Annotated in this window: 53 protein-coding genes and 3 pseudogenes; 26 read left to right on the top strand and 30 right to left on the bottom strand. The window is 43.8% G+C overall.

The features are described 5' to 3' along the window. Positions 1-168 precede the first annotated feature (168 nt). The 9 genes from VXQ92_RS11960 to VXQ92_RS11920 form a co-directional block, all read right to left on the bottom strand. Positions 169-2,058, bottom strand: a complete 1,890-nt coding sequence (locus tag VXQ92_RS11960; RefSeq protein WP_416681850.1) for a M48 family metalloprotease — start codon at positions 2,056-2,058, stop codon at positions 169-171. A gap of 89 nt (positions 2,059-2,147) precedes the next feature. Further along, on the bottom strand, positions 2,148-3,683 hold the full coding sequence (purF, locus tag VXQ92_RS11955) for an amidophosphoribosyltransferase (protein WP_064095859.1): 1,536 nt from the start codon (positions 3,681-3,683) through the stop codon (positions 2,148-2,150). Positions 3,684-3,707: 24 nt separating this feature from the next. Further along, entirely contained in the window at positions 3,708-4,289 is a 582-nt protein-coding gene (locus VXQ92_RS11950) for a CvpA family protein (RefSeq protein ID WP_064095858.1), read from the bottom strand. A gap of 5 nt (positions 4,290-4,294) precedes the next feature. Beyond that, complete coding sequence (locus VXQ92_RS11945; RefSeq protein WP_064101777.1) at positions 4,295-5,296, bottom strand: quinone-dependent dihydroorotate dehydrogenase; 1,002 nt, start codon at positions 5,294-5,296, stop codon at positions 4,295-4,297. A gap of 90 nt (positions 5,297-5,386) precedes the next feature. After that, complete coding sequence (gspM, locus tag VXQ92_RS11940) at positions 5,387-5,866, bottom strand: type II secretion system protein GspM (RefSeq protein ID WP_064101776.1); 480 nt, start codon at positions 5,864-5,866, stop codon at positions 5,387-5,389. Next, positions 5,866-7,005 (bottom strand): type II secretion system protein GspL, encoded by a 1,140-nt coding sequence (gspL, locus tag VXQ92_RS11935; RefSeq protein ID WP_064101775.1) that lies wholly within the window; start codon positions 7,003-7,005, stop codon positions 5,866-5,868. Before gspL ends, gspM begins: the two co-directional genes overlap by 1 nt. A gap of 29 nt (positions 7,006-7,034) precedes the next feature. Further along, positions 7,035-7,490, bottom strand: coding sequence for a phosphohistidine phosphatase SixA (gene sixA / locus VXQ92_RS11930; RefSeq protein ID WP_064095854.1), 456 nt, complete (start codon positions 7,488-7,490; stop codon positions 7,035-7,037). Positions 7,491-7,566: 76 nt separating this feature from the next. Next, complete coding sequence (locus VXQ92_RS11925; RefSeq protein ID WP_416681846.1) at positions 7,567-8,640, bottom strand: NAD(P)H-dependent glycerol-3-phosphate dehydrogenase; 1,074 nt, start codon at positions 8,638-8,640, stop codon at positions 7,567-7,569. Positions 8,641-8,673: 33 nt separating this feature from the next. Then, positions 8,674-9,255 (bottom strand): nitroreductase family protein, encoded by a 582-nt coding sequence (locus VXQ92_RS11920; protein ID WP_416681844.1) that lies wholly within the window; start codon positions 9,253-9,255, stop codon positions 8,674-8,676. 260 nt (positions 9,256-9,515) lie between these two features. Between VXQ92_RS11920 and VXQ92_RS11915 the strand changes: the two genes are divergently transcribed. Continuing rightward, a complete protein-coding gene (locus VXQ92_RS11915) occupies positions 9,516-9,896 on the top strand; it encodes a hypothetical protein (protein ID WP_081406353.1) in 381 nt (126 codons plus the stop codon). A 64-nt stretch (positions 9,897-9,960) separates the two neighbouring features. On the opposite strand, the gene rhlB is transcribed toward VXQ92_RS11915, so the two are convergent. Both rhlB and VXQ92_RS11905 read right to left on the bottom strand, forming a co-directional pair. Next, positions 9,961-11,112, bottom strand: coding sequence for an ATP-dependent RNA helicase RhlB (gene rhlB, locus VXQ92_RS11910; protein ID WP_064095851.1), 1,152 nt, complete (start codon positions 11,110-11,112; stop codon positions 9,961-9,963). A 101-nt stretch (positions 11,113-11,213) separates the two neighbouring features. Next, positions 11,214-11,429 carry a cold-shock protein gene (locus tag VXQ92_RS11905; RefSeq protein ID WP_004280099.1) on the bottom strand — a complete coding sequence of 72 codons (216 nt, stop codon included), beginning with the start codon at positions 11,427-11,429 and terminating at the stop codon, positions 11,214-11,216. A gap of 384 nt (positions 11,430-11,813) precedes the next feature. Here VXQ92_RS11905 and VXQ92_RS11900 point away from each other — a divergent pair, with 384 nt between their 5' ends. The 5 genes from VXQ92_RS11900 to VXQ92_RS11880 all read left to right on the top strand — a co-directional run bounded on the left by VXQ92_RS11900 (position 11,814) and on the right by VXQ92_RS11880 (position 14,569). Continuing rightward, the gene (locus tag VXQ92_RS11900) at positions 11,814-12,047 is read left to right on the top strand and encodes a sulfurtransferase TusA family protein (protein ID WP_416681842.1); all 234 of its coding nucleotides are present in this window, start codon (positions 11,814-11,816) and stop codon (positions 12,045-12,047) included. A 137-nt stretch (positions 12,048-12,184) separates the two neighbouring features. Further along, positions 12,185-13,054, top strand: coding sequence for an RNA polymerase sigma factor RpoH (rpoH, locus tag VXQ92_RS11895; RefSeq protein WP_064095849.1), 870 nt, complete (start codon positions 12,185-12,187; stop codon positions 13,052-13,054). Between the two features lie 119 nt (positions 13,055-13,173). After that, positions 13,174-13,539, top strand: a complete 366-nt coding sequence (locus tag VXQ92_RS11890; RefSeq protein WP_064095848.1) for a DUF423 domain-containing protein — start codon at positions 13,174-13,176, stop codon at positions 13,537-13,539. Positions 13,540-13,574: 35 nt separating this feature from the next. Beyond that, complete coding sequence (gene thiS, locus VXQ92_RS11885) at positions 13,575-13,772, top strand: sulfur carrier protein ThiS (protein WP_416681841.1); 198 nt, start codon at positions 13,575-13,577, stop codon at positions 13,770-13,772. Positions 13,773-13,786: 14 nt separating this feature from the next. Then, positions 13,787-14,569 (top strand): thiazole synthase, encoded by a 783-nt coding sequence (locus VXQ92_RS11880; protein WP_004646601.1) that lies wholly within the window; start codon positions 13,787-13,789, stop codon positions 14,567-14,569. A 55-nt stretch (positions 14,570-14,624) separates the two neighbouring features. On the opposite strand, the gene VXQ92_RS11875 is transcribed toward VXQ92_RS11880, so the two are convergent. Continuing rightward, on the bottom strand, positions 14,625-15,236 hold the full coding sequence (locus VXQ92_RS11875) for a glutathione binding-like protein (RefSeq protein ID WP_416681839.1): 612 nt from the start codon (positions 15,234-15,236) through the stop codon (positions 14,625-14,627). A 217-nt stretch (positions 15,237-15,453) separates the two neighbouring features. Between VXQ92_RS11875 and VXQ92_RS11870 the strand changes: the two genes are divergently transcribed. Together VXQ92_RS11870 and trmB are read left to right on the top strand one after the other, a co-directional pair. Next, on the top strand, positions 15,454-16,899 hold the full coding sequence (locus VXQ92_RS11870; protein ID WP_416681837.1) for a SulP family inorganic anion transporter: 1,446 nt from the start codon (positions 15,454-15,456) through the stop codon (positions 16,897-16,899). A gap of 151 nt (positions 16,900-17,050) precedes the next feature. After that, entirely contained in the window at positions 17,051-17,767 is a 717-nt protein-coding gene (gene trmB / locus VXQ92_RS11865; protein ID WP_064095843.1) for a tRNA (guanosine(46)-N7)-methyltransferase TrmB, read from the top strand. A 98-nt stretch (positions 17,768-17,865) separates the two neighbouring features. On the opposite strand, the gene VXQ92_RS11860 is transcribed toward trmB, so the two are convergent. From VXQ92_RS11860 to VXQ92_RS11840, 5 genes are all read right to left on the bottom strand, one after another. Next, positions 17,866-18,636, bottom strand: a complete 771-nt coding sequence (locus VXQ92_RS11860) for a Rossmann-like and DUF2520 domain-containing protein (RefSeq protein WP_416681863.1) — start codon at positions 18,634-18,636, stop codon at positions 17,866-17,868. Positions 18,637-18,718: 82 nt separating this feature from the next. Next, complete coding sequence (locus VXQ92_RS11855) at positions 18,719-19,516, bottom strand: thioesterase family protein (RefSeq protein ID WP_416681835.1); 798 nt, start codon at positions 19,514-19,516, stop codon at positions 18,719-18,721. A 62-nt stretch (positions 19,517-19,578) separates the two neighbouring features. Beyond that, a complete protein-coding gene (locus VXQ92_RS11850; protein WP_416681834.1) occupies positions 19,579-20,247 on the bottom strand; it encodes a class I SAM-dependent methyltransferase in 669 nt (222 codons plus the stop codon). 266 nt (positions 20,248-20,513) lie between these two features. Further along, positions 20,514-22,202 carry an AMP-binding protein gene (locus VXQ92_RS11845; RefSeq protein WP_144724398.1) on the bottom strand — a complete coding sequence of 563 codons (1,689 nt, stop codon included), beginning with the start codon at positions 22,200-22,202 and terminating at the stop codon, positions 20,514-20,516. 97 nt (positions 22,203-22,299) lie between these two features. After that, complete coding sequence (locus VXQ92_RS11840; RefSeq protein WP_064095839.1) at positions 22,300-22,935, bottom strand: TetR/AcrR family transcriptional regulator; 636 nt, start codon at positions 22,933-22,935, stop codon at positions 22,300-22,302. Between the two features lie 147 nt (positions 22,936-23,082). Here VXQ92_RS11840 and VXQ92_RS11835 point away from each other — a divergent pair, with 147 nt between their 5' ends. The 8 genes from VXQ92_RS11835 (at position 23,083) to VXQ92_RS11800 (ending at position 32,560) form a co-directional block, all read left to right on the top strand. Beyond that, positions 23,083-24,255, top strand: a complete 1,173-nt coding sequence (locus VXQ92_RS11835) for an isovaleryl-CoA dehydrogenase (protein WP_191730697.1) — start codon at positions 23,083-23,085, stop codon at positions 24,253-24,255. A gap of 35 nt (positions 24,256-24,290) precedes the next feature. Next, on the top strand, positions 24,291-25,892 hold the full coding sequence (locus VXQ92_RS11830; RefSeq protein WP_416681832.1) for a carboxyl transferase domain-containing protein: 1,602 nt from the start codon (positions 24,291-24,293) through the stop codon (positions 25,890-25,892). A gap of 12 nt (positions 25,893-25,904) precedes the next feature. After that, positions 25,905-26,699 carry an enoyl-CoA hydratase/isomerase family protein gene (locus tag VXQ92_RS11825; protein WP_416681831.1) on the top strand — a complete coding sequence of 265 codons (795 nt, stop codon included), beginning with the start codon at positions 25,905-25,907 and terminating at the stop codon, positions 26,697-26,699. A gap of 19 nt (positions 26,700-26,718) precedes the next feature. Next, positions 26,719-28,713 carry an acetyl/propionyl/methylcrotonyl-CoA carboxylase subunit alpha gene (locus tag VXQ92_RS11820; RefSeq protein WP_416681830.1) on the top strand — a complete coding sequence of 665 codons (1,995 nt, stop codon included), beginning with the start codon at positions 26,719-26,721 and terminating at the stop codon, positions 28,711-28,713. Next, a complete protein-coding gene (locus VXQ92_RS11815) occupies positions 28,710-29,612 on the top strand; it encodes a hydroxymethylglutaryl-CoA lyase (RefSeq protein WP_416681828.1) in 903 nt (300 codons plus the stop codon). The genes VXQ92_RS11820 and VXQ92_RS11815 overlap by 4 nt, the downstream gene beginning before the upstream one ends. Before the next feature lie 93 nt (positions 29,613-29,705). Next, positions 29,706-30,410 carry a CoA transferase subunit A gene (locus tag VXQ92_RS11810; RefSeq protein ID WP_064095834.1) on the top strand — a complete coding sequence of 235 codons (705 nt, stop codon included), beginning with the start codon at positions 29,706-29,708 and terminating at the stop codon, positions 30,408-30,410. 2 nt (positions 30,411-30,412) lie between these two features. After that, a complete protein-coding gene (locus VXQ92_RS11805) occupies positions 30,413-31,051 on the top strand; it encodes a CoA transferase subunit B (protein ID WP_064095833.1) in 639 nt (212 codons plus the stop codon). Between the two features lie 96 nt (positions 31,052-31,147). Further along, entirely contained in the window at positions 31,148-32,560 is a 1,413-nt protein-coding gene (locus VXQ92_RS11800; RefSeq protein WP_416681826.1) for a short-chain fatty acid transporter, read from the top strand. Positions 32,561-32,614: 54 nt separating this feature from the next. Here VXQ92_RS11800 and VXQ92_RS11795 read toward each other — a convergent pair whose 3' ends face one another. From VXQ92_RS11795 to VXQ92_RS11780, 4 genes are all read right to left on the bottom strand, one after another. Then, complete coding sequence (locus tag VXQ92_RS11795) at positions 32,615-34,114, bottom strand: OmpA family protein (protein ID WP_416681824.1); 1,500 nt, start codon at positions 34,112-34,114, stop codon at positions 32,615-32,617. A 181-nt stretch (positions 34,115-34,295) separates the two neighbouring features. After that, positions 34,296-35,531: an aspartate carbamoyltransferase gene (locus VXQ92_RS11790; protein ID WP_416681822.1), complete on the bottom strand. Its 1,236-nt coding sequence runs from the start codon at positions 35,529-35,531 to the stop codon at positions 34,296-34,298. A gap of 10 nt (positions 35,532-35,541) precedes the next feature. Next, a complete protein-coding gene (locus tag VXQ92_RS11785) occupies positions 35,542-36,558 on the bottom strand; it encodes an aspartate carbamoyltransferase catalytic subunit (RefSeq protein WP_064101764.1) in 1,017 nt (338 codons plus the stop codon). A gap of 222 nt (positions 36,559-36,780) precedes the next feature. After that, complete coding sequence (locus tag VXQ92_RS11780) at positions 36,781-37,125, bottom strand: hypothetical protein (protein WP_416681820.1); 345 nt, start codon at positions 37,123-37,125, stop codon at positions 36,781-36,783. 230 nt (positions 37,126-37,355) lie between these two features. On the opposite strand from VXQ92_RS11780, the gene rlmKL reads away from it, so the two are divergent. Beyond that, positions 37,356-39,560: a bifunctional 23S rRNA (guanine(2069)-N(7))-methyltransferase RlmK/23S rRNA (guanine(2445)-N(2))-methyltransferase RlmL gene (gene rlmKL, locus VXQ92_RS11775; RefSeq protein WP_416681819.1), complete on the top strand. Its 2,205-nt coding sequence runs from the start codon at positions 37,356-37,358 to the stop codon at positions 39,558-39,560. A 99-nt stretch (positions 39,561-39,659) separates the two neighbouring features. Here the strand turns inward: rlmKL and clpB are convergent, their stop codons facing one another. From clpB to crp, 3 genes are all read right to left on the bottom strand, one after another. Then, positions 39,660-42,239 carry an ATP-dependent chaperone ClpB gene (clpB, locus tag VXQ92_RS11770; protein WP_064095827.1) on the bottom strand — a complete coding sequence of 860 codons (2,580 nt, stop codon included), beginning with the start codon at positions 42,237-42,239 and terminating at the stop codon, positions 39,660-39,662. A 234-nt stretch (positions 42,240-42,473) separates the two neighbouring features. After that, the gene (locus tag VXQ92_RS11765) at positions 42,474-43,523 is read right to left on the bottom strand and encodes an NADP(H)-dependent aldo-keto reductase (RefSeq protein ID WP_416681818.1); all 1,050 of its coding nucleotides are present in this window, start codon (positions 43,521-43,523) and stop codon (positions 42,474-42,476) included. Between the two features lie 176 nt (positions 43,524-43,699). Further along, on the bottom strand, positions 43,700-44,407 hold the full coding sequence (gene crp / locus VXQ92_RS11760; protein WP_064095825.1) for a cAMP-activated global transcriptional regulator CRP: 708 nt from the start codon (positions 44,405-44,407) through the stop codon (positions 43,700-43,702). A 147-nt stretch (positions 44,408-44,554) separates the two neighbouring features. Here crp and VXQ92_RS11755 point away from each other — a divergent pair, with 147 nt between their 5' ends. The 6 genes from VXQ92_RS11755 to VXQ92_RS11730 all read left to right on the top strand — a co-directional run bounded on the left by VXQ92_RS11755 (position 44,555) and on the right by VXQ92_RS11730 (position 50,484). After that, complete coding sequence (locus VXQ92_RS11755) at positions 44,555-44,977, top strand: OsmC family protein (RefSeq protein WP_416681816.1); 423 nt, start codon at positions 44,555-44,557, stop codon at positions 44,975-44,977. Positions 44,978-45,481: 504 nt separating this feature from the next. Beyond that, on the top strand, positions 45,482-47,638 hold the full coding sequence (locus VXQ92_RS11750; protein WP_416681815.1) for a TonB-dependent siderophore receptor: 2,157 nt from the start codon (positions 45,482-45,484) through the stop codon (positions 47,636-47,638). Between the two features lie 71 nt (positions 47,639-47,709). Continuing rightward, positions 47,710-48,321, top strand: coding sequence for a hypothetical protein (locus VXQ92_RS11745; RefSeq protein WP_416681813.1), 612 nt, complete (start codon positions 47,710-47,712; stop codon positions 48,319-48,321). Positions 48,322-48,364: 43 nt separating this feature from the next. Further along, entirely contained in the window at positions 48,365-48,643 is a 279-nt protein-coding gene (locus VXQ92_RS11740; RefSeq protein WP_064101756.1) for a hypothetical protein, read from the top strand. A gap of 3 nt (positions 48,644-48,646) precedes the next feature. Next, the gene (locus tag VXQ92_RS11735) at positions 48,647-50,206 is read left to right on the top strand and encodes a PepSY-associated TM helix domain-containing protein (protein ID WP_416681811.1); all 1,560 of its coding nucleotides are present in this window, start codon (positions 48,647-48,649) and stop codon (positions 50,204-50,206) included. Further along, a complete protein-coding gene (locus tag VXQ92_RS11730; RefSeq protein WP_416681810.1) occupies positions 50,203-50,484 on the top strand; it encodes a hypothetical protein in 282 nt (93 codons plus the stop codon). The genes VXQ92_RS11735 and VXQ92_RS11730 overlap by 4 nt, the downstream gene beginning before the upstream one ends. Before the next feature lie 408 nt (positions 50,485-50,892). Here the strand turns inward: VXQ92_RS11730 and VXQ92_RS11725 are convergent, their stop codons facing one another. From VXQ92_RS11725 to VXQ92_RS11715, 3 genes and pseudogenes are all read right to left on the bottom strand, one after another. Beyond that, entirely contained in the window at positions 50,893-52,377 is a 1,485-nt protein-coding gene (locus tag VXQ92_RS11725; RefSeq protein WP_416681808.1) for a carboxylesterase/lipase family protein, read from the bottom strand. Positions 52,378-52,559: 182 nt separating this feature from the next. After that, a pseudogene (locus tag VXQ92_RS11720) lies at positions 52,560-52,825 on the bottom strand (transposase); the annotation flags it as partial. 200 nt (positions 52,826-53,025) lie between these two features. Continuing rightward, a pseudogene (locus VXQ92_RS11715) lies at positions 53,026-54,076 on the bottom strand (linear amide C-N hydrolase). Between the two features lie 853 nt (positions 54,077-54,929). Between VXQ92_RS11715 and VXQ92_RS11710 the strand changes: the two are divergent. Both VXQ92_RS11710 and VXQ92_RS11705 read left to right on the top strand, forming a co-directional pair. Then, positions 54,930-55,253 carry a heme oxygenase gene (locus VXQ92_RS11710; protein WP_416681807.1) on the top strand — a complete coding sequence of 108 codons (324 nt, stop codon included), beginning with the start codon at positions 54,930-54,932 and terminating at the stop codon, positions 55,251-55,253. A gap of 103 nt (positions 55,254-55,356) precedes the next feature. Beyond that, a pseudogene (locus tag VXQ92_RS11705) lies at positions 55,357-55,500 on the top strand (IS982 family transposase); the annotation flags it as partial. A gap of 429 nt (positions 55,501-55,929) precedes the next feature. Here the strand turns inward: VXQ92_RS11705 and VXQ92_RS11700 are convergent. The 3 genes from VXQ92_RS11700 to VXQ92_RS11690 form a co-directional block, all read right to left on the bottom strand. Then, the gene (locus tag VXQ92_RS11700) at positions 55,930-56,127 is read right to left on the bottom strand and encodes a hypothetical protein (protein ID WP_416681806.1); all 198 of its coding nucleotides are present in this window, start codon (positions 56,125-56,127) and stop codon (positions 55,930-55,932) included. A 67-nt stretch (positions 56,128-56,194) separates the two neighbouring features. Next, the gene (locus VXQ92_RS11695) at positions 56,195-56,422 is read right to left on the bottom strand and encodes a hypothetical protein (protein WP_416681804.1); all 228 of its coding nucleotides are present in this window, start codon (positions 56,420-56,422) and stop codon (positions 56,195-56,197) included. 111 nt (positions 56,423-56,533) lie between these two features. Beyond that, entirely contained in the window at positions 56,534-56,749 is a 216-nt protein-coding gene (locus VXQ92_RS11690) for a cold-shock protein (protein WP_005237341.1), read from the bottom strand. Between the two features lie 658 nt (positions 56,750-57,407). Here VXQ92_RS11690 and VXQ92_RS11685 point away from each other — a divergent pair. Next, positions 57,408-57,671, top strand: a 264-nt coding sequence (locus VXQ92_RS11685) for a helix-turn-helix domain-containing protein (protein WP_416681803.1), incomplete at its 3' end; no start/stop codon positions are given.

The raw sequence follows: 57,671 nt of genomic DNA, 5'->3' as shown, positions 1-57,671 counted from the left end.
TTTTAGCCGTATTGTCCCTACTTTGCCGAACTTTTTCAGTTTTTCTTTTTATCCTAATAAATTCTCGTACAAAGTTTATCAGCACACTCAATATTGAATTTTCAATATACAGTTAAACCATCACTATAATAAAAAATTCAGATTCGAACCGTGCACTCACCTTGATTTTCACATAATGGTTAAACTGTTTTTCTTTAACATTTGCTGAATAACTTCCCCACCCTCGAAACCCAGGCGCCAGTACAACAGTTCCATCACATCCAGCTCATCCTGAGTTACGATACGGTCGCTCCATAAGCAGGCTTCTGCAATGCCTAAAATACTGAGACGATCGCGTAATAAAAGCCCCGCAATATCATTCAGGATTTCAGCAAGATCAATCGGCTCATCTGAAATTTCATTGTATAAATCCAGTTCACGAGTGGTCAAGATCCGGTTTAGAATCCGTTCCCGCACCTCAAGTTGATTACCGCTATTAATCTGCTGCACATGCAGCAAGGCATCGATCAAACGAACGATTTGCGGCTTGACCTCATCGAGAGCAGTAGGAATATGTGCAGGGAGCAAATTTAACTCATATTTCACACACTCCAGCAACAAGGCATCCAGCAGACCAATTTCACCATCTTCCTGAATAATCCGCGCCAGCTTCATCAGAAACTGGCGTGCAACAGTCGTCGGCATGCCACCAATATTCTTACAGGCTTGCTGGAAAATCGAAATATGTACCCGCCCATCCAGGTTGAGCAATGAGTCTACAATGGCACGACTGACCTCAGCCTCAGTGGGAATAAATTCACGATATTGACGGATCATTAAAATTGCGACCATCACTTCCCGGGAACCTGTCGCCGTTTGTAATGCACGTTCAATCAGCTCCGGACGTGGCATCTTGAGCCGAAGTTCCGGATTCAATGGCTTGATTGCATCTTTAATCGCAAAACTGATCGGAGACAGCCGCAGCAATGGCAAAGGTTGGGGTGAACTCCAGCTCACTGTAGTTTCAGGTACCACCTCTTCCAGAGAGCGAAACAAACTGAATAAAGGCTGATTCTTCAGTTTTTTCAGGTTTTCAAGCTGTAAATCCTGAATCAGGGCAGGATTTAATTCATAAATGCGCTGATTGATATTGGGATGAATGTTGAGCCAGTTTTGCGGACTCAAAGAGTTGGCAAAACACATATGCGAAATCGATTCGGCATATTCACTATAAATCTGCGAACCGGAATGATGCACATGAATTCTGAGCAAAGTCTGGATATTGGCATCATTTTGTAGCAAGCGCCGGGTCTTCTGGTCATTCTTATAAGTCCGGCCACCAAGAGAAATATATTTAATAAAACGGGAAATCAACACACCCAGACTACCAATCAGCCAGATCACCGCCCCAACTGCCACATACAGGGTTTCAAACTTGCTTTCCCGTAACGTACCGGTTCGATTAAAACCGGATTTAGCAATTTTACTGCCCCACTGACTAAAAGTGGTTAAACTGCTATACAGAATTTTCAGGCGGGTATTTTCCGCAGTTTCCCCAGCCAGGATTTTATTGAATTCGTGACTAAGCAACCCATACAGCTCGACTTTATCCAGTGTTTGTATTGCCCCCCAAGTCAGGATAATAGCCGTATCACGTGGGCTAAAACCTGCTGTTAGCGCATTGACCCCCACTTCATCAGGTAATACATATACTGCGGGAATTTCAATCCGAAAAGTCTCTGCCAGTTGCTGGTTAATGTGTAGTGCAGCACTTTCTTCGGGAATACTGTCCATCGGACTCAACCGACGTGCACCCATCTGCTTCGCCAATGAATAACCGCCATTGCGAAAAATATAAAATTCATAGATGACCGAGGTCATCATGACACATAACAGTACAGCAATCAGATAAGGACTCAGCGTATGCCAGAAAATCGACTGGTTAGGATCAGCATAAAAAATAAATAGGCCAACAACGGTATTAATAATAAAAATAGTCAACAGAATTGCAATCAGGCAAAAACTTACAGGTAGTACTATATTTTTGTTTTTTATAAAATCGTATCCTACGTTTCGCAATGCAGAACCCTAAAATGATGATTTTCAATGGGTTCATCATAAAACAAAAAAGCGGGAAATTCCCGCTTTTTCATGATGATTTTAAGTGTTTAAACTTCGCGTACGCCAGTCAAATCCACTGAGGCTGCATCAATATTGACATCAATATAATTGCTTTCTTTCATGGCACTGTCACTACGTTTTTGTTGCAGATCATCCAGATATTGCGCATCAATACCACCCGACACATAGATCCCGTCAAAGACTGAACAGTCAAAATCCTTAACATCCGGCACTTTGTTAGTTCTTACTGCATCTTTCAAATCTTCCAGATCCTGGAAAATCAGACGGTCAGCACCAATAATTTCTCGGATTTCTTCCACGCTACGTTCTGAGGCAATCAATTCTGATTTCGCCGGCATATCAATACCGTAAACGTTCGGATATTTGACCATTGGGGCTGCAGAAGCAAAGAATACTTTCTTCGCACCAGAATCACGAGCCATCTGGATAATTTCATTACAGGTTGTACCACGTACAATAGAATCATCTACCAACAGTACATTCTTACCTTTAAACTCAAGCTCAACCGGGTTTAGTTTCTGACGTACCGATTTTTTACGCAGCTGCTGCCCAGGCATAATGAAGGTACGACCGATGTAACGGTTTTTCATGAAACCTTCACGGAATTTCACCCCTAGCATATTGGCAAGTTCTAGCGCTGAAGTACGTGAAGTATCCGGAATCGGAATCACCACATCAATATCATGCTCATCGCCCCACTCACGCAGAATTTTTTGCGCCAGTTTCTCACCCATTTTTAAACGTGCTTTATACACTGAGATACCATCAATAATGGCATCCGGACGGGCAAAATAAACATATTCAAAAATACAAGGACGATATTCAGCATTTACGGCACATTGCTTGGTAAAGAAGTTACCTTCTAAATCAATAAATACTGCTTCACCTGGCAGAATATCACGCTCAACCTTAAAGCCCAGCGCAGTAATCGCAACAGACTCAGAAGCAATAATATACTCCATGCCCTGTTCCGTTTCACGTGAACCGTAGATCAATGGACGAATACCGTTTGGATCACGGAAGCCCACCAGACCCTGACCGGTAATCATCGCCACCACACCATAAGCACCTTTGCAACGCTCATGCACACGCGTCACCGCATGGAAAATATCTTCCGACGTCGGTACCAGTTTGCCGTGTTTTTGCAATTCATGCGCAAACACGTTTAATAGCACTTCTGAATCAGAATCGGTGTTCATATGACGCAAGTCAGTTTTGAACAGGTCATCATGAATTTCTTCGGCATTGGTCAGGTTACCATTATGTGCCAAGGTAATCCCGTACGGCGAGTTCACATAAAACGGCTGTGCTTCTGCACTACTCGATGAACCGGCTGTTGGATAACGCACATGACCAATACCGTAATTTCCTTTCAAGGCACGCATATGACGGGTGTGGAATACATCACGCACCATACCATTGTCTTTTCGCAGGAATAAACGTCCTTCATCACATGTCACGATCCCAGCTGCATCTTGTCCACGATGTTGTAACATCGTTAATGCATCAAACAACATTTGGTTAACGGGTGATTTACCAGCTATACCAACTACTCCACACATAGCAACCTCGCAGACAAGCTAGGATTAATAAAAAGGATTATTTGTAGACTCATCTGCAGCTCCAGACTTGGACGATGTTTCAGATGATGAAGCTGAAGGTTTCGATGCCCCTTCAGACTTGATATGTTGTAGTGCGCCATTCGCGGCTTCTTTCGACATTTGAGTTGCCCAAGGCGCATAAGGCAATAAGGCTTGAATAAACTTGGACTGCTTCCAGTGTGGTGAGCTTTCTACCCAAGGGCCGATACCCTGCATGGTAATCAGCACAATCAGCAGACCTTTCAGGCTACCAAAGACACCACCTGCCAGACGGTTGAGGGGACCCAGCTTGAGACTCTTTAAAATACGGTTCAACAGTGCAGTAACGATCCAGGTCAGAACTACAATCAGCAGGACGATAAAAGCGAAGGCCGCAATCTTTTGTACGACTGGATCTGTACTCAGAGCAACCATAGACGGCGCAAGTAGTGTTGAATATTTTGCCGCAATAATCAGGGCAAAGATCCATCCCACTAAGTTCGCAAAGGCTTTAATAAATCCTTGACGCAAACCGTTGAGCCCTCCAATGAGCAAGATAATCAGTAGAAAGATATCAATGGCATTCATAGGATTTAAAGTGCGTCTACACAATCTTTTACAAGTTTAGGGCCAGTATAGATGAGGCCACTATAAATTTGTACAAGGCTGGCACCTGCGTGTTTCTTGGCAGCAGCATCTGCACCCGAAAGAATACCACCCACACCAATCAATGGGATTTGTCCTTTTAATACCGCAGCAAATGCAGCCAGACATGCGGTACTTTTCTCAAATACTGGCGCGCCAGACAAACCGCCCGCTTCCTCTGCATGCTCCAAACCCTCTACGCCTTCACGTGACAGCGTGGTATTGGTCACGATCAGGCCATCAATCTTGAACCGCAATAACTGCTTGGCAATAAAGGCAATATCGCTGTTATCCAGATCAGGCGCCACTTTGAGTACCAAAGGTACATAATGCTGGTATTCCTGAGCCAATTCAAGCTGACGGTTCTTCAATGTTTCTAGCAGTTCGGTGAGTGCGTCACCACTTTGCAGGCTGCGCAGATTTTTGGTATTGGGAGAAGAAATGTTGACGGTAATATAAGAAGCATAATTATAGACTTTTTCTAAACAGATAAGGTAATCATCTACTGCTTTTTCTACCGGAGTGTCAGCGTTTTTACCGATATTAATACCGAGAATGCCTTTAAATTTGGCCACTTTGACATTTTCGACCAGCTGATCCACACCATCATTGTTAAAGCCCATACGGTTAATAATGGCTTTGGCCTGTGGTAAACGAAACAGACGTGGATGAGGATTACCGGCTTGCGGTCGCGGGGTAATGGTACCAATTTCAATAAAACCAAAACCTTGGCTGGCAAGGGCATCAATATAGGCACCATTTTTGTCTAAACCTGCTGCAAGACCCACCGGATTGGGAAATTCGATTCCCATACAGGTCACAGGTTTCGCAGCAACATTTTGACGCATCAAGCCCATCTTATGGGATGATTTCAATAGTGATAATGTCAGCTCATGTGCACGCTCTGGTGCTAAAGAAAACAACAAAGGGCGGGCTAGAGAATACAACATATCCAGAAAAGTCTACTGCTTTTTAAGTCGGCATATTATAGGCATAGGCAGACAAAAAAACCATGCTTTGCAAATCTTTATTTTTACCGTTTACTGTATGGTCGCTGTTAATTTAATCTGTCCTGCTTCATTATTTAGTTCCATTTTCTCGATACTTAGCCCCATTTGTGCCAGTTGGGTCAGGAAGTTTGCCAGTACTGCATAATTTTCATGCATGACCGCCAATTGAATTTTTTCTTCTATTTGCTGGGAAGCCACAGACAGCCCTTGTTGCTGTGCGACCCGTTGTACTTTCTCCGCAGCTTCCAGTTGTATGTCTCCAGCCGGTTTCATGGTCACTGCATTACTTTGCATCCAGACAATAGTATCCTTCAGCTGATTCAAACGCTTCTGCTGGTTGTTAGCCGCCTGATGCATGTACCAGAGTGCAGAACTGACCGCAGCCACTATTACAAAAATAGTGGTAAATATCACCAAGATCCGTTCACGTGCCGAAAGGCTGTCCAGATAATCACTCAGTCTTTCAAAAGACTGATCCATACGATGTTGTAGTGTTTCAATCGCTTTCATTATTGGATCCTCACTATTCCGATCGCGTCAGCTCCACCGGCCTGAATATTCCCCAGCTCCACCTTTAAGCCTTGCTGGCCCAATTGCTCGGTCAGTGCATTCAATCTTTCTGATGAACTGGCCTTAAGCTCCATACTCAGCACAGAAGTATCATAATTTACCCGTTGTGCCACAATCTGATTCTGCATCAAGACTGGCCCTACCCGACCAATAAGCTGCAATGCATGCGTGTCTGCAATCTGACTTTGGCGCAACTGCGCTTCAAACTGACTTTTGATATTCTGCTCAGTAACCGGATAATTTTGCCCAAACCAGTATTTAAACTGATCAATAGCCTGTGCAGCCGTCTGATTTGCCACTTTTTTATATTGATACCAGCGTACCGCATCATAACTAAACTGCAATACCAAAATACCCAGAAAAACCGCAGCGCAGGCTTTCCAGTAACCGGAAATAGTGCCATCGGATTTTGCTTTAGGTAACACATTAAAAGGATGCTGTTTCGGTTTCTTCAACACTGGAATGCTATATTGAAAAGACTCCAGTTGCTCCTGCGTAACCAGGGCTTCAAGACTGCGCAACTGCTCCTGATTCAGGTTGCTGACCTTATAGCGGATATCCTTAGGCTGATAATCCAGATAAAGGCTCAGATCATCCAGCGACTGACCCATATATTCTGATTCGCGCACCAGCAGACGCCCACCGATTTGCGCAATTACACGCTGATTGGTTTCAGGAGCCGGCAGCACTAAAAAATCCGGCAATAGCGCTGCCAGCTTGACTGGAATCAGGCTGAGAGAGTGCTGCAGAGTCTCCAGAGTAGAATTTGCAATGCCCATAATAGTAATTTGATCCGGCTGCTGAAAATGATGCAGCACTTTCATGGCATCTACCGGCAGCACCACATATTCTTCAAGCAAATATTTAATGCCATCATTGCCCATTTTCTTATATTGGCTCTTGGGCAAGGTCTGCTGCAAAATTTGTACATGACGGCTCGGAAAAAACACCACCGCGTCCTCACCATGATGAGCCTGTATATCCTGAATCAGCTGCTCAAGTGTGGCAGCAGCATTCCAGAATTCCCCAGTTGACCATTGCCAAACTCCATTGGCTTCTGGCATCCATAAATACAACATTGATTTTGTTCTGCCGTTCTAATTAATTTTTATAGGGTAGGAATAAAGCTTTTTATCTGTGTGGATAAACCAGGTGCAATCACTGCCTGATCATACATACGCGCCTCTGCCAAGGCATAGGGATGAAAAGATTCAGCCAGCAGGATGGACGACATATGGGCCACAACGTTCATATGGCATACCACTACAATCGACTCATACGGAAGTTGCGACAGCCATTCTACTGCAACTTTGGCATCATCATCGGGTTTAATTGTATTGCAGATCACTACCGGCACATCTTTAAAATACTGCTGCAAATGTGCCAGAGTTTCCTGGGCACGCAATAAAGGACTGACCACAAATACATCGGGCCTAATCTGCTCTTTTAAGAATTGTGCAGTTTGCTCAGCCTGCTGATGACCACGCTCCGTCAGCGGACGTTTAGTGTCATTACCATTTACTGGTGGGGCTGCCTCGCCATGTCTAACTAAAGTCAGTTGCATTTCATTTCCTTATATTCGTATGCCTGCATGATATACAGCGGATATGACATTTCGCAGACAGTCCTTGTGTTATAGATCAGACTTGATGGTGTGGCAAGACAAATTCGACATCACTGCGATGACCGTTTTTCATCAGAGACAAGGCAATATTGAGCGGCGGTGCACCTTCGAAAATCACATCATACAAGGCAGAAGTAATAGGCATGTACACACCCAGATCTTCAGAACGCGCCTTGACTTGTACAATGGTATTGATTCCTTCGGCAGTTTGGCCTAATTCAGTTGTTGCCTGCTCCAGAGTCTTGCCTTTGCCAAGTGCATAACCCACCTGATAATTACGGCTAAGCGGGCTGTTACACGTTGCAAATAAATCACCCACACCGGAAAGTCCAAGGAATGTCAGCGGATTGGCACCGAGCCTTACCGCAAAACGGCTCATTTCAGCCAAAGCACGGGTCAGGATCATACTCTTAGTATTTTCACCCACGTTGTACGCTGCTGCCATACCCATCGCTACTGCATAGATATTTTTTAATGCGCCGCCAAGTTCCACCCCATGCACATCATCACTGGCAAACACACGGAACAATGCACTATGCAGGGCTTGCTGTACTGCATAACGTACCAGTTCAGAATGACTGGCAATCACGGTTCCTGCCGGCTGACCTGCTACGATTTCTTTTGCCAGATTAGGTCCCGATAACACCCCATAAGGCACCTCCGGCAATTCCTCACGAATAATATCACTCATAAAGCTGAAGGTCAGTGCTTCAATCCCTTTGGTCAGGGAGATTACTGCCTGCGAGGTAATAAAAGGTTTAATTTGCTGCAGGACTTCCCGGAAAGAATGACTTGGAATCGCCACTAAAATAATATCGCGATTGCGTACTGCCTGTTCCAGATCTGAAACCGCCAGCAGATCTTTTTCCAACTGAAAATCTGGCAAATAGCGTTTATTGATATGGGTCGCATTAATATCCGCCGCGGCTGCTTCATCACGAATCCAGATCATGGTATTACAGCCGTTACGCACTGCAGTATTGGCCATTGCCGTACCAAAACTCCCCCCGCCCAATACCGTTACTCTTAAAGCTGTCTTATGATCAACTGCAACCGGTTCTACCAGTTCTGAAAAATTTAATTCTGACATCTTATGTTTTAATATCCTGTTATGCCGTACAAACTAGTTGTTCTGATTCCAGTAACTTACAAAATCACCGGTTTGAATCTCTGCACGCGGGGGAATGGCTTTTGCTGCAGTACCAATATAAATAATACCCGATACCAGATCATCTTTTGAAATTCCCAATGCCTGCTTAAACAGACCAGACTCGACTACAGCGCCGCTACGCCACATGGTTGAGAAACCCTGAACCTGAAGTGATAGCAGAAAATTCTGAATGGCTGCGCCCGAACTGAGAATTTGTTCAAAATAGGGAACTTTAGGATGATCCTGCAATCGGGTTAAAGCAAGTACTAACAAAGGAGCGCGAAACGGGTGATTCTTGACCCGCTCAATCTGCGCTGTTTCAGTTTCACCCAAATCGATGAGCGCCTGCGACAGCAATTCTCCAAAGGCTTCACGTTGATCATCAGGAATCACGACAAATGTGGTAGGCTTGAGTCGATGATGATCGGGTGCAGTTAATGCTGCCTGAAAGGCTTTTTCCAGCTGTTCTGCATTGGGTGCCGGTGCCAGCAGATGACCAATCGATTGCCGTTGGTGAATATTTTGATGAACGATATCAATCGCAGATTCTGTCATTACCCTGTAGATCTATACTTAAAAAACCATACTCAAGATTAGCATATTCAAAGAAAAATACGCTAGAAACTTCAAAGCAATTACACAAGCTTGAAACGTCTTCAAAAATGCAGCCACATTATTTCTCAATCGTTTACTGCTCGATATTTCACCTAAACCACATAGATATATACTAAAAATTGCCAAACCTATACAACAGCTACAAAATCTGAGCTGCTTGCCATGTTGAAATAATTAGCATCCTATTTAATCGAGATCTCATGATGAAAAAAACAATCACTTTCAGCGGATTGGCTATTTCCGCATTACTGCTTACTGCCTGTGCATCAAATCCGACTGCCTTGGCCGTTCAAAAGGAAAATAACCAGTATGAGGTGACTGGATTAGGTAAAAATCAACTGACCTCAAAAAACAATGCGATTACTGCGGCCAATAAAGCCTGTGGCTCCAGATCAACTCCAATTATTATAGATGAACAGACAGCTTATAATGGCGCCTTAAAAGGTGTGGTCGATGAGCAAACAGGACAAATGATTCAGGCAGCAGCCACCGTACTCGGGAATATCGCAGGCACCAACACCGGTTTAAACCAGAATGATGACTATCAAACCGTTCTCACATTCCGCTGTCAGGCCAAATAGACTTTCCTGTGAAGCATGTAATAAAAAAACCGCTCTGAGAGCGGTTTTTAATGGCTTGGATTAATTAACAGTAACCTTCCAGACGGGTCAAAGGCAATTTTTGCCCAATGGCTTTTTCAATTTCCGGAAGATAGAACGCATCATCTTCAGACAAGAAACTGATACTTACACCTTGCGCACCGGCACGGCCTGTACGACCAATACGATGTACATAATCATCTGACTGTTCTGGCAAGGTAAAGTTCACCACATGAGATACATTATCTACATGAATACCACGTCCTGCCACATCCGTCGCAATCATAATATTATGCTGACCATTTTTAAATTGATCTAACATTTTCGTGCGTTTATCTTGCGCGATTTCACCAGACAACATCACCACCTTATAACCATCCCGTTTTAAATGATCATAAAGTTTACGTACCTGATCCCGACGGTTGGCGAAAATCATGACTTTCTCAATCGGTTCATCACGCAGAATTTCTTGCAATAGTTTATATTTATCTGATTTTGCCACCATATAAACCCGTTGCTCGACATCAGCATTGGTTTTCTTTTCTGGCTCAATTTCAACCGTGACCGGCTCAAACAGCCATTGCTGCGCAAGATTTAACACATCATAGCTAAATGTTGCAGAGAACATTAAAGTCTGACGCTGCTCTTTACGTGGCGAGAAACGTACAATCCGTTTAACCGATGGAATGAAACCCATATCCAGTAGACGGTCTGCTTCATCAATGACTAAAAATTCAATTTGATCAAGCCAGACTTCTTTTTGCTCAATAAAGTCGATCAAACGACCTGGAGTTGCGACCAAGATATCAACAGGCGCTTTATTCAGTTGATTTTTTTGCTTGTCAAAATCCACACCACCCAGCAAGGTCACTACATGTAAACCCGCATATTTCGCCAGGTGCTGTGCATCGCTTTCGATCTGCAATGCCAGTTCACGGGTCGGTGCCAGAATCAGGGCACGCGGCTCACCACGATAACGTTGTTCCTGAATCGGATTATTTAACAGATCGTTCATGATACTAATTAAAAAGGCCGCAGTTTTACCTGTACCTGTCTGTGCACGGCCAATTGCATCATGTCCTGCCAGCGTGAATTTTAAAACCTTCTGCTGGATAGGCGTCATGTGGGTAAAGCCTAAAGCATCAATCGCTTTTTTTAAATCGGGATGTAAATTTAAGGTTTCAAAACCAGATGACATAAAGCGGTGCTCTAATTGGGTAATCACTAAGATAGAAGTAGTATAAACAAAAAACGCCCCAAATTATATTGGAGCGTTTTCTTTTTAGCTTAATCCGAAGATTAGTCTAATGGTTGAACTTCTTCAGCTTGAAAGCCTTTTTGACCTTTAACAACACTGAATTCAACACGTTGGCCGTCACGAAGTGAACGGTGGCCGTCACCTTGGATAGCACGGAAATGAACAAATACGTCATCACCGCCGTTACGTTGAATAAAGCCGAAGCCTTTAGTATCGTTAAACCACTTAACTACACCTTGTTCGCGAGCAGCTGTCATAAGTTAATCCTCATTGAAACTAAAAAAAGGACCACCCGGTGTTGCAAACAGCAGAGCAAACAAGTTTGAAAATATTATTTTTAAGCTTGTAATCATTCTGTAAAACTATCAACAAAATCCCGGTTACATCCATTTATGTAATAGGGTGAAAAACAATCACTTTGTTTATTCAAAGTCCCAAATACGCAACGAGCTTAACATGGGTTTATCACAATTAATAGATTTTTTTTAGCATGTTCTGTTTGATTTAGTTATTTTTTTAATAAAAATTGTCAAAAGACTTTATAAATTCATTTACCTATATCATTGTATTTTAATTAGTTTGGTTCTGGCATCAAATTTGCTACTATTTATAGCCTTTTCTGTTGACGAAATAAAACCCTAATGTTTGAAGATTCAGCGCATTTCAACCTTATAGATGCCATGGGAAAACCGTGCCCGATGCCATTATTAATGTTAAAGCGGGCATTAAAGGCTGGAAAGCATACAATATTCCTGCTCAAATCATCTGATCCGCATAGTCAGATTGATATCAGCCGTTATTGCCAGTTGCATCAGCTCAAGCTTGAATTTAAAAAAATTTCCGATACAGAGTTTCACTACTTGATTGAATCTTAAAAATTTTCAATTAAACTGTTGGTCTCTGCTTCCGTATACTTATTTACATTTCTCTACCCAAATATCCATTATTTGAGGAGAGATTGGATTAAGATAAAACCTAGTTTAGGGTTATCCCCGCACTTCAAGGAGAACACATGAGTGACAGCCGCAATCAGTTGATGCCCCTGTCATTATCGGCGCCAGGTGTCAACCTCGGTGCTTATATCAGCACTGTCAATCAGATTCCGATTTTAACAGCCGAACAAGAAAAAGAGTTGGCTGAACGCTATTACTATGACCAAGATTTAGACGCAGCGAAAATGCTGGTCATGTCGCACTTGCGTTTTGTGGTGCATATCGCACGTAGTTACGCAGGTTACGGTTTGCCACAAGGCGACCTGATCCAGGAAGGTAACCTGGGTCTAATGAAAGCTGTGAAACGTTTTGACCCGAATATGGGCGTACGTCTAGTATCATTTGCCGTGCACTGGATCAAGGCAGAAATTCATGAATACGTGATCCGTAACTGGCGTATTGTAAAAATCGCCACTACTAAAGCACAGCGCAAACTGTTTTTTAATCTGCGTAGCCTGAAAAAATCATCGAAAAAGTTGACGCTCGAAGAAGCCCAGTCAATTGCGAATGACTTAAATGTTACTCCAGAACAAGTACTGGAAATGGAAGGCCGTCTGACAGCATATGATGCTGCTTTTGATGCATCAAGTGATGACGACGATGAAGGTTCCACCCATGTAGCACCAGCGTTGTATCTTGAAGACAACCGCTATGATCCGGCTCGTCTGATTGAAAATGAAGACTATGAAGAACAAAGTACTTCTGCCCTGCACGAAGCCATGGACCAGCTGGATGACCGTTCACGGAATATTCTGCAACGCCGTTGGTTAGACGACGAGAAATCGACCCTGCATGAGCTTGCAGCCGAATATAATGTTTCTGCGGAACGTATTCGTCAGCTGGAAAAAAATGCCATGGAAAAAATTAAAGTAGCAATGTCATCCAATTAACACCAAATTCTGTTACTGATTTATTTTTAAAAAGCCTTCCTTCAGGAAGGCTTTTTTATGTCCGCATTTTGAATTTATGCTAAGGTTAAGTGCAAACTTTATCAGGAAGATCAATTCAAATGTGGATTGCGATTTCAGCACTCAATCTGGCCCTGGCAGTCATGCTCGGTGCTTTTGGTGCACATGGTTTAAAAGCACGTGCAACTGAGGTACAGCTCGGCTGGTGGCAAACGGCAACAGATTATTTTTTCTATCATGCCTTAGGACTACTGATTCTTTCTCTGCTCGCGAAAGTCATTCCTGCACTACCGATTCAGTGGAGCTTCGGACTGATTCAGGTTGGTATTTTACTGTTTTCTGGCTCACTGTATATCATGGCCTTAGGATTACCCCGCGGTTTAGGGGTGATTACACCTATTGGCGGTGCTTTAATGATTGCCGGATGGTTAATTCTGGCCTGGAATGCTTTAAAATACGCCAGATAAGTCTGAACACCACTTAATCATGGAGGGTTGCTAGAATGATGATTTACATCAATGGCGAACAACAGGAAACTCACTGCAAGAATCTGCTGGAACTGATTCAGAGTATGGCGCTTGAGGGTAAGCGTTTTGCAGTTGAAATCAACGAAATGATTATTCCTAAAAGCAGATTGGGCGATACGCCGATTTGCGATACAGACAAAATCGAAATTATTCACGCAGTCGGTGGCGGCTAATACTCGGGACAATTATGCAAGATTTATTACAGATTGGTTCACGCCAATTCCAGTCACGCCTTTTGGTAGGCACAGGCAAATACAAAGATTTAAATGAAACCCAGCAGGCCATTGAAACCAGTGGTGCCGAGATTGTCACTGTCGCTATTCGCCGGGTCAATATTGGCCAAGATCCTGACCAGCCGAATCTGCTATCAGTGATTCCTCCGGAAAAATATACCATTTTGCCGAATACTGCAGGTTGCTTCGATGCCAATAGTGCCGTCCGCACCTGCATGCTGGCGCGTGAGCTGCTCGATGGTCACAATCTGGTCAAACTGGAAGTATTGGGTGACGAAAAAACGCTTTACCCAAACGTGACCGAAACACTAAAAGCTGCTCGTACCTTGATTGATGATGGCTTTGAGATCATGGTCTATACCTCGGATGATCCGATCGTGGCGCAAGAACTGGAAAGCATGGGCTGTGTCGCGATTATGCCATTGGGTAGCCTGATCGGTTCAGGTCTTGGTATTTTAAATCCACACACCCTGTCAATCATCAAGGAAAATGCCAAAGTGCCGGTTCTGGTCGATGCCGGTGTCGGTACAGCAAGTGATGCCGCGATTGCGATGGAACTGGGTTGTGATGGTGTACTCATGAATACAGCGATTGCAGCTGCACAAAATCCGGTATTGATGGCATCTGCGATGAAAAAAGCCGTTGAAGCAGGCCGAGAAGCTTTTCTTGCAGGCCGTATGCCACGTAAACGTATGGCCAATGCCAGCTCGCCGGAAACCGGCTATTTCTTTAAATAAATTTTCATAAACAAAAATAAAGGACTCGATTGAGTCCTTTATTTTTTTCCAGTAATTAAGGAATTAGACCTTCATCACGCATGGCAATCTGTACAGACTGGCGTTCAGCCACTTTATTACGGATATGAATAATATTTTTATATGGACTCAGATCATGCTCAATCTGGTTCGACCAGTTGGTCAAGACAAACAGATAAGCATCCGCAGGACCAAAGTTATCATCCACCAGATAATCATTTTCCGATTCACCAATCGCTTTATCGATATAACTCAATAGACGATCAATCTCCGCATAGGCTTTTTTCTTTTCATCGTCAGATAACTTGTCACCAAAGAACACCGCATAGGCATCATGCAATTCCGAATTCAGATAACCTAACCATTCCAGCACTTTGGCACGTCCCATGCCCGATGGTGGAATCAGATCTTGTTTTGGATCGTGTTGAGCAAGAAACGGTAGAATTGCAACATTTTCTGTCAGGATCAGACCAGGATTAATTTCTAACGCTGGTACATAACCTTTAGGATTAACTTCGTAATAATCCGTACCTTTTTCTGTTTTATGTGTTTTTAAATCAACACGTTCCAAATCAAAATCGACATTAATTTCATTTAAAATAATATGAGCTGCCAGTGAGCATGCCCCTGGCGAATAGTAAAGCTTCATTTCTGATCCTTGTTATACACTTCTCAATGTTTTAAATCGCTTCTAACAAACTTTCAAGTGATCAAACCTGTAAATTGCAAAAAAGCCTAACTGTCATTTCAGGACAGTTACTCATTCAATATTCAGGATATTCCGGGCTTTTGCAAGTCAATCTTGTGTAGATTTTTATCTCTATCTGTTTAACATACACAGGTTTTCAAAATATAGATGATATTCCGTGATTAGCCTGAAAAAAGAAGAATGGTTTTCCAATATCCGCACAGATGTACTGGCAGGTCTGGTGGTGGGACTTGCCCTGATTCCTGAATCAATTGCCTTTTCTGCCATTGCCGGTGTCGATCCGCAAGTCGGTTTGTATGCCTCTTTCTGTATTGCGGTATCCATTGCTTTTTTTGGCGGCCGTCCTGCCATGATTTCCGCAGCTACAGGCGCAATGGCGCTTTTGATGATTACCTTGGTAAAAGAACATGGTCTGCAATATCTGCTGGCTGCCACAATTCTGACCGGTATCATTCAGGTCATTGCCGGTTATTTTAAAGTCGCTAAATTAATGCGTTTTGTATCGCAGGCGGTGGTATACGGATTTTTGAATGCCTTGGCGATCCTGATATTTGTGGCACAAATCCCGGAAATTAAGCAGATGGAGAGCACCGGTTATCTGTTTATTGCGATTGGTCTGGCAATTATTTATCTGTTTCCTTATCTCCCTAAAATTGGTAAAGCCATTCCCTCACCTTTGATCTGTATTATCGTCTTAAGTGGGCTGGCGCTGTTGTTGGGTGCAGATATGCGTACCGTGAGTGATCTGGGACAATTCCCGGATACCTTGCCGGTATTCCTGATTCCAGAAATTCCACTCAATCTGGAAACCTTGCAAATTATCCTGCCTTATTCCTTTACCTTGGCAACTGTTGGTTTGCTGGAAAGCATGATGACCACTACGGTCATTGATGAAGTGACCAGAACTGAAGGTGACCGTCATCAGGAATGTCGTGGTCAGGGTATGGCCAATATTGTCAGCGGCTTTATGGGTGGGATGGCCGGGTGTGCCATGATCGGCCAGTCAATTATCAATGTGTCTTCAGGGGCACGTACCCGTTTATCGACTCTGGTCGCTGGTGTGTTTCTGCTCTGTCTCGTGGTTTTTTTGAAAGACTGGCTGGCTTATATCCCAATGGCAGCACTGGTTGCGATCATGATTATGGTGGCATTTACCACCTTTCAATGGGGAGCAATCAAGCAATTCAGCAAACATCCGCTAGAATTCAATACCGTGATGATTGCCGTGATTATTGTCGTGCTTGCCACTCATAATCTGGCGCTTGGTGTATTTGTCGGCGTATTGCTCTCTGCCCTGTTCTTTATTAATAAACTGGAAAGAACCGTACATGTCTATACGCATTTAAATGCAGCCAATTCACGTAGCTATGTTATTTCTGGACAAATTTTCTTTAGCAGTACAGAAAAATTCTATCAGTTCTTTGATTTTAAAGAAAAGCTTGAGCATGTGGAACTGGATCTGACCCATGCGCATGTCTGGGACGTGACTTCGGTCAATATGCTGAATAACGTGATTCAGAAGTTTAAAGCCCAAGGTATAGATGTAAGGGTAATCGGTTTAAATGAAGCCAGCAGTACACTGATTGACCGTTTTAGTAGCTGATGAATGATGATTAATAAAAGAGCCTCGATTGGCTCTTTTACTTTATCTGGAAGATCTTGCCGATTTTTATGGAGAAATACCGAGAAAAGTTTGACTTGCTCGGCTCAGGACTTAAAATACCGCATTCTGAATTTTTAGATTTGCCAAAGTTATGTCGAACGATCAATTAGACCAGCAAGTCGTGGAGCTGGAAAACTTAAGCGAGCACCGTGAAATCGTGACGTTTATGCGCCGCTCAATGCCGCTAAACACCTCCCAACGTACTGCGCTTGAACAATATGGTCACTTAATTTTGGAATATCCAGTCGGTGATTTGCGTCAGCACTTTGAACATCCTCAACGTCCTTTGACTGTAGAAATCGGTTTTGGTATGGGCCGTTCACTGGTATTGATGGCCAAAGCCAATCCTGAGCGAAACTTTGTCGGAATTGAAGTCCATGTACCGGGTATTGCCCAGTGCGTGTATGAAGCAGGTGTTGAAGGCTTGACTAATTTACGTGTGCTAGATGCTGATGCAATTCAGGTATTACGTGAAATGCCAGATAATAGTATTAATGCAGTTCAGTTATACTTCCCTGATCCATGGCAGAAAAAGCGTCATTTTAAACGCCGCTTTGTTTCACATGAGCGTATGCCACTGGTGGAGCAAAAGCTGGAGCTTGGCGGAACTTTCCATGCTGCAACGGACTGGGAGCCGTATGCTGAATGGATGATTGAAGTATTGGAAGAACGTCCACGACTGGAAAATCTGGCGGGCAAAGGCAACAGCTACCCTCGTCCGGAATGGCGTCCACAAACCAAGTTTGAACGTCGCGGCATTGAAGCCGGTCACAAGATTAATGATTTTATCTTCAAGAAAATTTCTTAATCCAAGATTCAAAAAAGCGCTGATTAATCAGCGCTTTTTTATGGGAAAAATTTGGCTTTGAACCCTGCTCCGCAGATAAATCATCAGATTCTTCATTCCTAATGACGCCTGAGTATCTGCTGGCTCAACAGCTGATAGACATTTTGCAAATCTTCTCGTTGCATATTGGCCAACATCTGCTGATGCATATTCAAGATATTCTGATCACCACGCATCGCTGGACCAGTCTGCATTTGTTTAGGATCATTCTGAGTGGCTTTACTGGCGGTTTCCAGCATCAAGGGATACAGCAAACTGAAATCGACCTGTTGTACATCAACCACCTGCTTGGCCATGTCATAACAATAATTGGCAAAATTACAGGCAAATACCGCTGCAAGATGCAAACTGAGACGTTGACTAGAACTATAAGTATAAACACGATTGCTTAGGCTATTTGCTAGTTCTAATAATAAGATTTGGTCCTGTTCATTCACCGCTTCAATCAACAGTGGCGTCTGCTGCCAATCAATCTGGCGTTCCAGACTAAAGGTCTGTAAAGGATAGAATACGCCTGCACGCGCATGCACATTTTTCAGTAAATCGAGAGGGGTACTGCCAGAGGTATGTACGATCAGATTCTGCTGCAGATACGGATGAATCTGTTCAATGACGTTGGTAATCGACTGATCACTTACCGCGATAATGACCAGATCTACCTCATGATCCAGCTGTTCAGGCTCAGCGATTGCCTGAGCTTTAAATTGCTCAGCCAGTTGCTGTGCTTTTTCTAGGGTTCGACTGTAGATCTGTACGATCTCATGTTGTGCTGACAATACAAGGGCAAGATGATATGCCACTCGCCCTGCCCCAATCATACTGATCCGCATCTGCTGTTCTTCCTGATAAATTACGCACAGCATGCCAATAAATAAAGATTGAGGCAATTGGCCTTGATGTTTCGAATAGACTTTAGAGCTTTCGCAGGGTCAGAATCTGTTCACTTCGACCAAAAGGTCCATGAACATCATGCAGAATCCCGCTGGTTAAACCAATACCATCTTCACCATATTGCTGCACCACTTCCAGCCCCAGCCATTTACCCTGCGGCAGACGGTGCATATGAATCTGCAGGTCCAGATTCGGAAATCCCCAACCGGAATTCGGGTCCTGACGTGGCACGATGCCATTGGCCGTATCGACCATACCAAGTAAACGGCTAAAGTCTGTCGTCGGTTGGCCTTCTACCATGTCCAGCGAATTTCTCAGCCAAACAATGCCCTTGCCTGCACAATGGTCAGCATGCGCACGGGTTTCAATACTCTGGATATAACCGCCCGGCCAGCAACGCATACCCTCCCAAACCGGTAAATATTCTGGACTTTCAATCGGAAAGTCTTCCACTCCGGCAATGGCCTTGGTATCTGAAGTTAGCATTCTCCAGGCACGTGCCACGATACAGGTTTTACCATTGGCACACATTTCAGCTTCAACCAGTTCGATGGTTTTACCTGGACGGATCATACGCGTAGTAATTGAAAATTCACCAAAGGCAATCAGGCCAAAAATATCCAGGCCGACCCGACCGATGCGCATGTCTTCACGTGGCTGAAACTGTTCCAGTTCGACGCATAGAATACCGGTGGCTGGCGCCATGTGCTGCTCATGCGGATTCCATGCACCTTGTGCATGAATATTAGAACGGTAATAAGCCGTAGTACTGCCATCTGCATGCTGTTCGCGCTGAATAAAACTGTAATATGCCGACATTGTTTTAATACTTCCCTGAATATTCACTTAAACTTTAGAGTTTACAAAAAGTTCTTTAATCTTTATTTTCTGAGCAAAAAGCCATGATAATTCATGATTTGACAATAAATTTTGCACTGTTTAAATCCGACTTTGGTTAAAAGTGCTGTAAAATTTTGCGCAGATAACAAGTGAAAATCCTGCTCCAAGCGTTCAATCATCTTGTTACTTTGCACCACGCTTAACCCTGTCTGTTGTGCCAGCTTCTGCATAATTTTGATGTCTTGCTGATCTTCGGGTTGCATCAGATCATAGGTCAATGCAAGACCATTGGTTTTAAGACACTGATGGATAGCCTGAAAAAATCCGTTTTTTTCGGAATTTGGAATGAAATGTGCCACCAGAATGGCCAACGCAGCATCAAACGTATCTGGCTGATTCAAATCTTGGATTGTGCTTTGGATAAGTTGTACCCTTTGTTGATCTATGGAATTCAGATTTTTACTAGCCTGTTCCAGCATGGCTGCTGATGGATCAATTGCAGTAAAGATCCAGTCTGGATAACGCTGCAATAAATAGGACAGTTCATAACCCGTCCCGCAACCCACTACCAAAATATGGGCGGTTTCCGGGAGTTCAATGCTGAGAATTGCTTCAATCTGCTGATGCACCAGTTCATAACCGGGAATCAGTTTACGGATGTGATCGTCATAACTGGCGACCACGACTTCACTGTGAAAGTTTTTTGCCATATTTTTACTCTAAATCTATGCACGAATCTAAAACTCAGGCGGGTCTTTAGATAGATTGAATATTTAAATCTTGTAGCTTGGTCTTATTTGCTGTTTTCTTGAAATTTGATCATAGGCCCGGCGACATGGATGTCGCCATTTTGCTTACTTTTGGCCCATCAAAAGTAAGAAAAGCCTGAACATTGATATCGAAACCGTTATATAAATGGAGGCAATGCATGCATTAAATACTGCTTTGCCCCACTTAAGAATTGCATCAATACAATTTAAGCAATCTCTTTCAAGTTCAACTCTTCACGCATAAATTCACGCAATTTGAACTTCTGCGCCTTCCCTGAAGCCGTCATCGGGAATTCATGGAAGAAACGCACATAACGCGGCACTTTGTTATGCGAGATATGTTCTGCACAATACTCACGGATTACGTCTTCGGTACAAGGATCATTTTCATGCAGGATGATACAAGCACAAAGCTCTTCTCCATATTTATGGTCTGGTACCCCAATCACCTGTACATCTGAAACAGCCGGATGGGTATAAAGGAAATCTTCAATTTCTTTCGGGAACAGGTTTTCCCCACCACGAATGACGACATCCTTGATTCGCCCCTTGATTTTGACAAAGCCCTCATCATCCATTTCAGCAATATCACCGGTATGCATCCAGCGCGCTGTATCAATCACTTCCTGGGTTTTATCCTGGTCTTCCCAGTAACCGAGCATTACGGAATAACCGCGTACACATAGCTCGCCCAATTGGCCGCGTGGCACGACCTTGCCACTTTCATCCACAATTTTGACTTCCAGATGCGGATGTACCCGACCAACCGTACTGACACGTTGTTCAACACTGTCTTCAGTAGAACTTTGTGCACTTACTGGCGCAGTTTCGGTCATACCATAACAGATGGTAATTTCAGACATATGCATACGTTCAATCACGCGCTGCATAATCTCCTGCGGGCATGGACTACCCGCCATAATCCCGGTACGCAGACTGGACAGATCAAATTCGTCAAACTGTTCATGCTCAAGAATGGCGATAAACATGGTCGGCACACCATAAGCCGCGGTACATTTTTCCTGCTGGATGGCTTTCAGGGTTTCCAGCGGATTAAACACGGCAGACGGATAAATCATGGCAGAACCGTGCGTAATACAGGCCAGATTACCCATCACCATGCCAAAACAATGAAATAAAGGAACTGAAATACAGACGCGGTCTTCTGGACCTAAATGAATCGCTTCACCGACAAAGTACCCATTATTTAAAATATTATTATGGGTCAGCATGGTGCCTTTCGGATTGCCCGTGGTGCCCGAGGTAAACTGGATATTAATGGTTTCATCGAACTGCAATTCACTGGAGATCTGTTGCAGTTGTTGCAGCTCTTGTTCGCCAGGCGAGCTCAGCAAATCCTGAAACCGGTGGATGCCGGTATGCTGCTGGTCATCAATTTTAATCACATGTTTTAAATGCGGCAGGCGCTCTGCATTAAGAAATTTATCTTCGGTTTCCTGCAATTCCGGTGCAATTTTAGTCAGAATTTCCTGATAGTCCGTCGTTTTAAACTGGGAAGCAATCACCAATCCCTTACAAGACACCTTGTTCAGCACATATTCCAGTTCATTGCTTTTATAAGCGGGATTCAGGTTAACCAGAATAATACCTGCCTTGAAGGCTGCAAACTGGGTAATGGTCCATTCCACACAGTTCGGCGACCAGATCGCCAGACGATCTCCTTTTTGCATACCCAGTTTCAGCAGCTGACAAGCAAAGGCATTGACCTGTTCCTGTAGCTGCCGGTAACTGAGACGTATGTTCTGGTGCAGACTAACCACTGCATCACTTTGTGCATACTGCTCACAAGCCTGATCAAATTTTTCACCAATCGTCATGCCCAATAAAGGCTGGCTGCTGGTTCCATAGGCATAGCTTAACCGTACTTGTGTCATTGAATCGATCTCCTTGATTCTTTGTAATTCTGATTTTCAACTTTACTAATTGTTTTATGACCACGACGACCTTGTCTGTGTGCCTGTTTTTGTGTGCTTATGCTGCTGGATTTCCCTCCTGTCGACGTACTGCGTTAACACAAAAATCGGCAATCTGTTTGACAAAGTGATCCTTATATTTCTGATCAAACATCACATTGCGGGACGGATTCAAAGGTTCGATTACCACAAAGGTCATGGCGCCAACCACACCTAGTGCTGCGGTATTCAAATCTTCAAATTCGAATTCTCCATTGACCTTTCCTTCGGCCAGAATCTCCTTAATGCTCTGCTTGAGCAGCTGCTTACTGCGAAAACGCTCATGTTCCATTTCCGGATCAACCGGCTCGAACATCAGTGAATATGCCAATTGAGGGCTATTCATGGCACGCTTCACAAAAGTTGTAACAGATTTTTGCAATTTCAGTCTTGCCGATAAATCCGATTCAGCAATATGGACTAAAATTCCGACTTCATGCTGAATTGCCGCCGACAAAACCTCAATTAAAATCTGGCTTTTATTCTCGAAATACCGATAGACCAGCCCTGTAGATACGCCTGCGCGTTCTGCAATCGCCTGTATCGACGCCTCTTTAAAGCCCCCTTCAGTAATCAGTTCACGAGCAGATTGCAAAATCGACAGACGATTTTGTTCCATCCGTTCCTGCATCAATGATGATCTTTTATAACTCATAAAATTAATCTCAACAAGATAAAATGAATTGTAAATCATTTTGTGAATATAGATTCACTTTTTTATTTTTTCGTTGTATGTTAAACCTCAAGCACAACAAAAATGCTTTTTTGGACACAACAAATATAACCTCAGGATGGATGAAGAATGAATTTACAAAGCTTGGATTTCGGTTTAGATGAAACTCTGATTGCGCTTCGTGATTCAGTGGCCGCATTTTGCGCCAAGGAAATTGCCCCGATTGCCCAACAGGTCGACCGTGACAATGAGTTTCCGGCTCAACTCTGGAAAAAATTTGGCGAGATGGGCCTGCTCGGTTTAACGGTCAGTGAGGAATATGGCGGTTCAAATTTCGGTTATCTGGCCCATATCATTGCCATGCAGGAAATTTCCCGTGCTTCAGCATCCATTGGTTTGTCCTATGGCGCACATTCTAACCTATGTGTGAACCAAATTAAGCGAAATGGTACGGAAGAACAGAAACAGCGTTATCTGCCTAAACTGATTTCAGGTGAATATGTCGGTGCCTTGGCAATGTCTGAACCGAATGCAGGCTCGGATGTGGTGAGCATGAAGCTCAAAGCGGAAGACAAAGGCGATCACTACCTGCTGAATGGTTCAAAAATGTGGATCACCAATGGTGGCGATGCCGATGTCCTGGTGGTCTATGCAAAAACTGATTTGCAGGCCGGTGCCAAAGGCATGACTGCCTTTCTGGTAGAGAAAAATATGCCAGGTTTCAGCCATGGCACGCATTTGGACAAACTGGGTATGCGCGGTTCCAATACTTATCCGCTATTTTTTGACAATGTTGAAGTTCCGAAAGAAAACGTCATGGGCGGCGTCGGCAATGGCACCAAAGTCTTGATGAGCGGGCTGGATTACGAGCGGGCTGTATTGAGTGCCGGCCCGCTGGGGATTATGGATGCCTGCATGGACACCGTGATTCCGTATATTCATGACCGTAAACAGTTTGGTCAGGCACTGGGTGAATTCCAGTTAATGCAGGGCAAAATCGCTGACATGTATTCGACCTGGCTGGCATGTAAGGCACTGGTTTATGCGGTCGGCGCCGAATGTGACAAGGCCGAACATAGCCGTAGTCTGCGTAAAGATGCTGCCAGTGCCATTTTATATGCTGCTGAAAAAGCGACCTGGATGGCGGGTGAAACCATTCAGACTTTAGGTGGTAACGGTTATATCAACGAGTTTGCTGCAGGCCGTTTATGGCGCGATGCCAAACTGTATGAAATTGGCGCCGGTACTTCAGAAATCCGCCGCATGCTGATTGGCCGTGAACTTTTCAACGAAACAGCCTAAATCTTAACACTTAGAATAAAACAAGGATGTTCGTCATGAATCAGTTATCGAGCAAAATCAATATACGTAGTGAAGAGTTTAAAACCAACCAGACTGCCATGCTGCAACTGGTGGATGACCTAAAACAGAAAGTTGAAAAAATTGCTTTGGGTGGCGGCGAAACTGCCCGCCAAAAACATTTAGATCGCGGCAAGCTGTTACCACGTGAACGGATTAATCACCTGATTGATCCAGGAACCGCTTTTCTGGAAATTGGTCAACTGGCTGCCTATCAGGTGTATCAGGATGATGTTCCTGCCGCAGGTGTGGTCGCTGGTGTTGGTCAGGTCAACGGTGTGACCTGCATGATCATCGCCAATGATGCTACGGTGAAAGGCGGTACTTATTATCCATTAACAGTGAAAAAGCATTTACGTGCCCAGGAAATTGCCGAACAGAACAATCTGACCTGTATTTATCTGGTGGATTCAGGCGGTGCATATTTGCCTTTACAGGATGAAGTATTTCCAGACCGCGATCACTTCGGCCGTATTTTCTACAATCAGGCACGTATGTCGAGCCAAGGTATCGCCCAGATTGCAGTGGTGATGGGTAGCTGTACTGCAGGCGGTGCTTATGTGCCTGCCATGTCGGATGAAACCATTATTGTCCGCAATCAGGGCACGATTTTCCTCGGCGGCCCTCCTCTGGTTAAGGCAGCTACCGGTGAAGTGGTGTCCAGTGAGGATCTCGGTGGTGGTGATGTGCATACCCGTTTGTCTGGTGTGGCTGATCATCTGGCAGAAAATGATGAACATGCACTTGCAATTGCCCGCAACATCGTGGCCAACCTGAACAAAAAGCCAAACAAAACCGCAGATGAAATCGAAGCGCCGCTGTTTGACAGTTCGGAACTGTACGGCATTGTGCCGAGTGACGCACGCAAGCCTTTTGATATCCGTGAAGTGATCGCGCGTATTGTCGATGGCTCACGTTTTGACGAGTTCAAAGCACGTTTCGGCACTACCTTGGTGACCGGTTTTGCCAAGCTCTATGGCATGCCGGTCGGGATAATTGCCAATAACGGGATTTTATTTTCCGAGTCTGCCCAAAAAGGCGCACATTTTATTGAACTGTGTACCCAACGCAATATTCCACTGATTTTCCTGCAAAACATTACCGGCTTTATGGTCGGTCGCCAGTATGAAAATGAAGGCATTGCCAAAAATGGTGCCAAACTGGTGATGGCCGTCGCCAACGCCAATGTGCCTAAGTTGACTCTAGTGATTGGCGGTTCTTTTGGTGCCGGCAACTACGGCATGTGTGGTCGTGCTTATTCGCCACGCTTTATGTGGACCTGGCCAAACTCGCGTATTTCAGTGATGGGCGGTGAACAGGCATCCAGCGTTTTGTCGACCTTAAAACGTGACCAGATTGAACAGAAAGGTGGCAGCTGGTCAGCAGAAGAAGAAGACCAGTTTAAACAACCGATTCGTGACCAATACGAACGCCAAGGCCATCCTTATTATGCATCATCGCGTTTATGGGATGATGGTGTGATTGATCCAGCGCAATCGCGTGAAGTACTAGCCTTGAGTCTGGCTACAGCCCTGAATGCGCCCATCCAACCAACCAAATTCGGCGTGTTCCGTATGTAAGAGGTTTCAAAAATGGATTATCAATTTTTACAGCTCGAACAGCAGAATCAGGTGGCAACGGTCTGGATTAATCGCGCTGAACTGCACAATGCCTTTAATACCCAAGTCATTGAAGAACTGCATACTTGCTTCCAGTCTCTCAATAACCGTGACGATGTGCGTGTCGTGATTCTGGCAGGTCGTGGCAAAAGTTTCTCTGCGGGCGCTGACCTGAACTGGATGAAACAGGCCGGTCAGGCATCACAGGCAGACAATGAGGCGGATGCGCTCAAACTGGCAAAAATGCTGCAAAGTCTGGCAACCTTGAAACAGCCAACGATTGCCCGGGTACATGGTATTGCCTTTGGCGGCGGCATGGGACTGGCTTCGGCCTGTGATATCTGCATCGCCAGTACCGATGCCAAGTTTGCGACGTCGGAAGTACGTTTAGGTCTGGCACCTTCGACCATCAGCCCGTATGTGATTCGTGCGATTGGGGCCCGTCAGGCCTCACGTTATTTCCTGACCGCCGAGCGGATTACTGCTGAACAGGCCAAAAGCATTGGTCTTGCGCATGAAGTCACTCCACCGGAACAGCTCGACAGCAAAATTGATGAAATTGTGGAAGCACTTTTACTGGGTGGTCCTACTGCACAGAGCGCATCCAAACAGTTGATTCAACTGGTTGACCAACAGGTTTTGACCGAAGATTTACTGCTTAAAACAGCACAGCATATTGCCCATATTCGCCAGGGAGATGAGGCTAAAAATGGACTGAATGCATTTTTGAACAAACAAAGCCCAGCCTGGATCAAGACCACGGCATAACAACAAGAAGGATCCTACAATGTTTGAAAAGATTTTAATTGCCAACCGTGGTGAAATTGCCTGCCGTGTGATTCGTACAGCGAAGAAATTAGGTATTGCCACCGTTGCCGTCTACTCCGATGCCGATGCACAATCACAACACGTCAAACTGGCAGATGAAGCGATCTATATTGGTGAGTCGCCAGCAGCACAGAGTTATTTACAGATTGACCGTATTATTCAGGCAGCAAAAACCACAGGCGCTCAGGCAATTCACCCAGGTTATGGTTTCTTGTCTGAAAATGACCAATTCGCCCTGGCCTGTCAGGACAACAATATTGTGTTTATTGGCCCACCAGTCGATGCCATTCTGGCAATGGGTCTGAAAGCCACATCTAAAGCCCTGATGGAAAAAGCCGGTGTGCCTTTAACCCCCGGTTATCATGGTACCAATCAGGATGCCGACTTCCTGAAACAACAGGCCGACAGTATTGGCTATCCGGTGCTGATCAAGGCCAGTGCTGGCGGTGGTGGTAAAGGCATGCGTCTAGTGGAACGCAGCGAAGATTTTCTTAGCTCGCTTGCTTCATGTAAGAGTGAAGCACGCTCTAGTTTTGGTAATGAAGATGTACTGATTGAACGTTATGTGATTCAACCACGTCATATTGAAGTTCAGGTGTTTGGTGATACTCACGGCAACTATGTACATCTGTTTGAGCGTGATTGTTCGGTACAACGTCGCCACCAGAAAGTGCTGGAAGAAGCGCCTGCACCGAAAATGCCGGAAGACAAACTGGAGGCGATGCGTCAGGCGGCAATCGATGCTGCGCGTGCAGTAAATTATGTCGGTGCCGGTACAGTCGAGTTTATCGTGGAGCAAGACGGCACAGCTTACTTCATGGAAATGAACACCCGTCTTCAGGTTGAACATCCAGTGACGGAAATGATTACCGGACAGGATCTGGTGGAATGGCAACTGCGCGTAGCTTTTGGTGAGCCTTTACCAAAGCAACAGCATGAATTGCAGATTCATGGACATGCACTCGAAGCCCGTGTTTATGCCGAAGAACCGGAAAAAGGCTTTATTCCTGCGATTGGTCAGATCAGCTACCTGCATTATCCGGAGCAAAGTGACTGTGTCCGTGTCGATAGCGGTATTGTCGAAGGTGATGAAATCAGCACCTATTATGATCCGATGATTGCCAAACTGATTGTCTGGGGCAAAAACCGTGAAGCAGCCTTGACCCAAATGCACCATGCACTGGGTCAGTTCCATGTTGATGGTCTGGGTAACAATATTGCTTTTCTAGATCGCCTGGTGCTGTGCGAATCTTTTAAAAATGCACATTTAGATACTGGCCTGATTCAGCGTGAAGAAGAATTTCTGCTCAAACCTTCTGCGGATATCAGTGCCGAACTGGTGATTAGTGCTGCACTGATTGAGCTACTGTCACGTCAGGCACAGAACCCCGTTCCAAGCAATCCGGTGTGGCAGCAAAAAGCATTCTGGCGCCTGAACCAGAAAAATAGCCATACAGTGCAATTACAACGTAATGGTTTTACCCTAAAAGCTCAGTTCAGCACCCAAGATCAAGGATTTGTCGCCAGCTATAACGGTCAGCAGATTGAGATTCAAGGTCAGCTCGTCGATGCCCATACTTTAGCGTTGCAACTGGCGGGTAAACAGCAAAAACTGGCTTTTAGCCAGACTGAGCAAGGCATTACCCTGTTCCAGAATGGTCAAAGCTATAAGTTCAATTACCTGAAGTCTGATTTTAATAATCAGGATGAACAAGGCACGGAAAATAATCTGATCGCGCCAATGCCAGGTGTCATTACCCAGGTGCTCGTGGCAGCCAATGACAAAGTCAAAAAAGATGATGTGCTGATGACGCTGGAAGCCATGAAGATCGAATATTCAATTCGTGCACCGCATGACGGCATCATTGCAAGTTCATATTTCCAGAAAGGTGACCAAGTCAAGGCCGGTGATGAACTGGTCGAATTCCAGCCACTGGCGGAGGAAGTTGCATGACGGATTTTGTCAAAATCGTAGAAGTCGGGCCACGCGATGGCCTGCAAAATGAAAAAACACCTTTGACATTGGATGACCGGAAAAACCTGATTGTAGACCTGATGAAAACCGGTCTACAGTGCATCGAAGTCGGCTCCTGCGTTTCAGCCAAATGGGTACCGCAAATGGCAGACAGTGATGTGCTCTTTGCCAGCCTACCCCAAGATCCGAATATTCAATTCAGTCTGCTGACCCCAAATCTGAAAGGTTTTGAATCGGCACTGGCTGTAGGTTGCAAGGAAGTGGCGGTATTTACCGCTGCTTCTGAAAGCTTTACCCGCAAAAACATCAATTGCTCGATTGATGAAAGCTTCGAGAAGTTTGCCGATGTCATGGCAGCCGCCAAAGCCAATGACATTAAGGTGCGCGGCTATGTCTCCTGCATGGTGGACTGCCCTTATGAAGGTGCCATTGATCCAAAGCAGGTGGTAAAAGTCACCCAGCGTTTGCTGGAGATGGGCTGCTACGAAGTGTCATTGGGTGAAACCATTGGTACAGCAACACCGGATCGGGTGAAAAATGTCTGGGAGGCTTGTCTGGCTGAACTTGATGCTAAAGTTTTGGCAGGCCATTTTCATAATACTTATGGCATGGCCATCGCCAATATCTACCAGTCGCTATTACAAGGCATTCGCGTATTTGATTCATCCATTGCAGGCTTAGGTGGCTGCCCTTATGCCAAAGGCGCTTCAGGCAATGTTTCAACTGAGGACCTGTATTACCTGCTCTCGAATATGGGCTTTGAAACCGGTATTCAGCTGGACGCCTTGATGCAGGCCAGCCGTAATATCAGTGAAGTCTTGCAGCGCAACAATCCATCCAATTATGCCAATGCCTATTGGCAAAAAGCCTGTGCTTGAAAATAAACTTGCTTGAGCAAAATGATCTTAAGCAAACCATAAGGATATAAGCAGCAGATTGAAGTCTGCTACAACAATAATAGAGGTGACAAGATGTCAAACAAGGTTTATGACAGCGCTCAATCCGCCTTAAAGGATGTGGTGCAAGATGGTCATACCCTGGCCGTTGGTGGTTTTGGTTTATGCGGTATTCCAGAAGCTTTGATCGTAGCTTTAAAAGAAACAGGTGCTAAACAACTCACCTGTATTTCCAACAATGCCGGCGTAGACGGCTTCGGTCTCGGACTTCTGCTGGAAACCAAACAGATTAAAAAAATGATTTCATCTTATGTCGGTGAAAATAAAGAGTTTGAACGTCAATATTTAAATGGTGAACTGGAAGTTGAACTGACCCCACAGGGTACACTGGCAGAAAAATTACGTGCTGGCGGTGCCGGTATTCCGGCTTTTTATACGGCGACGGGTGTCGGAACCGTGATCGCTGAAGGTAAGGATGTCCGTGAATTTAATGGCAAGTCTTACATTCTGGAAGAATCTTTAACTGCCGATGTGGCGCTAGTCAAAGCCTATAAGGCAGATAAAGCTGGCAACCTGATTTTCCGTAAAACCGCCCAAAACTTTAATCCGGTCTGTGCCATGGCGGGTAAAGTCACCATTGCTGAAGTTGAAGAAATTGTCGAAATTGGCGTGCTGGAGCCGGATGAAATCCATCTACCCGGCATTTATGTGAACCGGATTGTACTGAATACCCAACCGGAAAAACGCATTGAACAGATGACTTTAAAGGCGGAGGCTTGATCATGGCTTGGACACGTAATCAAATGGCGCAGCGCGCAGCACAAGAGCTTGAAGATGGTTTCTATGTCAATTTAGGGATTGGCCTGCCGACGCTAGTCGCGAATTATATTCCGGAAAATATCAATGTCTGGCTGCAGTCGGAAAATGGTTTGCTGGGGATTGGCGAATTTCCAACCGAGGAGACTATCGATGCCGACCTGATCAATGCCGGTAAACAGACGGTCACAGCGCGTAAAGGTGCTTCATTTTTCTCAAGTGCCGATTCCTTTGCCATGATCCGTGGCGGTCATGTCAATATTGCCATTCTGGGTGCAATGGAAGTGTCTGAAACTGGTGATCTGGCCAACTGGATGATTCCGGGCAAAAAGGTCAAAGGCATGGGTGGTGCCATGGATCTGGTCGCGGGTGTACAAAAGGTCGTGGTCTTGATGGAACACTGCGCCAAAGATGGTACACCGAAGATTGTACCGCAATGTAGCCTGCCCCTTACCGGCCAAGCTGTGGTGAACCGGATTATTACCGACCTCGGTGTACTGGATGTTACTCCTGATGGAATTCGACTGGTTGAACTGGCACCAGAGGTAAGTTTTGAAGAGATTCAAAAAGTCACTGGGGTAGCGCTACTACGTAACGCTGCCTGATCTAGCCAGCCCTTAAGAATAAAATTTCTTAAGGGCTTTTTTATATATAGCTGCTTCATTTCAAAATAATAATTGCAGAATAAATGGATTTTAATCATGCAAACTCAACAAAATATTTTGCAGCGCTTCGCCATGCGCGTCAGCGACTGGTCTGAAAAATGGTTTCCGGATTTTTATATTTTTGCCCTACTCGGTGTCATCATTGTGGCGATTGCCGCCATCGGAATTGGTGCACCGGCACAGGATGTCGCGATTTCCTTTGGAGACGGCTTCTGGAGCTTGATTCCCTTTACCTTGCAGATGTGCATGCTGATCGTGGTCGGTTATGTGGTTTCCGTATCCAAGCCTGTCCAGCTGCTGATCCAGAAAATGGCACGCTTGCCGCATTCCGGTCGTGGTGCGATTGTCCTGGTCGCCACGGTCAGCCTGTTAATTTCCCTGATTAACTGGGCCATGAGTACTGTACTGACTGCACTTCTAGTGATTGCACTGGCACAGCGTAAAGAGCTTAACATGGATTACCGCGCTGCTGCGGCTGCCGCGATTATCGGGATGGGTGCGACCTGGGCACTGGGCATCAGTTCTTCAGCTGCACAGTTACAGGCCAATAAAAGCAGTCTGCCTGAACCGATTTATAACCTGACGGGCGTGATTCCATTTACCGAGACTATTTTCCTGCCGCAATCCATGATCATGACGGCGGTACTGATTGTAGCTTCAATCGCAATTGCTTACTGGTCAGCACCTAAAGGCTCTGACATTAAAACCATTGAACACTTCCCGATTCAGATTGAAGAAGAAAAACCGGAAGTATCTGCCGAAAAAAGACCGGGGGATTGGCTGGAAAATTCACCCATTTTAAGCATTTTGATCGTGATTCTGGGCGCAGTCTGGATGTTTAACGAATTTTCCAAAAGTAATCCGATTCTGGCCATTTCCAGCTTAAATACCTATAACTTTATCTTTCTGATTTTGGGCGTGGCCTTGCACGGTACACCACGAAATTTCCTGAATGCAGTCTCCAAGGCTGTTCCGGCTATTTCAGGAGTGCTAATCCAGTTTCCGCTGTATGGCAGTATTGCCTTTATGATGACCAATGCGCTAAACCCGGCCGATCTGTCATTGTCACATTATATTGCCGAATTTTTCGTTTCGATTGCTTCTCAGGAGACCTTTGCCATCGTGATGGGACTTTATTCAGCGATTCTGGGCTTCTTTATTCCATCCGGTGGAGGCAAATGGATTATCGAAGCACCCTATGTGATGCAGGCAGCACATGACCTGAAAGTGCATCTGGGCTGGTCGGTGCAGATTTATAATGCGGCAGAAGCCTTGCCTAATCTGATTAACCCTTTCTTTATGCTGCCGATGCTCGGTATCCTGAAATTAAAAGCCAAAGATGTGATTGGATTTACGGTTACCCAGCTGATTTTCCATCTGCCTTTAGTACTGTTCCTGCTCTGGTTCCTGGGAAGAACCCTGACTTATAGCCCGCCAGTATTTTTTTAATTTAAGATAATAAAAAAGGACGAAAATTCGTCCTTTTTTATTTAGGCCGCTCTCTTAATTTCCTGTCTTCTCAACCACACCTTTATCATCTACTTCACGTACCACTCCCGTTTCAGTATTCACGACTTCAAAGGTCACGCGACGGTTCTGGAACTGCCCGGCAGGTGTGGCATTAGGTTCAACTGGCTGATCCGCTCCCATGCCAACCGCCTGTAGCTGTGCAGGATCGACGCCTTGTTGAACGAGGTAGTCGGTCACCGCTTGGGCACGTTGCACAGACAGCGCCTTATTCTCTGCTTCGCTGCCTTGAGCATCAGCATGTCCTTTAACTTTCAGGATAACTTGTGGCGCACGTTGCAATAATGCAGCAGCCTGATCCAGCACCAATTTATTGACCTCTGGAACTTCGGTAGAGGCGGTATCAAAATTGATAATCTGTAAATTGAGTGCAGTCGCTACATCCAATGCTTTAACATCGTCCTCCTTAATGCTAGCCAGCGCCTGTTCTGCTTCACTGTTGGCACTACTGATTATCTCACTGTTATTTAGAGGCTGTTGAGTCACTACCGTAACATTTTTTGCCAGACTACGAATTTGTGCTGCCAGACGCTCAGCTTCAGCATTGGTTGCTGCACGCACCAAAACCTGATTGCCCACCCAGTCCAGTGATACATTTGGCATTCCCTGGATTGCTCTCAAAACAGTTGGAATAGTATCCTGATCGGTGAATTCTGAATGATAGGCATCACTACTCAACGTACCGCAACCAATATTATAATTAAAAATCTGTTTAATCTCGTTTTGCAGAATTTCCATATATTGCGGATTATTCAACCCTATCTGGCAACTTATAATTTCACCATTGCTACCCGTACTCAATTGCAAAGAAGCAGGTTGGGCGGCTACAGCTTCACTGGCAACCTGCCCGTCCTGACCGGCTTGTGGATCATCATCATGCATACAGCTACGAATAAAAAATAGGGTTAAAGCCGCCAGAATCAGAAAAATGATAACGGGCCATAAAAAGCTTGTTTTTCTCTCTTCCTGAACCACAATAATGGGTTCCGCTTCAAGCACAGGTTCTTGATTTAAACTGTGTCCGGCCAATGGGGAAACACCAAGCGCTGCCAGAATGGGTCCAGCCCAAACAGGCAAGGCGCGCTGAATCGAATCGGCATGAGTTTCAAGCAAATGGCTAATGGCTTCCTGACTTGAAGCCCCTGCTTCAGTCTGTAAGAAATTCATGGTCGGTACAATTGACCGATTCAGGGTCTGTTCTATTTCTTCTTGTGGTGCACTCTGATCAAGTTGATCCAGAAACTGCTGCTTTAATGCCGGATTTGCATTGAATAATTCATGAATCTTTGGATTGAGTTGCTGACCAAGAATCTCGATCCAGGCGGGACGAGCACGTAATATACTTAAAAATACGGGATAGAACTGCGCCAAAGCTTGATCTTTGGCAAATAAATGCTCTGTTTCACCTTGAAGCACAATGGCCGTAACATCACTTTTTAAGCGTTCCATAAAGTCTATATTCATAATCGTCACCATTCTTTTGATTTTTCTAATGTTTAATATTTAAGCAGTGTAACGATCCCTATTTTTTGAAAATGTAAATAATTGTATGAATATCATAAAGTTTCACTATTTTTGTTAGTGTGGCATTTCGCCAATACAATTTAAAAAATAAAAAAAAGCCAGCCGAAGCTGACTTTTATAAAGTTTGTCTTACTTAAGCAACATAAGTTTGAATCACTTTACCCAGCACTTTTTGATTGATTAACGGTGTATTCTTACCTTGTGACACGATGCTTTCTTTATCCAGGGTCCATTCCAGTTCCGGATCTAGTAGCACCCAACCTGATTCATTTACCCAGCGATCTGCCATTTGTGCAACACGAGCCGGAGCCAAGGTTACTTTTTCTACCCATTCCAGTGGAGTTAACAACCCCTCACGAATCAGTTGCAGACCAAAAGGCACATAGGTATCAAAAGCAGTGAATCCTGGTTGCGTTTCCGCAAATGGCGCCATTTTCGCAGAGCTGCTCAGCGGTTCATGATGGGTGCAGATGGCATCAATCACACCGGATTTTACTCCCTGACGCAGCAATTCTTTATCCTGTTCTGAACGAAGCGGCGGACGCACATGTGCAAGAGAGTTAAAACCGTCAATCAAATGATCGGTCAGATGCAGCTGGTGCATCGCTACATCACAGGTCACCGGCAAACCTTTTTCCTTTGCAATACGGATCAATTCGACAGATGCACCACAAGACAACAGACCGAAGTGTGCACGTACATGGGTGGCTTCAATCATGAGCAAGTATTTTGCGATTGCCACGGTTTCAGCCAGTGCCGGAATCATTGGCAAGCCCTGACGTGAGGCAATAAAACCTTCATGCACGCAGCCATCTTTGGCAATTTGTGGTTCTTCAGCATAGAACACCACCGTCAGGTCTAAACCCGCGGCATATTCAAGTGTACGCAGGACTACATCATCATTGGCAAACGGCGCACTGGCATTGGATACGGCACTACAACCACCTTTTTTCAGACCCGCCATATTTGCCGGCTGTTGACCATTTAAACCTTGGGTTTGCGCACCAATTACCTGCAAATAGATCCCACCATCCAGCATGGCTTTTTCAACCAGGCCGTGAATCAGCGCACCATTGTCTTGAACAATCGGTTTTGAATCTGGTGGGGTAAATACATGCAGGATACCGTTAGCTCGTGCTGCCTTACCTTCCGACTTTAAAGTCCCATGTTGCTGCTGGCCTGGCTCACGTAGACGTGCACACAGGTCAACCATGGTAGGCATCAGCCATTTACCTTGACCATCAAGGATCTCGGCAACGTCTGAGGATGCCTCTACACGCTTACCATTTTCGAGATAAACCGTTTCGATCGAATCTGTTTTTGCAATTGGGTCGAGAACACGGACATTTTCAATTTTTACAATAGACATGACTTATTCCTTATACCGCAATCGCTTCAATCAAACCCTGTTCCTGTAACTGACCCTGCATCGCCAGTGCCAGTACTGCCATACGCACTGCAATACCATTGGTCACCTGATGCAGAATCACCGACTGTGAGCCATCTGCAATGCTGGAATCAATTTCTACCCCACGGTTCATTGGTCCCGGATGCATCACGATACAATCAGGCTTGGCCATCGCGAGACGTTCTTTGTTCAGACCATACATTTTGTAAAACTCGGCTTGCGAGGCAAGTGCTGGAGAATCAATCCGCTCGTTTTGAATACGTAGCGTAATAATCACGTCGCAGTCTTGAATGCCCTCTTCCATCTTGTTAAACAGACGAACACCATCGCCATATTCTTCAAAGCCTAATGGCAACAAAGTATTGGGTGCAATCACTCGAATATCTTGACAGCCCAAAGTTTGCAAGGCTGCCACATCTGAACGTGCCACACGCGAATGCTTGATATCGCCAATAATAGCGATCGACATTTCTTCGAATTTTTTATTGGTTTCACGGCGAATGGTCAGCATGTCCAGCATGGCTTGCGTTGGATGCGCATGACGGCCATCACCGGCGTTAATAATGGCGACGTCTGGGCAGACATCTTTGGCAATAAAATGTGCCGCTCCAGAAGATGAATGACGTACCACGAAAATATCGGCTGCCATGGCTTCCAGATTCCATAAAGTGTCACGCAGGGTTTCACCTTTAGACGTACTCGAGCGGGCAATATCGATATTGAGAACATTGGCAGAAAGGCGCTTGGCAGCGGCTTCAAAGGTGGTTCGGGTACGGGTAGAATTTTCGAAGAACAGGTTCATCACCGTTTTGCCTTCCAGCAAATTATTGGTGATCAGCTGATTTTGGTCATTAAAAAAGGACTGTGCAGTGTCCAATATTTTTGTCAGGGTTTCTTTAGAAAGACCTTCGATGGTCAAGAAGTGTTTTAGATTACCTTCTTTATTGAGTTGAATCTGGCTCGGTGTATGCAATGCCGCCAAGTGCATGAGAGATTCCTTATGCGTTAAGTCAACATATTATACAGAGATTGGCGAATTTTTATAGTTGGGCACGTTGCTACTTGTACAAAAAGCATCTGAACAATAAAAACAGAAAATCAGATTCATCTTTATTTTTTCAACAAGATAATTTAACCCGATTTACATCCTGCTGATTTTAAATATTAAAAAATGGGTGCTTCAGTCTGGAGCATTCACACCCTCTCCTGTCTAGCGTAATGCACCAATATAACGATGTGATACTTGTGCACGATAGATATCATCTTCATCCGGTTCAACCGAGATCAGCTCATTCTGCTGGCTTAGGTTCGTGGCCTCTATTTCAGAACCTTGTCCTGTTTCCGAAATCTCCAGTACCATTTTCAGGCGCTGGATCAGATGACTCAACTCTGGGTCCTGGGTCTGCTCTGCCAGCTGAATCACATGCCAGGCATAGTCCAGATTCTCTGCCAAATAAAGTGCATCAATTACCCGACCGGAAACCCGGCGTAAACGCGCATAAATTAAAGTGGCCACTGAAAAAGCGTCATGGTTGCGTAACTGATTCTCTAACATCTTCACCCTCATTATAAAATTGAAAAATCAGGCAGCCATCGCTCCCCATCGATTGACTGCCTGATTTGCAGTAGATAGAGCAAAATACGTACCAGTTTCTCAATTTATAATACAAATACGCTTTTTCTCTAAAGCAGCTCAGGCCTTTAAGAGAATTTAAAAAGCTTTCAATATAAAAATACGGTAAACTTAGCGCAGTTTTTATTTATCTTTTTTGGTCTCTCTATTATATGAATACCTCTCCACGTTTAAGCAATTATTGGGTCACCTGTGCCGATGGGCTGGAAACCTTATTAGAAGAAGAAATTCAAGGCTTAGGTGTTCAGAATATTGAGCGTTTCCCGGGCCGTCTAACCTTTAAAGGCACCCTGGAAAATGCTTATCGTATCTGCATGTGGTCACGTCTGGCTTCACGTGTCTTGATGCCGATCCACACGCATGAAATTGAATTTTCTCATGATGCGCGTGATGTTGCAGAAGAACTCTATGAAGGAGCTCTCAGCTTTGACTGGTCGCTGATTTTTGCACCACAAAGTACCTTTGCGATTCGTTTGCATGTCGAGCGTGATATCAAGGTCAATACCCAGTTTGCAACTTTACGTGCCAAAGATGGTGTCGTGGATTCCTTTATGGAAGCGGTAGGCAAACGTCCAAGCATTGATACCAAACAGCCTGAAATCACCATGTATATTCTGGCAGGCAAGAAAGAACATACTTACTGCCTGGACCTGTCTGGCGACTCTTTGCATAAACGCGGTTACCGCCGGTTCATGACTGACGCCCCGATCAAGGAAAACCTGGCCGCTGCGATTCTGCAAAAAGGTGGTTTAAAAGCGTTAAATCCGGATATCGTGGTTGATCCAATGTGTGGTTCAGGAACGTTCATTATTGAATCACTGATGATCCTGACCGACCGTGCGCCTGGTCTGGTCCGTCGTTTCGGTTTTAATGGCTGGAATGGTCATGACCATGAACTCTGGATGAGCATCAAGGCAGAAGCAGCTGAGCGCCATCAAGCGGCAATGGAAAATCCATTACCACAATTCTATGCCTTCGATGCGGACTGGGAAGCGGTTAAAGCCACCAGACAAAATATTATCGCGGCGGGTTTTGAATCCGCACTCGACAATATCATGATTGAAGAACGGACTTTAAATGACTGGCCTGATTTTCATGCAGAAGGCAAGAAAGTATTCTTCGTGACCAACCCGCCTTATGGTGAACGTCTCGGTGATAAAGCCCAAAACCGTTCTTTATACCTTGGTTTATCAGCTTTACTGCAAAAGAATTTCCCGAATCAAAAAGCGGCTGTGATTGCCTCACAAGTGGAACAGGCCGACGTGCTGGCATTCAATGATCCGCAAATCCTGCGTTTGATGAATGGTAAATTGCCGATTTATATCCGTTTCGGTACGGTTAAACCGGCCGCGGTGGTACGTCCATTCCTAGAAAACTGGCAGCCTCAGCAGTTTGAGCCGATTGAAGGTGCGATGGAGTTTGCCAACCGTCTGACCAAAAACATACAAGCTCTAAAAAAATGGGCAGTTAAGGAACAGATCCATTGTTTACGTCTCTATGATGCAGATTTACCTGATTTTAACGTCGCAGTAGATTTGTATGGCGAGCGTTTGCATGTACAAGAATACGCGCCACCTAAAACCATTGATCCGGAAAAAGCCAAGAAACGTTTCAACCTGGCCTTACAGGCAATTCGCGCCGTGACCGGTTTGGGCCGTGATGCGATCTTTATCAAGACCCGTGCGCGTCAGGAAGGCAAAAACCAGTACACCAAACAAAGTACAGCATCCAAGCGTTTTATCGTACAGGAAGGCAAGGCCAAGATTCTGGTCAACCTGACCGATTATCTGGATACCGGTCTATTCCTGGATCACCGTCAAATGCGTTTACGTATTGCACGTGAAGCAAAAGGCAAACACTTCCTGAACCTGTACAGCTATACCTCAACGGCAAGTTTACATGCTGCTTTGGGCGGTGCTGCGAGCACCACCAGCGTCGATCTGTCGAATACTTATTTAAACTGGTCAAAAGAAAACTTTGTCCTGAACGGTTTAACCGTGGATCATGCGGATGAACAGCACCAGTTCTTTGCCTCTGACTGTTTCGAATGGCTGAAAGAAGGCCATGAGCAATATGACCTGATCTTTATTGATCCGCCAACGTTTTCGAACTCGAAGAAATTCTACGGTACCTTTGATGTCCAGCGTGACCATTTATCCCTGCTGAAACGTGCCATGAACCGTTTAACCAGCGATGGTACCCTGTATTTCTCAAATAACTATCGTGGTTTTGAGATGGATGAAGAAATTCTGGCGTTCTTTGATGTTGAAGAAATTACCCAGGAAACCATTGGTCCTGACTTTAAGCGGAATCAAAAGATTCACCGTGCCTGGAAAATCCGTCATCCGCAAGTTTAATTCCTTATAGACTTGCGACTAATATCCAGTCACAAGTAAAAAACCCAGTTCAATTGAACTGGGTTTTTTCATGGAACATATAATAAACTGGATTGAAACTTAGCTGAGTTTCATTTTTTCAAAAACCAGCTCACCATGTTCCGCTCTTACCAGAATCGTATCGCCCGGCTGGAATTCTCCCGCAAGAATTTTCTGAGCCAGTCCATTTTCAATACGTTGCTGAATCGCGCGTTTTAGCGGACGTGCACCATACAGCGGATCAAACCCGACCTCAATCAATTGCTCAAAGGCAGTATCATCTACCGACAGGCGCATATCCCGTTCGGCTAGGCGTTGACGTAAACGGTCCAGCTGAATATCGGCAATACCGCGAATCTGGTCTTTTTCCAGTGCGTGGAATACGACAATTTCATCAATACGGTTAATAAATTCTGGACGGAAATGTTCAGATACCGCATTCATCACCACTGTCCGAACTTCATCGCGTGTTGCGCCTTCACCTAACTCGCGAACGTCTTGTGAACCCAGATTCGAAGTCATGACAATCACGGTATTTTTAAAATCTACTACACGGCCTTGGGAATCAGTTAAACGACCATCATCCAGCACTTGCAGCAAGATGTTAAATACATCCGGATGTGCTTTTTCGACTTCATCGAACAAGAGCACGCTGTACGGTTTACGGCGCACAGCTTCTGTCAGTACCCCGCCTTCTTCATAGCCTACATAACCCGGAGGTGCACCAACCAGACGGCTTACCGAGTGTTTTTCCATAAACTCGGACATGTCGATCCGGATCATTGCATCGTCACTGTCAAACAGGAAGTTTGCCAAGGCTTTGGTTAGTTCTGTTTTACCTACACCAGTCGGTCCAAGGAACAGGAACGAACCACTTGGCCGGTTAGGATCAGACAGGCCAGCACGTGAACGGCGCACGGCATTGGATACGGCCACCACGGCTTCATCTTGACCCACCACACGTTTATGCAGGAATTCTTCCATATGCAGCAGTTTGTCACGCTCACCCTGCAGCATTTTCGCGACAGGAATACCGGTAGCCGCACTGACGACTTCCGCAATTTCATTCTCGGTCACCTTGTCACGCAACAGTTTTGGTGACTCGCTTTCCTCCGCTGCTTCAATGCGCTCTAGCTGCTTTTGCAATTCAGGAATCACGCCATACTGATAGCGTGCTGCCTCTGCCAGATCACCTTCGCGCTGTGCTTTATCTAGGGCTATACGTGCCTGATCCAGTTTAACTTGGATATCCTTGTTGCCAGCCACCAAGGCTTTATCTGCACGCCAGATTTCTTCCAGATCTTGGTATTCTTTCTCGACCGTTTCAATCTGTTGGGTCAGATGCTTAATCTCGCCTTTGGCACCGCTATCCTCATCTTTTTTCACTGCTTCAAGCTGCATTTTCAGCTGGATCAGACGGCGCTCCAGTTTATCTAGCGCTTCAGGTTTGGAATCTAGCTCCATTTTGATACGGGATGCAGCTTCATCAATCAGGTCAATGGCTTTATCGGGCAACTGGCGATCGGTAATATAACGGTGTGACATTTTTGCCGCTGCAATAATCGCAGAATCCAGAATTTGTACACCATGATGCGTTGCATAACGGTCTTTCAGGCCACGTAGAATCGCAATCGTGTCTTCGACACTCGGTTCATCTACCAGCACTTTTTGGAAACGACGCTCAAGTGCAGCATCTTTTTCAATATATTGACGGTATTCATCCAGGGTTGTCGCACCCACACAGCGCAATTCGCCACGTGCCAATGCAGGTTTCAGCATGTTGCCGGCATCCATCGCACCATCACTTTTACCTGCGCCTACCAATGTATGCAATTCATCGATAAACAGGATGATTTCACCTTCGTGTTTGGCAATATCTTTGAGTACAGCTTTTAAGCGTTCCTCAAACTCGCCGCGGTATTTGGCACCGGCCAGCAAAGAGCCGAGGTCTAATGACAAAACACGCTTGCCTTTGAGTCCTTCAGGTACTTCACCATTGATAATACGCTGTGCCAGACCTTCGACAATTGCTGTTTTACCCACGCCCGGCTCACCAATCAGTACCGGGTTATTTTTAGTACGGCGTGACAAGACCTGAATGGTACGACGGATTTCATCATCACGTCCAATCACAGGGTCAAGCTTGCCTGCCAAAGCACGTTCAGTTAAATCGATGGTGTACTTATTTAGTGAATCACGCTGATCTTCATGATTATTGCTCATGACTTTTTCATCACCTCGAAATTGATTGATAATCTGACGTAAAGTCTCTGCCTTTACTCCAGCACTGCTTAATAAATTTTTGGTATTTCCTGTTTCTGCAAGTGCCAGTAGCACCCAGTCTGTTGAAAGGAATTCATCTCCGGCTTTTTGGGCATAACTGTCTGCCAGATGTAAAACTTTTGCCGCTTCAGGGCTGAGATTAATATCTGCAGATGGATTACTCAGTGTGGCTGCATTACTTAGCGCTGTTTCCAGTTTGGTTTGCAATTCCCGCAGGTTTGCTCCGGCCTGTTGCAACAAGCTGACATTGGAAGTTTCATCCATCAAGGTCGCCAAGATATGAATTCCATCAATAGAAGCATGATCCCGGCTCATTGCCAACGATTGGGCATCTGAAAGGGTCTGCTGCAGGCGATTGGTAAATTTTTCAAAACGCATTCTTGTTATTCCTCAGCACAAATATTCTATTTGAAAAATATATGGGGGCATGCGAGAAAAAATTCAATTCTTTTATATATATTTTTCAAAAACTTAAATTATATTATTGGACATATATCAGTAATAATATTGGTATAGTTCTAGTTAATTTCAAGCGTAATAATTTAAATTATTTTATTTAAATTCTAGTTCAAGCTTAAGTTAAAAAATACCCTCACAAGGAGGGTATTTTATTTACGGTGCAGGGTTCGGCTGCTGACGGTGAATATCTTCAATACCTTTGAGGACTTCTTCTGACAGATCAACTTCAAATGCCTGAATATTTTCTTTCAACTGCTCCAGATTAGTGGCGCCAATAATGGTACTGGTCACAAAGAACTGCTGCTTGATAAAGGCCAAAGCCAGTTGGGTAAGACTTAAGCCATGCTGTTCTGCCAGCTCGGCATATTGCTCGGTCGCCCATTCACTTTCCGGATTGCTATAGCGACTAAAGCGCGAGAACAATGTTACCCGCGCATTTGCAGGACGCGCACCATGCCGGAATTTACCAGTCAAATAACCAAATGCCAAAGGCGAATACGCCAATAAACCTACGTTTTCATATCGGGCAATTTCTGACATGCCAATTTCATAAGTACGGTTCAGCAGGTTATATGGGTTTTGTACACTGACGAATTTGGACAACCCTAATTTTTCTGCAAGGTGCAGAAACTTCATTGTACCCCACGGGGTTTCATTGGACAGACCAATATAACGGATGCGGCCTTTTTTAATTTCATCCTGCAAGGCGGTTAGGGTTTCTTCAAGATCGGTCACGGCACAGTCTTCTACCGCTTCAGCATTGCCATAACCCAGCTTGCCAAAGAAATTGGTTGGGCGTTGTGGCCAGTGTAACTGATACAGGTCAATATAATCCGTTTGCAGACGTGACAATGACTGGTCAATGGCTGCTGAAATTTCATCGGCAACGAAACGGGTTTTACCATCCCGGATATGGCTACCACCTTGCGATGGTCCGGCAATTTTTGAAGCTAAAAAAAGTTTGTCACGGCCACCGCGGGCAGCGATCCAGTGACCAATAATACGCTCGGTTGCGCCCTGCGTTTCAGGTTTTGGCGGCACCGGATACATTTCCGCGGTATCCCAGAAATACAGTCCCTGATCCAGCGCATAATCCAGTTGCTGAAAAGCCTGTTCTTGCGTGTTCTGCTCACCAAAGGTCATGGTGCCCAAACAAATTTCTGGCAAAAGAATGCCAGTATCCGCCAATGGTCTGAATTGCATAAAACCTTCCTGTGAATTTTATTCAGTGAATTGAGATTAAGTCGGCTATAGCCTATCGGAATTATAAGGGGGACTTAAATCATCTTTTCTGAGAAGCTTGTTCTAAATTTTTATGTATTGGGTAAAGGAACTCTAATAAAAAAGCAAATCCTGAGATTTGCTTTTTAACATCTGGATTATTCGTCTATGGCACCATCGGCTACTGCTTCGGACGTCTCTTCTAGAGAAACATCAAAGATCAGGATAGCTTTACCATCCGTCTCGATCATACCCTGTTCTTCTAGCGTTTTTAGTACGCGACCCACCATTTCACGGGAACAGCCAACAATACGGCCAATTTCCTGACGGGTAATACGAATCTGACGGCCATTTGGCAAGATCATTGCTTCCGGCTGTGAAGAAAGGTCAATCAGGCAACGTGCAATTCGGCCTGAAACGTCAATAAATGCCAGATCAGTCACTTTACGAGTAGTATTTTTCAAGCGACGTACCAGCTGAGCAAATACCGCATAGCTCAGATCAGGATATTGCTTGCTGATTTCGTGAAAGTTTTCATAGGTAATTTCAGCAATTTCACACACATCACGGGTACGAACTTCCGCAGTGCGTTGTGGATTTACCTCGAATAAGCCCATTTCCCCAAAAAAGTCACCCGCATTTAAATATGCTACGACAATTTCACGATCATCATCTTCACGAAGAATGATAGATACAGACCCCTTCAGAATTAAATACAAAGATTTAGATTCTGATCCTGCATCAATGATCGTAGTACGTTTTGGATACCGATTAATATATGCACGTTTTAAAAGTGCTTTCACGGATTCTGGTAATTGCCCCGGAGAAAGCGCATCAGTGCTTAATTGTGAAAAGTTTGAAGTCATGCTAACAGTTCCGATTATGGATAATTTATAGATCGCACAAGACCTAATGTGAACTTGTCACACAGTGGGATTGAAATTCCGTATCAACCCAATTTATGTTAGTGTACAGTTACTTGACAAATTTATAGCTTTTTTTAGGTAGTTGCAATGCAAACAAGCGTTCATTGGTTAGAGAATGTTGCTTTTGAAGCAAAAACTCAAAGTGGTCATAGCCTTATCATGGATGGTTCAGCTGAATACGGTGGTGAAAACCGTGGTCCCCGTCCTATGGAACTGCTTTTAACGGGTCTGGGCGGTTGTGCATCTTTTGATATTGTTAGCATTTTAAAGAAGGCTCGTCAGGCTATTACCGATGTACGCTGCGAATTAAAGGCTGAACGTGCAGATACAATTCCGGCAGTTTTCACGAAAATTCACCTGCATTTTGTGGTTACCGGCAAGGCGATTAAAGACAAACAGGTGGCAAAAGCGGTAGAACTTTCTGCTGAAAAGTATTGCTCTGCCAGCAAAATGCTGTCTGATGGCGGTGTAGAAATCACCCATGACTACGAAATTATCGAAGCTGAATAAAGTTTAAACTTTGTAAAAAAAGCGGCCTTGAAGAGCTGCTTTTTTTATATCGAAAAAATGTCAATCAGAACTTCTCTCTTTGTTCTTTGTCTCATACCTATTAAACTGAAAAATCATTACCATCCTTCTAAATTAAATCTAAAAACTGCATGCCTTTACCTGAATTAGAAATGAAAGTGGTTTTAAAAACTTCAAGATATGTAGAAAATTCATTTAAAGCATAAATATATTTAAACGCCTTAAAATTCTGTTCACATCCAGATTCAGGGTCTGAAATGTAATTGGCCAGTGACTGAAAAATGGGTTCAGGAGCAAAAAATTAAGGTGATAACATCCTTTTTAATAGTGATATTTTATTACCCTACACCCGACATCAAAGTTTTATTTGTCAACTTCCCTATCATTAACTCATTTTTAATTTGGATTTCCTGTTATGTTCAGATTGCTTTAAAAATCATTAAACAATAACATTACTGATAATTATTATCATTTACATTAACTAAAATGTCTTATACCGTCCCTTCATCATTTCAGCTATCTTTACTCAGTTTTTCGATTTTAATTACACAGCAAAGTTTTGCCGATGATACTCAGCAATTACCGACGATTACCGTTACAGCTGAATCAGAACAGAGTGAGCTTACCTCTGAACAGAGCAAAGCCTATATCATCCAAAATTCGTCAACCGCCTCAAAACTGAATATTCCACTCAAGGAAACGCCGCAAACAGTCAATGTTGTCACCCGCCAGCAGCTGGATGACTTTGCCTTGGATAATACACGGGATGTACTGCGCAATACCCCTGGCATTATCGTCAGCAATCAGGAAACGGAACGGACCTCCTACCTTGCCCGAGGTTTCGAGATTTCAAATGTCTTGGTCGATGGCGTTGGCATTCCACTCGAAGGCTATAATTATAATAATGACAATCCAGACAGTTTTTTGTTTGACCGTGTAGAGGTGGTCAAAGGCGCGAATGCCTTAAATAATGGAATTGGTGATCCCGGTGCAACCATTAACATGATTCGCAAACGCCCGACATTCAATCTTCAAGCAGCCTTTAATGCCAGTTATGGCTCATGGAATACTCAGCGCTATGAAACAGATGTATCTTCTCCTCTCACCCAGGATGGAACAGTCAGAGGTCGTATATTTGGTTATCAACAGACTGGCGACAGTTATCTGGATCGTTATGAACTGGAAAAGAACGGCATAGGGGCTGTTCTGGAAGCAGATGTAACAGACACAACCCTATTGACTGCTGGCTATACCGAAACCAATCATAAGCCGAATGGTGTCAATTGGGGTTCTAATCCGCTGATCAATACCGAAGGTGAGCAGCTCAGTTATTCACGAAGTTATAATTACAGTCCAGACTGGACGTATTGGAACAGCAATATTAAAAGTTACTTTGCCGAGCTTGAACAAAAACTGGCAGGCGACTGGACAGCCAAACTGACTTATGATGAAAAACGCACACAACGCGATTCAAAACTCTTGTTTCTGTCCGGAAAACCTGGTGCAAATGGCACGTCAGGCATCACCCTATATCCCGGCATGTATATTGATGACAATAAAGAACAACAAGCCAGCCTGAGTTTTAGCGGCACCTATCCGCTTTGGGGTCAACGCCATGAAGCTTCATTGGGCTATGTCTGGGCTAAGAATAGTCTAGGTGAATTGGGTTATGCTGGCAGCTTTGCCCATCCGCTGACCACAGATTTAGCCAGCTTTACACCAGAAGAACCAACCTGGGATATGTCGAAAACCAGTGGTGAAATGCATATACGGCAGAAGAACCAAAGTCTTTATGCTGCAACCCGACTACATCTGAATGATGATCTTAAACTTCTTTTAGGTGCCAATTATGTTCAGGCTGAGAGCAGTGGTAGCAGTTATGGGACCGACACCATTTATGATGAAGATAAAGTTTTACCCTATGCCGGTCTAACCTATAACTTTAATCCTGAATATACAGGTTATCTGAGTTATACCTCCATTTTCCGTCCGCAAACCACCAAAGCAATGGATGGCAGCATTAACAAACCGATCGAAGGTGAAAGCTATGAAGTCGGAGTGAAAAGTTCTTGGCTAGATGACAAACTTACCGCCACCATGGCTGTGTTCAGAACAGAGCAAAGTAATTATCCACTTCGTGATTCTGATGGTATTCCGACTTTACGCAAGACTCAGGTCAGTGACCTGCGTTCCCAAGGCTATGAGTTCGGCTTGGCGGGACAACTGAGCGACCATTTAAACTTAAGCTTTGGTTATACCCAATTTAACCTGAAAGATCTAATCAATGGCGGCGATGCGCGTACTTTCAATCCCACCCAATCTTTTAATCTTTTGACCACCTATCAGGTGCCGCAAATTCCAAAACTGAAACTGGGCCTTGGGGTGCAATGGCAGGACCGGACCTATCTGGAGGTGCCTGAAGCAACCGCCAATGGAGTGATTACCCAGAAAGCTGGAATCATTGAGCAGAATGCCTATGCACTCGTGAACTTAATGGCCAGCTATGAGCTGAATGAACATATGACCTTGCAAGCCAATGGTAATAACCTGACCAATGAAAAATATCTGTTCAATTTCCCGAATCAGCAAGGTTTTTATGGTGCACCAGCGAATTACAGCGTTGCTGTGAAATTTAAATATTAATTTCTACACTGAGCCTTGACGACATGTTGAGGGCTAAATCATTGATAGATACACAAAAACAGGTAAAACAAATGAAAAAAATGATCGCTTTGACCATTGGACTGGCTATGACACTTTCAACTCAGGCGCATATGCTTTGGCTGGAACGTGGTACAGATATGCAGACTCATGCTTTCTTTGGTGAATATAGTGAACAGCTTAAAGAAACACAGCAAGGTACCCTGAAGTCTTTCAATCAGGCAAAGGCCGTTCAGTCTAGAAAGACCTTTAGTCCTCAAATGCAACAGGATCATTTGCTCTATGCAACCCAAGGCCAGACAGATGTCCAGCTCAGTCATGAATTGATCTATGGAGAATCATTGCTGAGCTATCATGCCAAATCCGGCAGACAAAACTTGAAAGCAGAGTCAGAACTGGATATTGTCCCGACCCAAATCAACAGCAATACATTTACGGTACTGTATCAGGGTAAAGCTGCTGCAGATGTTGAAGTCACGGTCTTTTCCCCGCAATTCTGGCTAAAGAAGTACACTACCAACAGCCAAGGCCAAATTACCATTGCTACGCCATTGAAAGGTCAATATGTCATTGAAGTCGGCAAAGAAGCAGACAAGGCAGGAAAGTTGAATCAGCAGGCCTATAAAAAACAGTATCTGGTAACGACTTTAAGTTTTGTTCATTAAATTTTTTAGATTTTCATCAGTATAGATTTATTCAAGGCCAAATATGATGTCTGTAGTGCAGCCACTTGCCATTCTCTATCGCTTAGGCATGACCTTTGGTATTGGCTACTTGTGCAGTTATTTAATCGCACTCGATTTGGCTTACTTTTTACAAGCTTATTTGCCTAAAGCTGAGTCTGTCTATTTGGCCGCCTTTACTGCCCTGATTTTTTATGTCTGTTTTGTGATTGGAATCTTCTGTATCCAAAGCTTAAAAAAGCTTTCTATCTATAGCCTGATTCCTTTACTTATTTTATTTCTCTTCTCCCGCTTCATAGGTTAAACCATGCATAAATCTGTCCGTCAATCCATGGCATGGTTACATTCATGGTTAGGTTTAAGCTTTGGCTGGTTACTCTTCGCCATTTTTTTAACAGGCACCGTCACCTATTACCGACATGAGATCAGTATATGGATGCAGCCTGAATTTGCCTCGATACAAGTCAATCAGGAAACTGCCTTAAAATCTGCTTACAGCTATTTACAGCAGCATGCACCGGACGCCCAAAACTGGTATATCGGAGTCGCCAATCAAGACTCACCTGTGAATAAAGTCTACTGGCAAAAAGCAGATGGCGGCTATGAAGTTAAAACCCTGGATGCCTCAACAGGCAAAGAGTTAAAACTCTCAGCCACACAAGGGGGAGATTTTTTCTATAATTTTCATTTTCAGCTCTATGGTATGCCCTACACGATTGGTCGCCTCATTGTGACGATTGCTGCCTTTATCATGTTACTGACTCTGATTTCAGGAATTATTACCCACAAAAAAATCCTGACAGACTTTTTTACCTTAAGAGCCTTTAAAGGGCAACGCTCCTATCTGGATTTTCATAATGTCAGTTCAGTGATTGCCCTGCCGTTCTTTTTGACCATGACATTTACCGGGCTGGCGATTTTCTTTTATATAGTGCTACCTTCCGGCATGAAAAAACTGTATCCGGACAATCCCTTTCAGTATTTTGAAGAAATTCGCACAGTCAATGTGTTGGCCAACTCTGCAGTTCCGGTGAAAACCGAGATGCTACCAATTCAACATTTCATCACCACGGCGCAGCAACATTGGGGACAGGCAGAATTTGACAATATCACGGTCAAGCAGCCCAATACCCAGCTGGCACAAATAACTTTGATGCAACTCAAAGATCATTCCATTACCCGAAATCAGGCAAAGCTTAGTTTAAATGCTACTACCGGAAAATTGCTTGAAAATACCCGAAATGAAAGTGCAATTGCCACACTAAATGCCAGCATGTATGGTTTACATATGGCACGTTTTGCTGAACCTGCTTTACGTTTAGGATTGTTTTTCTCTGGCATATTAGGCTGCGCAATGATTGCATCCGGACTGCTGCTGTGGAGTCTGAAACGCCAGATGCAGAAAAAATCAGCGCAGTTTCATATCGGACACTATTTAGTGAACCGCTTGAATATCACCATAATCATTGGCTTGCCACTTGCCATGCTGGGTTATCTCTATGCGAATCGTTTTATCAGTAGCCCCGCAGGTGCACCAAATTATGAGATTTATAGCTTTTTCAGTATCTGGTTCGGCAGCTTTATCCTGGCATGTGTAACCCCACAGCAGCATATATGGAGAATGCAGCTTAAACTTCTGATTTGTTCTGCCTTTATACTTCCGCTTATTGATATTCATTATTTAGTCTCCCAGCAATATATTGATTCTTTTGCGACTTATTGGCCGTTTCTGCGTATTGATCTGATGTTGTGGACCTTGGCACTTCTCGCCCTATTTTTACACCAGAAAATTACGCCCATTCAGCAAAAGGCGATGCATAAAATTCAGGCCAAACTAAAATCTGCACAGCAGGAGTCTTCCACATGATATGGATCGCAATTATGGGGCTTTTATGGCTAAGCTGTTTTTTCTTTCATGCGGTGAGTGAAAAGCAGATAGTAAAAACCCAAAAATCTCGATATTCTTTTTTAACGAACTTCCCTACCCATACTAAATTCGCTGCTAGTAGTTTTTTACTCATCTCGATGTTTTTATTACGTACCCAGTTTAGCTCCAGTATTAGCTTTGTGGCTTTATGGGTATTGCTAAGCCCTGTACTTTTTATCTTTATTTTAAAAATAAACAATTTGATAGGAAGATTATAGAATCCAGATCTTAGCTATACACTAGCAAAAACAATATTTATTGATCATCAAGGATGAATCTATTATCCTTCTACAAATTAAATTATAAAAATATCTTAAGATTATAAAAGACTTAAATCAGATCAAGTTTTGTAGGCCTTTAAAATAATAAAGGCTTAACTTTAAATGTAAATTACGCAATCTTAGTAAAAATATGGGTAGATAAAAACCATACCCATACTTAATTTTAAAAATGTAGTCATTATTTTCATGAATTCACTTAACATAATATCTAATGATCAATAATTATATTAATTCATGGAAGATAAACATAACCTAGCCCAATTCATTTCTGATATTTTTCACCATATAATAATCGTGGTGCAATATCATTAGGGTAGCTTAAGCTTATGTATCAACGAGTAATCATCAGAACCTGAAATTTTCCCATAGGGTCGTGATTTGTTGATCACCCAAGGTTCCCAGGTAGCTTTTTGTGTCAAAAAACATTGTCTTTTTATCTTTGTCTGAATATTTGGGCCACCCCGGGTTGCCATATTTAGCAAATCCGACCCAGGCATCATTCATACTGTCAGACAAAGACTGCGGTGGATTAATACCGACGAAATTCTCCGCTTCTTTTGTGTGAAGCGTTCCGAACGTAAACGGCACGTCTACAAAATGAGCAGCACCCAGAAGGCCATTGTAAGCTGGAGATCGCCAGGAAAAGTGATAAAACCACGTGTTTTGATTACGACTCATAATTTGCGCTATATACAGTGCTGGCATCCTGAACGTGTAGTCCGACATGATCTGGGCATAAACGTCCCCCGGGTTCTCCGCGCTGATACTGTTTTTTATATAAGCCTGAAATGCCCCTGTGGGTAGACTCAGCTCATTAATGACTGCCCTCAAATCCTTATCCGTGATTTTCTGTAATTCGCTACCGGGCATCAAATATAACCTGTACTCACTGTCGGTACTCCCCACAATAACAGGGACTCGGTTGCTGTCATTCATCACCAGATCTTCCATTGGGCTTCTAACGATAATTTTAGAATCCGCAACCGGCAAAAATGCCGTGCCTCCAAGAGAAAGCCTTCCCCATTGGGTAGCATCTTTGATCTGCTCCCCAACTTTCAGGACATTCTGAACCAGATCATCAAAAGGTACATTGGCCACGGCTTCGGGTTCGGCAGGAATCCCAAGATTATCGGCAAATTGCCGGGTGATTCGGGTTGCATCGGCTGGGCTAAGCCACTGCATCGGAGGGCTCTGAATAATCGCCTGCTGGTAAAGTCCTTTGGTTTCTGGATTGCCTAAAATGATGGCAACACTGCCTGCACCCGCAGATTGTCCAAAGAGCGTCACCCTGTCTGGGTCACCTCCGAAGTTCGCGATATTATGCTGAACCCATTTAAGTGCTGCGATCTGGTCTGCGATACCACGGTTGTCAGGACGTTGAGCAAAATGCATAAACCTATCCACACCCACCCTATAGTTTACTGTGACGACCATGACCCCTTTTCTGGCAAACACGCTTCCGTCATATACAGACTCCGCGGCATCTTCCCTGATCCAGGCTCCTCCAGGGATCCAGACCATGACGGGTAGCTTTCCTTCAGTATTGCCAGGCCGCCATATATTGAGAGTTAAATCGCCAGCTCGGCCCACCATTCGTTGCGTAGGACTTCTTCCCGGCTGTGGCACGGGCCAGTCAGATACGGTCGCTTTTATCCCTTGCCAGGGCTGCATGGGCTGGAGGTTCTGAAATCGTCGTTCAGGGGTAAAAGGGTTAGCCACATAGGGAATTCCTTTATAAACGCTAATGCCCTCATCGGTGCAGTAACCCTGTACCTTACCCGCCTCAATATCGACAACGGGGGCTAGTACATTGCACTGTAAAAATTCCATTCGTATTCCTCCTGGATTCTGCCCCGCCTAATTTAGGTTCAGTAGGATAAAACAATACAATAAGGCTAAAAGCCAAAGAGATTTTTTTTGTTAAAGATAATGAGCCTTCAGTAAATTATCTAAAAATAGCTACTTGAAATAACCCGATACATCGTTTTAATCTTAAATTGATGGCTGTATTAAAGGGTCAACTGATAATTTACTCAGGAAGGCTGGCAAAGCGGCGTAAAAGCTGTGCTTTTACTTTAAGATGCCTCGTTCCCCTTCAGTTTGTTTGAGCTGACTTTTAAGTAAGGCGTAAGCTCTCTATCTTTGCTTCAAGCAGTTTATGTGCATCAGGTTTATTACGTAAAGGCTGTACGGCCTTTAACCATTTATAAATGCTGTGCTGGGATACACCTAAACGTTCTGCGGCACCAGTGACAGAATATCCATGTTCACTGATCAATTTTACAGCTTCATCTTTAAATTATGGGGTATCTTGTTGCCCACTCATAAGGTTCTATTTCAGGCAAAAGAAAAGAAGATATTTGCCTAGGAGAGTGGTGGCAGGCCAGCAGCGCATTGTATTGGCTATGCGCTGCTGGCGGAGGTGCATCTGAGTTCTGTGGTTAACTCCATCCACGGACACTATAAAGGCACCTTATATTATTTCTGTAATCCCTTCGCTGGGGCAAATTTAAATGGTTTGGCCACACGGTAGTGCTTGGTTGCGTTTCCTGAGAATATGTTTTCCTGGTCGACTCCAAGCTCAAGCTTCATCACCTTTCCAGTTTCCTTCGAGAAGTCAATCTGGTTGAGATCGGTCCAGAAGATATTCGGTGACATTGCGGAATCAAAGAAATAGAGGCGCTGCTTATGATCGAACACTGTGCGCCAACGGGTGGTCGCAATTTCCGATTTGCCCGGAGTTGAGAGGCCGAACGGTACAGAAATATTACGGATGATGCCAAAGACACTGGAGCGAAGCTGTTCCGGCTTGGCATTCGGTGGAATTGCCTTCACGTAGTAAGAGGCGCGAGCGAAACGGTCGGCGGCCCGGCTTGTCCCAGGCAACATTGCCGTTCCACCGACTTCTGATCAGTAAGATGCCAGAGCAAGTTGCTCGTCGTATGTAGGAGAATTGGTCATTACCTGATACTGGCGACCATGGTGGATAACTTGCTTGCCGTTGATATACTCGATGATGGCGCTATCGCCGCTTGAGTCAGACAATGACAGGTGAACAGTCGCTTTGAATTGGGTGCCAGGCATCGCATTGGTCACGATCGTAAACGGCTGCTTCTCAAAAGCGGCCACCGCTTCAGCGACAGTTGCAAAGTTGTCAAGGGCATACTGCGCCCAAGCTGCAATCGTCAATCCAGGCGCACCCTTAACATTAAAGGCAGGATACTTTGCCTCATCCAGCCAAAGTACATTCGCAACCAGACCCGCTTCGTTTGCCCCGTCACTGGTCGAATTATCGTAGGTAGCCGCCACTACTGATCCATATTTCGATGTCCAGCGAATGGAATTCGGCCCCAATTCGCCATTCCGCTCCATACCCCCGAGGAAAAATATAGAGATCGGTTGAGATTGGTTGATCCCAGTCCATCGATCGGGCTGTAAAAATATTACTGTCTTGACCTAGATAAACGAAGCGAGAACAAGCATTTGCGGTAGGAATAACGCTTCCGAATGCAGCACAGCATGTCAACATACATGCAGCTAATCGTTTGAGTGAAGCTCGGCGCATTGAGATTTCCTCTAACTAGTACACATATATCGGCAACAGCGGAGATGATCATGTCAAGCCCGCTCCTGAGCTTGCCGGCTGCTTTGCGTTCCGCCATCAGTCGCGCCAAGATGAGGCCCGAATTGTCGTCGAACGACAGGATACGACTCGCAAACAGCACTAGCGGCCTTTCCAGTCTAAAGAATCACTAACCGAGTATGTCTCGCTCCATGATCACTTCCACATGTTTGCAAAAATTTAGCCAAAGGTGTGTGCCGTTGTCAATGAACGCTTAGTCAGTGGCAACATATGGCATCGATGCCAATCAGGTGATACACTTTATTCGACTTTTCTCTATTTAAAGGCAGGAAGTGGCACTCAGTGCCCTGAACTGCAGCAACTATTCCTGCCACTTCAATAGATGGCGAATGGACAATTTTCTTAGTATTGAACGGAAGGCTACGGAATTTAATCAGGAATGGCTATAATGCTTCAAGTATGCCCATATGATCCATCACAAGCTAGTTGCTGAAACACTGCCCCGCAATTTTCGGATGCTGAAATCATCGGCAATATCCTGATCTCGAGCATTCTCTTTGCAGGGATTTCTACACGCTACCCTGAATACCTATGCCAAATGCACAGCTCATCAGAGATTTTATGCAGACTTTATAAATCCACTCTTGTGATCTTAATCAATTTTGAAAGCATATCATTTAATATTTAAATAATAATACTTATCGATTGCATTAGCATTTAAATATTTATACTTGTCAACAACGGTGTATATTTTAAAAATATTTTAAACTCTCTATTATTTACTAATGAGGAGTAATTCATGATTGTTGTGACTAATCGCATTTGCGTAAAAAAAGGCATGGGCAAAAAAATGGCCCCAATGTTTACCAAAGAAGGCCCACTTCAAAGCTTTGATGGTTTTGAAAAAGTTGAAGTTTTAGTCTCAGAACAAGAGGATCATGATGAAATGAGTGTCAATATGTATTGGCAGTCACAAGAACAGTTTGAGGTATGGCGTCAGTCTGATGCCTTTAAACAAGCACATCATCGCCCTACAAATGGTGGCCCTACTGCTGAAAATAATCCAGTGATAAGCTCTAAGTTAGTCATCTCGCAGGTAGCTTCCACTGCGACTAAAATTTAATTATTTTAAGTAACCCGAATCGCGGATAAGAAATTAACTTGAAAAACAGGAGGACTAGAGCCATCAGTTGAGTGAGCACACCAAACCTAAAGCTCTAGTCCTGATATTCGATAGTATCGAATTATTTTGCGTAATTAATGATTTCTTTCTTAAATATGAAGCAACTTATTGGAAATTTCTCAAACAAAGTTGTCATTCTTTAAGAATCCGAACGGCACAAAAGAAAAAAACTAAATACGTCTATATATGTCATAATCAAACCATACAAAACATATGAAAGGTTACAATGTTCCACACAGTCTCTTTATTAACTATAGAACAAATTTATAACTTTTTAAAAGAATCTCCAAATTTTCAGAATAGTACTCAATTTGAAAGGTTGAAGGGGTTTTTCTTTGAACTCCATGACCATAAAATCGGTGAATTTAAAGCGCATCAACCATTAAATTTTACATTAAATTTCAATAAATCCTGGCTAGTAGTAGATGCTGTAGCTGCACCAAATTTTAATCATAAACAATTATTTTTGAAATGGTTATGTATACGATTTAATATCCCGGTTTAAATCAAAAGGACTAATTTTGCATAATACAAAATTAGTCCTTTTAATGAGGCTAAGCTAGCCTTAACTTTTAAAGTACACTTGAAAAATATACTAGCTTAAACTTCGTACTATCTATGCAATTTTGAAAATTTTCCCACTTACAGTACTCTGAAAAAACATTTCAAAACCAGGTCTAATATTTTCCCCATCAACAGTGATATGTTTTATATTCGAATGAGAGCGAGTACTGGCAAACTGATGATCCACAGTCGCTTGAATAGTGTGTTTAACCCCAAACTGATCTTTAACATTAATACTCTGTTTAAGCATGTATATACCTTCCATAAAATTATAGTAGAAACCATTTAAATAAATATATGATTTTTAGTTCTTTTATCTAAACAACTCTATGATCTAGTTTAAACAACTGATTTAAAGAAGTATAAAATGTACGGCCATCTAAATTTAAATCAACCTCTATCCCCGATGAAAGAAGAACTCTTTTACCCACTTCGATTGTTTTTAACCCCTGACGTGTACTTTGCATTTTATTTAGAGGAGTTAATGAAACAATAATTTCGGTACCATTTTTAGCTTTTGCAATTAAATAATTTATTTTTAACAACTTGAATCCTGTTTTTCTGAAAATTTTCCAATTTTGGAAATAACTTTAAAATTTAATTTTAAATTATAAAAAAAGCACTCATGAGTGCTTTTTATTACTGCTTGCTACTGTTTAGATAGCAACAATATTTACAGCATTCGGTCCTTTTTGACCTTGGGCTACGCTGAATTCAACCATTTGGCCTTCCATTAAAGTTTTGAAACCTGAACTTGCGATTTCGCTAAAATGAGCAAAAACGTCTGGACCTGATTCTTGTTGAATGAAACCAAAACCTTTAGTTTCGTTGAACCACTTTACAGTACCTTTAACAACATTTGAGTTTGACATAATATATCCTACTAATTTTTAATAATTTTGAGTCATTTTATTGACTGAGTATAACTTTGAAAATAATAAAGAAGCGACTTAAAATCTGAAAAAACGAAGGATTATGACTAAAACTGCGATACTTAAAGAAGATCTACCGAAACAAGACTTTTTTCTAGTTAAGTTAACTATACACTAAAAATATAAATAATCAAGTTTTTTAATATATATATTTATTTTTCTAATAAAAAACCCATATTTTTATAAAAAATAAAATAAAATCAAATATATATTGTAAATATAACAATATAATGTAATATGCTGGTCTAGCAAGTTTGATAAGTAATGAATGCGATTATATAGTTCTGTAATAACAATATTAATGTTTTTAATTTCGGGAATGATGATTTTTTCCCATATGCAAATCATATATCAACCACCAAATTTTACCGCTTTAAATATTGCCAATTAGCAATATTTGATTAAAAAACCGCCTATTAGGCGGTTTTTTAATTTTTGAAGAAATAATAAATGTCTTTATTTAACATAAAACGTCTTATATGTAACCCAAGTGTAAGCCCAAAATAGAAATGTCCGGTTTCTCCAAAGTAAAAATGTCCGCTTTTAGAATATGCACTTTTGCAATTTCCTTAGCGGACGGTTTGATATGTTGGTGTCTATGTCGGATAAAGAACTTAAACGATTGTCGATCTTGCAGGAAATCTGTGATCAACGCATAACTCAATCCCAAGCTGCTCAGCTACTGCATATTTCAGAACGTCAGATCAGACGCTTACTGCAAAAATACAAAGCTCAAGGTCCCACTGCATTAGCCCATGCCGGTCGTGGCCAAACCAGCAATTCCAGGCTTCCTGAAGAGATCAGACTCAAGTGCCTCAATCTGGTCGCTGAACAATTCCATGGTTTCGGACCAACTTTAGCC

The sequence above is a fragment of the Acinetobacter sp. 228 genome (assembly GCF_048147885.1).
Note: the sequence above shows the minus strand (reverse complement) of the source record. Positions and strands in the feature narration are given on the sequence as shown.

Coding starts and splice junctions, on each gene's coding strand:
- purF (WP_064095859.1), bottom strand. CDS start 3,683: ATGTGTGGAGTAGTTGGTATAGCTGGTAAATCACCCGTTAACCAAATG.
- VXQ92_RS11950 (WP_064095858.1), bottom strand. CDS start 4,289: ATGAATGCCATTGATATCTTTCTACTGATTATCTTGCTCATTGGAGGG.
- VXQ92_RS11945 (WP_064101777.1), bottom strand. CDS start 5,296: ATGTTGTATTCTCTAGCCCGCCCTTTGTTGTTTTCTTTAGCACCAGAG.
- gspM (WP_064101776.1), bottom strand. CDS start 5,866: ATGAAAGCGATTGAAACACTACAACATCGTATGGATCAGTCTTTTGAA.
- gspL (WP_064101775.1), bottom strand. CDS start 7,005: ATGTTGTATTTATGGATGCCAGAAGCCAATGGAGTTTGGCAATGGTCA.
- sixA (WP_064095854.1), bottom strand. CDS start 7,490: ATGCAACTGACTTTAGTTAGACATGGCGAGGCAGCCCCACCAGTAAAT.
- VXQ92_RS11925 (WP_416681846.1), bottom strand. CDS start 8,640: ATGTCAGAATTAAATTTTTCAGAACTGGTAGAACCGGTTGCAGTTGAT.
- VXQ92_RS11920 (WP_416681844.1), bottom strand. CDS start 9,255: ATGACAGAATCTGCGATTGATATCGTTCATCAAAATATTCACCAACGG.
- VXQ92_RS11915 (WP_081406353.1), top strand. CDS start 9,516: ATGATGAAAAAAACAATCACTTTCAGCGGATTGGCTATTTCCGCATTA.
- rhlB (WP_064095851.1), bottom strand. CDS start 11,112: ATGTCATCTGGTTTTGAAACCTTAAATTTACATCCCGATTTAAAAAAA.
- VXQ92_RS11905 (WP_004280099.1), bottom strand. CDS start 11,429: ATGACAGCTGCTCGCGAACAAGGTGTAGTTAAGTGGTTTAACGATACT.
- VXQ92_RS11900 (WP_416681842.1), top strand. CDS start 11,814: ATGTTTGAAGATTCAGCGCATTTCAACCTTATAGATGCCATGGGAAAA.
- rpoH (WP_064095849.1), top strand. CDS start 12,185: ATGAGTGACAGCCGCAATCAGTTGATGCCCCTGTCATTATCGGCGCCA.
- VXQ92_RS11890 (WP_064095848.1), top strand. CDS start 13,174: ATGTGGATTGCGATTTCAGCACTCAATCTGGCCCTGGCAGTCATGCTC.
- thiS (WP_416681841.1), top strand. CDS start 13,575: ATGATGATTTACATCAATGGCGAACAACAGGAAACTCACTGCAAGAAT.
- VXQ92_RS11880 (WP_004646601.1), top strand. CDS start 13,787: ATGCAAGATTTATTACAGATTGGTTCACGCCAATTCCAGTCACGCCTT.
- VXQ92_RS11875 (WP_416681839.1), bottom strand. CDS start 15,236: ATGAAGCTTTACTATTCGCCAGGGGCATGCTCACTGGCAGCTCATATT.
- trmB (WP_064095843.1), top strand. CDS start 17,051: ATGTCGAACGATCAATTAGACCAGCAAGTCGTGGAGCTGGAAAACTTA.
- VXQ92_RS11860 (WP_416681863.1), bottom strand. CDS start 18,636: ATGCGGATCAGTATGATTGGGGCAGGGCGAGTGGCATATCATCTTGCC.
- VXQ92_RS11855 (WP_416681835.1), bottom strand. CDS start 19,516: ATGTCGGCATATTACAGTTTTATTCAGCGCGAACAGCATGCAGATGGC.
- VXQ92_RS11850 (WP_416681834.1), bottom strand. CDS start 20,247: ATGGCAAAAAACTTTCACAGTGAAGTCGTGGTCGCCAGTTATGACGAT.
- VXQ92_RS11845 (WP_144724398.1), bottom strand. CDS start 22,202: ATGACACAAGTACGGTTAAGCTATGCCTATGGAACCAGCAGCCAGCCT.
- VXQ92_RS11840 (WP_064095839.1), bottom strand. CDS start 22,935: ATGAGTTATAAAAGATCATCATTGATGCAGGAACGGATGGAACAAAAT.
- VXQ92_RS11835 (WP_191730697.1), top strand. CDS start 23,083: ATGAATTTACAAAGCTTGGATTTCGGTTTAGATGAAACTCTGATTGCG.
- VXQ92_RS11830 (WP_416681832.1), top strand. CDS start 24,291: ATGAATCAGTTATCGAGCAAAATCAATATACGTAGTGAAGAGTTTAAA.
- VXQ92_RS11825 (WP_416681831.1), top strand. CDS start 25,905: ATGGATTATCAATTTTTACAGCTCGAACAGCAGAATCAGGTGGCAACG.
- VXQ92_RS11820 (WP_416681830.1), top strand. CDS start 26,719: ATGTTTGAAAAGATTTTAATTGCCAACCGTGGTGAAATTGCCTGCCGT.
- VXQ92_RS11815 (WP_416681828.1), top strand. CDS start 28,710: ATGACGGATTTTGTCAAAATCGTAGAAGTCGGGCCACGCGATGGCCTG.
- VXQ92_RS11810 (WP_064095834.1), top strand. CDS start 29,706: ATGTCAAACAAGGTTTATGACAGCGCTCAATCCGCCTTAAAGGATGTG.
- VXQ92_RS11805 (WP_064095833.1), top strand. CDS start 30,413: ATGGCTTGGACACGTAATCAAATGGCGCAGCGCGCAGCACAAGAGCTT.
- VXQ92_RS11800 (WP_416681826.1), top strand. CDS start 31,148: ATGCAAACTCAACAAAATATTTTGCAGCGCTTCGCCATGCGCGTCAGC.
- VXQ92_RS11795 (WP_416681824.1), bottom strand. CDS start 34,114: ATGGTGACGATTATGAATATAGACTTTATGGAACGCTTAAAAAGTGAT.
- VXQ92_RS11790 (WP_416681822.1), bottom strand. CDS start 35,531: ATGTCTATTGTAAAAATTGAAAATGTCCGTGTTCTCGACCCAATTGCA.
- VXQ92_RS11785 (WP_064101764.1), bottom strand. CDS start 36,558: ATGCACTTGGCGGCATTGCATACACCGAGCCAGATTCAACTCAATAAA.
- VXQ92_RS11780 (WP_416681820.1), bottom strand. CDS start 37,125: ATGTTAGAGAATCAGTTACGCAACCATGACGCTTTTTCAGTGGCCACT.
- rlmKL (WP_416681819.1), top strand. CDS start 37,356: ATGAATACCTCTCCACGTTTAAGCAATTATTGGGTCACCTGTGCCGAT.
- clpB (WP_064095827.1), bottom strand. CDS start 42,239: ATGCGTTTTGAAAAATTTACCAATCGCCTGCAGCAGACCCTTTCAGAT.
- VXQ92_RS11765 (WP_416681818.1), bottom strand. CDS start 43,523: ATGCAATTCAGACCATTGGCGGATACTGGCATTCTTTTGCCAGAAATT.
- crp (WP_064095825.1), bottom strand. CDS start 44,407: ATGACTTCAAACTTTTCACAATTAAGCACTGATGCGCTTTCTCCGGGG.
- VXQ92_RS11755 (WP_416681816.1), top strand. CDS start 44,555: ATGCAAACAAGCGTTCATTGGTTAGAGAATGTTGCTTTTGAAGCAAAA.
- VXQ92_RS11750 (WP_416681815.1), top strand. CDS start 45,482: ATGTCTTATACCGTCCCTTCATCATTTCAGCTATCTTTACTCAGTTTT.
- VXQ92_RS11745 (WP_416681813.1), top strand. CDS start 47,710: ATGAAAAAAATGATCGCTTTGACCATTGGACTGGCTATGACACTTTCA.
- VXQ92_RS11740 (WP_064101756.1), top strand. CDS start 48,365: ATGATGTCTGTAGTGCAGCCACTTGCCATTCTCTATCGCTTAGGCATG.
- VXQ92_RS11735 (WP_416681811.1), top strand. CDS start 48,647: ATGCATAAATCTGTCCGTCAATCCATGGCATGGTTACATTCATGGTTA.
- VXQ92_RS11730 (WP_416681810.1), top strand. CDS start 50,203: ATGATATGGATCGCAATTATGGGGCTTTTATGGCTAAGCTGTTTTTTC.
- VXQ92_RS11725 (WP_416681808.1), bottom strand. CDS start 52,377: ATGGAATTTTTACAGTGCAATGTACTAGCCCCCGTTGTCGATATTGAG.
- VXQ92_RS11710 (WP_416681807.1), top strand. CDS start 54,930: ATGATTGTTGTGACTAATCGCATTTGCGTAAAAAAAGGCATGGGCAAA.
- VXQ92_RS11700 (WP_416681806.1), bottom strand. CDS start 56,127: ATGCTTAAACAGAGTATTAATGTTAAAGATCAGTTTGGGGTTAAACAC.
- VXQ92_RS11690 (WP_005237341.1), bottom strand. CDS start 56,749: ATGTCAAACTCAAATGTTGTTAAAGGTACTGTAAAGTGGTTCAACGAA.